The organism is Marinobacter sp. V34 (assembly GCF_055524115.1).
This window is the reverse complement of record NZ_JBUPZY010000008.1, coordinates 57,672-115,342: the sequence shown is the minus strand read 5'-3', so window position 1 is coordinate 115,342 and position 57,671 is coordinate 57,672. Positions and strand designations below refer to the sequence as shown.

48 protein-coding genes and 1 tRNA gene (2 of these 49 cut by a window edge) are annotated in these 57,671 nt (G+C 57.0%); 16 read left to right on the top strand and 33 right to left on the bottom strand.

Features of this window, described 5'->3' with window-relative positions:
* Together AC0B60_RS14145 and AC0B60_RS14140 are read right to left on the bottom strand one after the other, a co-directional pair.
* A protein-coding gene (locus AC0B60_RS14145; RefSeq protein WP_465086476.1) for a Tex family protein crosses the window boundary here: on the bottom strand, nt 1–478 show its beginning. Its footprint begins 1,865 nt before the window's first position; 478 of the gene's 2,343 nt are visible here — the first part of the coding sequence; its start codon is at nt 476–478; its stop codon lies off the left edge, out of view.
* A gap of 47 nt (nt 479–525) precedes the next feature.
* Nucleotides 526–2,262, bottom strand: a complete 1,737-nt coding sequence (locus AC0B60_RS14140) for a GGDEF/EAL domain-containing response regulator (protein ID WP_465086475.1) — start codon at nt 2,260–2,262, stop codon at nt 526–528.
* 143 nt (nt 2,263–2,405) lie between these two features.
* On the opposite strand from AC0B60_RS14140, the gene rep reads away from it, so the two are divergent.
* The 3 genes from rep to AC0B60_RS14125 all read left to right on the top strand — a co-directional run bounded on the left by rep (nt 2,406) and on the right by AC0B60_RS14125 (nt 7,342).
* Nucleotides 2,406–4,424, top strand: coding sequence for a DNA helicase Rep (rep, locus tag AC0B60_RS14135; RefSeq protein ID WP_465086474.1), 2,019 nt, complete (start codon nt 2,406–2,408; stop codon nt 4,422–4,424).
* Between the two features lie 105 nt (nt 4,425–4,529).
* Nucleotides 4,530–6,794 (top strand): galactose oxidase-like domain-containing protein, encoded by a 2,265-nt coding sequence (locus AC0B60_RS14130; protein ID WP_465086472.1) that lies wholly within the window; start codon nt 4,530–4,532, stop codon nt 6,792–6,794.
* 17 nt (nt 6,795–6,811) lie between these two features.
* Nucleotides 6,812–7,342 (top strand): hypothetical protein, encoded by a 531-nt coding sequence (locus tag AC0B60_RS14125; protein WP_465086471.1) that lies wholly within the window; start codon nt 6,812–6,814, stop codon nt 7,340–7,342.
* 81 nt (nt 7,343–7,423) lie between these two features.
* Here AC0B60_RS14125 and AC0B60_RS14120 read toward each other — a convergent pair whose 3' ends face one another.
* Complete coding sequence (locus AC0B60_RS14120) at nt 7,424–7,837, bottom strand: c-type cytochrome (RefSeq protein ID WP_465086603.1); 414 nt, start codon at nt 7,835–7,837, stop codon at nt 7,424–7,426.
* Between the two features lie 195 nt (nt 7,838–8,032).
* Here AC0B60_RS14120 and AC0B60_RS14115 point away from each other — a divergent pair, with 195 nt between their 5' ends.
* Nucleotides 8,033–8,365: a hypothetical protein gene (locus AC0B60_RS14115; protein ID WP_465086470.1), complete on the top strand. Its 333-nt coding sequence runs from the start codon at nt 8,033–8,035 to the stop codon at nt 8,363–8,365.
* A gap of 10 nt (nt 8,366–8,375) precedes the next feature.
* Nucleotides 8,376–9,527, top strand: a complete 1,152-nt coding sequence (locus tag AC0B60_RS14110) for a phospholipase A (protein ID WP_465086469.1) — start codon at nt 8,376–8,378, stop codon at nt 9,525–9,527.
* A 162-nt stretch (nt 9,528–9,689) separates the two neighbouring features.
* Here the strand turns inward: AC0B60_RS14110 and AC0B60_RS14105 are convergent, their stop codons facing one another.
* From AC0B60_RS14105 to AC0B60_RS14050, 12 genes are all read right to left on the bottom strand, one after another.
* Nucleotides 9,690–11,048, bottom strand: coding sequence for a phosphohexomutase domain-containing protein (locus tag AC0B60_RS14105; protein WP_465086602.1), 1,359 nt, complete (start codon nt 11,046–11,048; stop codon nt 9,690–9,692).
* Nucleotides 11,049–11,060: 12 nt separating this feature from the next.
* The gene (gene bfr / locus AC0B60_RS14100; RefSeq protein ID WP_465086468.1) at nt 11,061–11,537 is read right to left on the bottom strand and encodes a bacterioferritin; all 477 of its coding nucleotides are present in this window, start codon (nt 11,535–11,537) and stop codon (nt 11,061–11,063) included.
* A 123-nt stretch (nt 11,538–11,660) separates the two neighbouring features.
* Nucleotides 11,661–11,867: a bacterioferritin-associated ferredoxin gene (locus tag AC0B60_RS14095; RefSeq protein WP_007153573.1), complete on the bottom strand. Its 207-nt coding sequence runs from the start codon at nt 11,865–11,867 to the stop codon at nt 11,661–11,663.
* 98 nt (nt 11,868–11,965) lie between these two features.
* Nucleotides 11,966–13,258, bottom strand: a complete 1,293-nt coding sequence (gene pepQ / locus AC0B60_RS14090; RefSeq protein ID WP_465086467.1) for a Xaa-Pro dipeptidase — start codon at nt 13,256–13,258, stop codon at nt 11,966–11,968.
* Nucleotides 13,251–14,165: a LysR family transcriptional regulator gene (locus tag AC0B60_RS14085; protein ID WP_465086466.1), complete on the bottom strand. Its 915-nt coding sequence runs from the start codon at nt 14,163–14,165 to the stop codon at nt 13,251–13,253. Before AC0B60_RS14085 ends, pepQ begins: the two co-directional genes overlap by 8 nt.
* 57 nt (nt 14,166–14,222) lie before the next feature.
* Complete coding sequence (locus tag AC0B60_RS14080) at nt 14,223–15,242, bottom strand: ABC transporter ATP-binding protein (RefSeq protein WP_465086465.1); 1,020 nt, start codon at nt 15,240–15,242, stop codon at nt 14,223–14,225.
* Nucleotides 15,239–16,237, bottom strand: coding sequence for an ABC transporter ATP-binding protein (locus AC0B60_RS14075; RefSeq protein WP_465086464.1), 999 nt, complete (start codon nt 16,235–16,237; stop codon nt 15,239–15,241). Before AC0B60_RS14075 ends, AC0B60_RS14080 begins: the two co-directional genes overlap by 4 nt.
* Nucleotides 16,238–16,241: 4 nt before the next feature.
* Nucleotides 16,242–17,174, bottom strand: coding sequence for an ABC transporter permease (locus AC0B60_RS14070; protein ID WP_465086463.1), 933 nt, complete (start codon nt 17,172–17,174; stop codon nt 16,242–16,244).
* On the bottom strand, nt 17,171–18,220 hold the full coding sequence (locus AC0B60_RS14065) for an ABC transporter permease (protein WP_465086462.1): 1,050 nt from the start codon (nt 18,218–18,220) through the stop codon (nt 17,171–17,173). The genes AC0B60_RS14070 and AC0B60_RS14065 overlap by 4 nt, the downstream gene beginning before the upstream one ends.
* A 75-nt stretch (nt 18,221–18,295) precedes the next feature.
* Nucleotides 18,296–19,858, bottom strand: a complete 1,563-nt coding sequence (locus AC0B60_RS14060) for an ABC transporter substrate-binding protein (protein WP_465086461.1) — start codon at nt 19,856–19,858, stop codon at nt 18,296–18,298.
* A 154-nt stretch (nt 19,859–20,012) separates the two neighbouring features.
* Entirely contained in the window at nt 20,013–20,738 is a 726-nt protein-coding gene (locus tag AC0B60_RS14055; RefSeq protein ID WP_465086459.1) for an LrgB family protein, read from the bottom strand.
* Complete coding sequence (locus AC0B60_RS14050) at nt 20,731–21,096, bottom strand: CidA/LrgA family protein (protein WP_465086458.1); 366 nt, start codon at nt 21,094–21,096, stop codon at nt 20,731–20,733. The genes AC0B60_RS14055 and AC0B60_RS14050 overlap by 8 nt, the downstream gene beginning before the upstream one ends.
* Before the next feature lie 75 nt (nt 21,097–21,171).
* On the opposite strand from AC0B60_RS14050, the gene AC0B60_RS14045 reads away from it, so the two are divergent.
* The 7 genes from AC0B60_RS14045 (at nt 21,172) to mobA (ending at nt 28,574) form a co-directional block, all read left to right on the top strand.
* The gene (locus tag AC0B60_RS14045; protein WP_465086457.1) at nt 21,172–21,714 is read left to right on the top strand and encodes a YaeQ family protein; all 543 of its coding nucleotides are present in this window, start codon (nt 21,172–21,174) and stop codon (nt 21,712–21,714) included.
* Between the two features lie 172 nt (nt 21,715–21,886).
* The gene (locus AC0B60_RS14040) at nt 21,887–23,071 is read left to right on the top strand and encodes a thiamine pyrophosphate-dependent dehydrogenase E1 component subunit alpha (RefSeq protein WP_465086455.1); all 1,185 of its coding nucleotides are present in this window, start codon (nt 21,887–21,889) and stop codon (nt 23,069–23,071) included.
* A gap of 1 nt (nt 23,072) precedes the next feature.
* Nucleotides 23,073–24,050, top strand: coding sequence for an alpha-ketoacid dehydrogenase subunit beta (locus AC0B60_RS14035; RefSeq protein WP_465086454.1), 978 nt, complete (start codon nt 23,073–23,075; stop codon nt 24,048–24,050).
* A gap of 26 nt (nt 24,051–24,076) precedes the next feature.
* Nucleotides 24,077–25,687, top strand: a complete 1,611-nt coding sequence (locus AC0B60_RS14030; protein ID WP_465086452.1) for a dihydrolipoyllysine-residue acetyltransferase — start codon at nt 24,077–24,079, stop codon at nt 25,685–25,687.
* A gap of 9 nt (nt 25,688–25,696) precedes the next feature.
* Nucleotides 25,697–27,541 carry a protein kinase domain-containing protein gene (locus AC0B60_RS14025; protein ID WP_465086451.1) on the top strand — a complete coding sequence of 615 codons (1,845 nt, stop codon included), beginning with the start codon at nt 25,697–25,699 and terminating at the stop codon, nt 27,539–27,541.
* A 101-nt stretch (nt 27,542–27,642) separates the two neighbouring features.
* Nucleotides 27,643–27,719, top strand: a tRNA-Arg gene (locus tag AC0B60_RS14020).
* 228 nt (nt 27,720–27,947) lie between these two features.
* The gene (gene mobA, locus AC0B60_RS14015) at nt 27,948–28,574 is read left to right on the top strand and encodes a molybdenum cofactor guanylyltransferase MobA (protein WP_465086450.1); all 627 of its coding nucleotides are present in this window, start codon (nt 27,948–27,950) and stop codon (nt 28,572–28,574) included.
* On the opposite strand, the gene AC0B60_RS14010 is transcribed toward mobA, so the two are convergent.
* Nucleotides 28,532–29,071, bottom strand: coding sequence for a cytochrome b (locus tag AC0B60_RS14010; protein WP_465086448.1), 540 nt, complete (start codon nt 29,069–29,071; stop codon nt 28,532–28,534). The two genes, mobA and AC0B60_RS14010, sit on opposite strands and share 43 nt — an antisense overlap.
* 171 nt (nt 29,072–29,242) lie before the next feature.
* Here AC0B60_RS14010 and AC0B60_RS14005 point away from each other — a divergent pair, with 171 nt between their 5' ends.
* The gene (locus AC0B60_RS14005; RefSeq protein WP_465086446.1) at nt 29,243–30,907 is read left to right on the top strand and encodes a SulP family inorganic anion transporter; all 1,665 of its coding nucleotides are present in this window, start codon (nt 29,243–29,245) and stop codon (nt 30,905–30,907) included.
* Nucleotides 30,908–30,934: 27 nt separating this feature from the next.
* Here AC0B60_RS14005 and AC0B60_RS14000 read toward each other — a convergent pair whose 3' ends face one another.
* From AC0B60_RS14000 to uraD, 4 genes are all read right to left on the bottom strand, one after another.
* Nucleotides 30,935–33,151, bottom strand: a complete 2,217-nt coding sequence (locus AC0B60_RS14000; protein WP_465086445.1) for a GGDEF/EAL domain-containing response regulator — start codon at nt 33,149–33,151, stop codon at nt 30,935–30,937.
* Complete coding sequence (locus AC0B60_RS13995) at nt 33,132–34,043, bottom strand: diguanylate cyclase (RefSeq protein ID WP_465086443.1); 912 nt, start codon at nt 34,041–34,043, stop codon at nt 33,132–33,134. The genes AC0B60_RS14000 and AC0B60_RS13995 overlap by 20 nt, the downstream gene beginning before the upstream one ends.
* Nucleotides 34,033–37,647 (bottom strand): CHASE domain-containing protein, encoded by a 3,615-nt coding sequence (locus AC0B60_RS13990; protein WP_465086442.1) that lies wholly within the window; start codon nt 37,645–37,647, stop codon nt 34,033–34,035. The genes AC0B60_RS13995 and AC0B60_RS13990 overlap by 11 nt, the downstream gene beginning before the upstream one ends.
* Before the next feature lie 139 nt (nt 37,648–37,786).
* Nucleotides 37,787–38,302 carry a 2-oxo-4-hydroxy-4-carboxy-5-ureidoimidazoline decarboxylase gene (gene uraD, locus AC0B60_RS13985; protein ID WP_465086441.1) on the bottom strand — a complete coding sequence of 172 codons (516 nt, stop codon included), beginning with the start codon at nt 38,300–38,302 and terminating at the stop codon, nt 37,787–37,789.
* Between the two features lie 537 nt (nt 38,303–38,839).
* On the opposite strand from uraD, the gene AC0B60_RS13980 reads away from it, so the two are divergent.
* A complete protein-coding gene (locus AC0B60_RS13980) occupies nt 38,840–39,595 on the top strand; it encodes a GntR family transcriptional regulator (RefSeq protein WP_465086439.1) in 756 nt (251 codons plus the stop codon).
* A gap of 70 nt (nt 39,596–39,665) precedes the next feature.
* On the opposite strand, the gene AC0B60_RS13975 is transcribed toward AC0B60_RS13980, so the two are convergent.
* The 13 genes from AC0B60_RS13975 to AC0B60_RS13915 form a co-directional block, all read right to left on the bottom strand.
* The gene (locus tag AC0B60_RS13975; protein ID WP_465086437.1) at nt 39,666–40,979 is read right to left on the bottom strand and encodes a glycerate kinase type-2 family protein; all 1,314 of its coding nucleotides are present in this window, start codon (nt 40,977–40,979) and stop codon (nt 39,666–39,668) included.
* Nucleotides 40,980–41,108: 129 nt separating this feature from the next.
* A complete protein-coding gene (locus AC0B60_RS13970; RefSeq protein WP_465086601.1) occupies nt 41,109–41,999 on the bottom strand; it encodes a 2-hydroxy-3-oxopropionate reductase in 891 nt (296 codons plus the stop codon).
* 32 nt (nt 42,000–42,031) lie between these two features.
* Nucleotides 42,032–42,808, bottom strand: a complete 777-nt coding sequence (gene hyi / locus AC0B60_RS13965) for a hydroxypyruvate isomerase (protein WP_465086436.1) — start codon at nt 42,806–42,808, stop codon at nt 42,032–42,034.
* A gap of 87 nt (nt 42,809–42,895) precedes the next feature.
* The gene (gcl, locus tag AC0B60_RS13960; protein ID WP_465086435.1) at nt 42,896–44,671 is read right to left on the bottom strand and encodes a glyoxylate carboligase; all 1,776 of its coding nucleotides are present in this window, start codon (nt 44,669–44,671) and stop codon (nt 42,896–42,898) included.
* A gap of 110 nt (nt 44,672–44,781) precedes the next feature.
* Complete coding sequence (locus AC0B60_RS13955) at nt 44,782–45,279, bottom strand: ureidoglycolate lyase (protein ID WP_041334478.1); 498 nt, start codon at nt 45,277–45,279, stop codon at nt 44,782–44,784.
* Between the two features lie 20 nt (nt 45,280–45,299).
* Entirely contained in the window at nt 45,300–46,136 is an 837-nt protein-coding gene (locus AC0B60_RS13950) for a bifunctional allantoicase/(S)-ureidoglycine aminohydrolase (RefSeq protein WP_465086600.1), read from the bottom strand.
* A gap of 11 nt (nt 46,137–46,147) precedes the next feature.
* Nucleotides 46,148–47,098, bottom strand: a complete 951-nt coding sequence (puuE, locus tag AC0B60_RS13945) for an allantoinase PuuE (RefSeq protein ID WP_465086433.1) — start codon at nt 47,096–47,098, stop codon at nt 46,148–46,150.
* A 110-nt stretch (nt 47,099–47,208) separates the two neighbouring features.
* Nucleotides 47,209–48,444, bottom strand: coding sequence for a urate hydroxylase PuuD (locus tag AC0B60_RS13940; RefSeq protein ID WP_465086432.1), 1,236 nt, complete (start codon nt 48,442–48,444; stop codon nt 47,209–47,211).
* Between the two features lie 50 nt (nt 48,445–48,494).
* On the bottom strand, nt 48,495–48,848 hold the full coding sequence (gene uraH, locus AC0B60_RS13935) for a hydroxyisourate hydrolase (protein WP_465086431.1): 354 nt from the start codon (nt 48,846–48,848) through the stop codon (nt 48,495–48,497).
* A gap of 76 nt (nt 48,849–48,924) precedes the next feature.
* Nucleotides 48,925–49,683 carry an outer membrane protein OmpK gene (locus AC0B60_RS13930; protein WP_465086430.1) on the bottom strand — a complete coding sequence of 253 codons (759 nt, stop codon included), beginning with the start codon at nt 49,681–49,683 and terminating at the stop codon, nt 48,925–48,927.
* Between the two features lie 67 nt (nt 49,684–49,750).
* A complete protein-coding gene (locus tag AC0B60_RS13925; protein WP_465086429.1) occupies nt 49,751–51,094 on the bottom strand; it encodes an NCS2 family permease in 1,344 nt (447 codons plus the stop codon).
* A 266-nt stretch (nt 51,095–51,360) separates the two neighbouring features.
* Nucleotides 51,361–52,662 carry a guanine deaminase gene (guaD, locus tag AC0B60_RS13920; protein WP_465086428.1) on the bottom strand — a complete coding sequence of 434 codons (1,302 nt, stop codon included), beginning with the start codon at nt 52,660–52,662 and terminating at the stop codon, nt 51,361–51,363.
* Nucleotides 52,663–52,851: 189 nt separating this feature from the next.
* Complete coding sequence (locus AC0B60_RS13915; RefSeq protein WP_465086427.1) at nt 52,852–53,538, bottom strand: TetR family transcriptional regulator C-terminal domain-containing protein; 687 nt, start codon at nt 53,536–53,538, stop codon at nt 52,852–52,854.
* A 279-nt stretch (nt 53,539–53,817) separates the two neighbouring features.
* On the opposite strand from AC0B60_RS13915, the gene xdhA reads away from it, so the two are divergent.
* Entirely contained in the window at nt 53,818–55,377 is a 1,560-nt protein-coding gene (gene xdhA, locus AC0B60_RS13910) for a xanthine dehydrogenase small subunit (RefSeq protein ID WP_465086426.1), read from the top strand.
* A protein-coding gene (gene xdhB / locus AC0B60_RS13905; RefSeq protein WP_465086425.1) for a xanthine dehydrogenase molybdopterin binding subunit crosses the window boundary here: on the top strand, nt 55,370–57,671 show its 5' portion. The gene runs 65 nt beyond the window's last position; only the first 2,302 of its 2,367 coding nucleotides appear in the window; it begins with the start codon at nt 55,370–55,372; the stop codon falls past the right edge of the window. The genes xdhA and xdhB overlap by 8 nt, the downstream gene beginning before the upstream one ends.

Genomic DNA, 57,671 nt, shown 5'->3' with positions numbered 1-57,671 from the left:
CGCCATCAAGCGCGGCCTTGGTATCGGCAACTCCGGCCTCCTCATTGACATAGCCTTCCGCTGTGCTCTCTGGCTCAAGCGTAGGGTCATCGTAGAGAGCATCGGCCAGGGGCTCCAGCCCAGCCTCTCGGGCAATCTGTGCCTTGGTGCGGCGCTTGGGCTTGTAAGGCAGGTAGAGGTCTTCCAGGCGATTCTTGGCGTCTGCCGCGTTGATGCTGGCACGTAACTCATCGGTCAGCTTGCCCTGCTCTTCAATGCTGTTGAGGATCGTGGAACGACGGTCTTCCAGCTCCCGCAGATAACGCAGGCGATCTTCCAGGGATCGTAACTGGCTGTCATCCAGCGAACCTGTGACTTCCTTGCGATAACGGGCAATAAAAGGAACGGTGGCGCCACCGTCCAGCATTTCAACGGTGGCATTCACCTGCTGTTCACGAACACCCAGTTCGTCAGCAATGCGCCTGATGATACTGTTCATGCAACCTCATCTGATGCTTACGAGTCAAAGCGCAAAGGTACAGCGGCTTATTGCTGCAGGCAAGCAGTGCGGCTACGGTTGTCCAGGAATTGCACAAGATCGGCCCATGGCATGGGGCGGGCGTAGTAGTAACCCTGAATTTCATCACAGTGTTGCTGGCGCAGGAATTCCAGTTGTCCTTCCGTCTCCACCCCTTCCGCCACCACGCTGATTTGCAGGCTGTGGGCCAGGCTGATAATGGCACGGATGATGTGCTCGGCGTCGGCAGATTGCCCCAGTTCCTGAACGAACGACTTGTCGATTTTTACGAGGGATATAGGCAGGTGCTGGAGATTGCTGAGTGAGGAGAACCCGGTTCCGAAATCATCCAGGGCGAAACTGATACCCAGTTGATTGAGCTCCCGCAGACATCGCTGGGCATATTCCGGGTCATGCATCATGGCACTTTCCGTGAGTTCCAACTCCAACAGGCTGGTGTCGATATTCGCATTGAAGATAATGCGAAAAATGGTTTCGGTCATCTTGCGATCATGGAACTGACGGAACGAAAGGTTTACCGCAAACACCAGCCCCGGATGCCCCAGGTCTGAACATTCCTGCAGACGTTTGCAGGCCTGCTCAATCACCCAGTATCCGATGGGCACGATCAGCCCGCTACGTTCGGCCACCGGGATGAATTCATCCGGGCCCACCAGCCCCCTTTCAGGATGATTCCACCGGAGCAGACATTCCACTCCTCGGACTTCCTCCGACGCAAGATCAATGCGCGGCTGGTAATACACTTCCAGCTCGTTGCCCCGCAGAGCATTACGGAGATCCGCTTCCAGGCGCAGTTGGTATCCGGCCGTTATGTGCAACTGACGATCGTAAAACCGGTAACTGGTACCGGGGTCGCGCTTGGCCTCAAACATGGCGCGGTTGGCTCGTCGCAGAAGGTTTTCCGGACTGTCACCCGCTTCCGGGTAGGTGGCCACGCCGAGGCTGGCGCTGACGACGACGTTCTGGCCGTCAATGCTTAATGGTTCACCCAACGCAGTCACGAGCTTGCGGATGATCTGGGTAATATCCAGGGAGTCTTCCACCTTTTCAACGATGATCGCAAACTCGTCACCGCCAATACGCATCAGCGAATCCACTCGTCGCAGATTCTGTCGCAGCCGTTCCGCCAGCTTCAACATAATCTGGTCACTCTTCTGGTAACCGAAGGATTCATTGAAGCTGCGGAAATCATCCAGATTGATGTGCAACAAAGCCAGCCGCTGGCCGGCGCGCTCAGCCCTCAGCAATGCCTGTTGCAGACGATCAAAGAACAGGTCACGGTTGATAAAACCACTGGCCACTTCCCGACCCAACTGGCCGTGAGCGGACTCAGAAAGCTGCTGTCGGTACCAAAGACAGCGTACCGCGCGGCGCAGCCCCCACTCTTCCAGCGACTGACGGCTCAAGTAGTCCGAAGCGCCATTAGCGAACAGATCAACTGCGCGCTCGGAGACCGGCTCAGCACTCAGCGCCAGCACCGGTTTCTCGCCGCTGGACACGGACAGATACTGCAGGAAAGCGTCTTCGGAACCACCATGGAACACACAGTCCCAAAGAATAACGTCGAAGTGAGTATTGCGAATCAGATCATCGCAGTCGATAAGATCCGGGCACCAGGTCAGGTCCGGTTCCATTTCACGATCACGTGACAGAAGCGCACCCAGCCAGAGAAAATCCGAATACTCCGGTGTCAGCACCAACAGCCGCACATGGCTGGGATTGGGTTGTTTTACTGCCAGGGTCATTAAGAAGCGTCCCGTTCCTCGTGATCAAACATCTCCGTTCCCTCAAGAATAGCTGATAGATCGTCAAGGTACAGCATGTCTGCCTGGTGTAGAATGTCTCCTTCCCAGGTTGTCTCGGAATTTCCCGGATTGGCGCTATTATTGTGAACAAGCTCAACCCCCGACAGAGTGAAGCCGTCCGCTACGCGGAAGGCCCTATGCTGGTGCTGGCTGGTGCCGGCAGCGGCAAGACCAGTGTAATCACCCGCAAAGTGGCTTACCTGATCGAACACCTCGGCATCCCAGGGCGTCATATTGCCGCCGTGACCTTCACCAACAAAGCCGCGCGTGAAATGAAAGAGCGTGTCGGACGCCTGGTTGATCGCAAACTGACCCGGGGGTTGATTGTTTCAACCTTCCACAACCTCGGGCTGAATATGATCCGCGAGGAGCATGAACATCTGGGCTACTACCCCGGCTTTTCAATTTTTGATGCGGAAGACGCCAAGGCCCTGCTGCAGGACTTGATGATGCGAGAGGCCAGCGCCGACGCTGGTGACGAACTGTCCGATGTACAGATGACCATTTCGTCCTGGAAGAATGCCATGCGCAGCCCACAGGATGCCTGGAGCCGCGCCGCAGATGAACGAGAGCAGCGCATTGCGATCATCTACCGCCACTACAACGAATACCTGAAGGCCTATAACGCGGTGGATTTCGATGATCTGATTCTGCTGCCGGTACAGCTATTCCGCGACAATCCCGAGGTGTTGCAGAAATGGCGGCGGAAAATTCGCTACATGCTGGTGGATGAATATCAGGATACCAACCTCTGCCAGTATGAGCTGGTCAAGCTGCTGGTGGCAGAGCGAGCGGCCTTTACCGTCGTTGGTGATGACGACCAGTCGATCTATGCCTGGCGCGGTGCCCGGCCTGAAAACCTTGCTCAGCTCAAGGAAGACTTCCCTAGCCTCAAAATCGTCAAACTGGAGCAGAACTACCGTTCCACGGTTCGCATCCTTCGTTGCGCCAACACGGTCATTGCCAATAATCCCCACGTGTTCGAGAAAGCCCTGTGGAGTGATCATACGGTCGGGGACGAGTTAAGAATCGTCCGCTGCCGGAGCGAAGACGCGGAAGCCGAACGGGTGGCCACGGAAATTCTCGACCAGAAACTCAAAAAAGGTCTGGCATTCCGGGACTTCGCCGTGCTCTATCGGGGCAATCACCAGGCGCGGCTGCTGGAAATGAAACTGCAGGCCTACCAGATCCCCTATCACATCTCCGGTGGCCAGTCGTTTTTCTCCAAGAACGAAATCAAGGATGCTATGTCCTATCTACGCCTGCTCGTGAACCCGGATGACGATGCGGCGTTCCTCCGCGTTGTGAACGTGCCTCGCCGGGAAATCGGCCCCCGCACGCTGGAGCAGCTCAGCCATTATGCCCGCTCCCGCAACGTCAGCCTGTTTCGTGCCCTGGGCGATATGGGTGCCGAAACCCACGTCACCGAGAAGGGGCTGGACCGTCTGCGGCGCTTCGCCCACTGGGTGGACAATACCTGCGAGCGCCTGCACAGCGAAGATCCGATTCCGGTGATCAAGCAGTTGTTCACCGATATTGAGTACGAGGAATGGCTGCACCTGCATTCCGGCTCGCCAAAACAGGCGGAACGGCGGATGGAAAACATCTGGTACCTGGTGGAATCCATCCAGCGCATGCTGGACGACGGCAAGGGTACGGCCGACGAAATGGGCATTGAAGACGCCATCAGCCGGCTAATCCTGCGCGACATGATGGAGCAGCGCGAAGAAGAGGATGACAGCGACAAGGTCCAGTTACTGACCCTCCACGCCTCAAAAGGCCTGGAATTCCCCCATGTATTCATCATGGGTCTGGAAGAAGAGATACTGCCCCACCGCTCCAGCATTGAGGAAGGCAATGTCGAGGAGGAACGGCGACTGATGTACGTGGGAATCACCCGGGCCCGGGAAACCCTGACGCTTACGTTTGCCGCCCAGCGCAAACAGTACGGCGAAAAGCTGGAAACCATTCCAAGCCGGTTTCTTGATGAACTGCCTGAGGACGACCTGAGATGGGAAGGCACCGGTGACCTGGACGTGGAAGCCAATCACCAAAAGGGCAAGGCGACCCTCAGCGCGTTGCTCGGCGACCTGGGAAACTGAATTTCACTTTTTTTCACAATACCTGCAACTTTATGACCTCCTGATCCGTAACAGTTCAGGGAGCTTTGCTTCCGGCAAACACAAAAACAAGATCAGGAGAACACCATGTCCCGTCGATTCAATCGATTATCCAGTGTCACAGGTTCACTGATTCTGCTGGCTGCAGGATCAGGCACCGTCAGCGCAGACCTTCTCGGCGGCCTGCTGGGCGGCTCTACCGATGACACAACGGTCCAGACTGAGGAACCCGCAGTTCCGGAAAATTACAACAGCAAAGGCAGTTTCAGCGAACCTTTCGCAGAGCCCACCATTATTGTCGATGGTGAAGCCGTCGAGACCGACGAAAAATGCATTACCCGTGCTGATGGCATGGACGAGTGCAAACCGGCTGCCGGCACCATGGCGCTTCTCAAGGATGGTCGCCTGCTTTACCTGAACGCCCTGGAGGGCACTGAAAACGTTGAGTTATCGATCGTTGCCGAGTTTGGCGAAGTGTCCGTCAACGATCAGACCCGCGTTCTGTCGCTGGATGAAAACGACAATCCATCCTGGATCAAACCCTCTCCGCTGGACGCCGGCGCCAACCCTGATGGCAACGACAGTGAAACACTGCTAAACGGCACTGAGTTGGATGGCCTGATTGATACCGCTGACAACACCAGCGCCAACGACGGCGCCCTGTTCTGCTCCGACGTCATCGGCCTTGCCAACGGTGATGTGATGGCCGTTGGCGGCACCGACTACTATTCCGAGCCAGGCATTGATGGCCTGCCTCTTGGGGTGGCGGAACTGGAAGGCATCAAGAATTCGAGAATATTCGACGAGGAGACCAACACCTGGCGCCAGAGCGGCGATATGACCTACGGGCGCTGGTATCCATCGCTCGTTACCATGGGCAATGGCAACGTCTTCGTTGCCAGTGGTGTCACCAAGCTTCTGAAGCCAGTGTACCCGGATGAGCCACTGAACAGCGGACGCAACGTGGTGCAAACGGAGACCTACGACCCATGCGCCGGTGCCTGGACGCAGAACCCGTCCACGGCTGACCGCTCCTTACCGCTCTATCCACGCATGCATCTTCTGCCAAATGGACACATCTTTTACAACGCTGGTGGCCAGGCCTTCAACCCATTCGGCCAGGGTTACGACCAGGCATTGTGGAACATTGTTGCCAGTTTCAACCCGGATACTCAACGCTGGAACGACATTGGCTATGCAGGTCTCCCACTAAGGCTGGATGAAGCCGGGCTGGGTCAGTTGAGCAGCACCCTGAACATCACCAACCTGTCGCTTGATCAGGTCGGTTCACTGCTTGGCGATGTTCTCGACTCGCCCACGGATTTGCTGACCAGCGCAGCCGATCTTGGGGTATCTGAAGAAGATCTGCGCATGGCGATCGCCGGCGGTATGCGGGGCTCCACATCGTCCACCATGTTGCCGCTGAAACCAAACACCAGCGGTAACTACAATGAAGTGGAACTGCTGACTGCGGGCGGCGTGCCCAGTTATGCAGTACTGACGAACCCCGGCGGCTACCTGCCCACCGACCAGACCCGCATCGATACTGTCACCACCAACGGCGACGAAATCGGCTACGAGTCGCGTTTGGCCGGCCCGCTCAATCAGCCTCGCTGGTACGGCACAAACGTTGTGATGCCCGACGGCACCGTGATGGTGTTTAGCGGCGGCAATCGCGACGGTGTGGTAGCGCCCGGCCTGGAAGGCCCGATCCGCACCGCCGAGAGGTTCAACCCGGAAACCGGAGAATGGACGGAAATGGCTACTGGCCACCGCGCCCGCACCTACCACAACACTGCGGTACTGATGGAGGACGGCCGCGTTATGGTTGCCGGCCACTCACCAATCAACACCGCTTACCTGACATTCGTGGATCTTCAGGATTTCGGACTCGCACCCTATGACGGCCGCGATCCGAGTTTCGAAATCTACACTCCGCCCTATGCCATGCGGGACGACCGCCCCAAAATTAAAAGTGCACCCAGCAATCTGACCATTGGCGACCGATTCAACATCAAGGTCGACCAGGCGGATCAGATCGACAAGGCACTGCTGATTCGCCGCACGGTCATGACCCACGTCATTGACGGTGACCAGCGCGCCATTGAGCTGGTCATGGAGCGCGGCCCTGGCAACAAGCTGACTCTGACCATGCCCGACAACCACAACGTGGTGCCCGCCGGCGAATACATGCTGTTCGTCAGCAAGGACACCCCAGATGGCCGCGTACCCTCGGTGTCCGCGCCGATCACTGTGGTGAACGAGAGTCTCGCCTGCATGGCGCCCACGCAGGTGGCCAGTGATACCACCACCAGCAGTGGCATCATTGAGTCAACCCTCGAGCTGCTGTGACCGTCAGGAGAATTGTTATGAAACACATCGAACAGATCGGAGCTCGCCTGGCGGCCCCGGTGTTGTTCGGCCTGGTGTCCCTGTCAGCCTCCGGGCTGGCAGGGGCCCACGGTGCACTGGAGACAAAGGACGTTCCGGACGGCATCGTAAAGGCTCGAATAGCCCATCAACCCGACATTCCCGGACTCAGTGCAATCATTCTGGATGCACCGCGCCCAGGCATATTGCTTCGATACCGAGGTGAAGAACCTCTGACCGTATTGGGCACGGACGGGGAGGCGTTTATACGATTTACCCGAACCGAAGTCACCGTAAATACGGAGAGCCCGAGCTGGAAAGCGCTACCAAACCAGTCGACGGAAACGAGCCAGACGCCCTGGGTAACAATGTCTCAATCCGGCGCTTTTGGCTGGCTGGACTCCCGGCTCAATGTTCTGCATGACAGCAACAGCGCAGATGGGCCCAAAACCTGGTCAATTGCAGTGACAACGCCCAAAAGCGGCACTGAGCGCATCGAAGGGCAACTGACCTATATGCCCATTCACTAACGGGCGAAAATTCCGCTAACCACTAAAAAGCCCCCGTATTACCGGGGGCTTTTTGATCTACCGTGGTCCGGAATACAGTTGCTACTGGCTGGCCTCAACCATATGCTTGACGGCGCTCTCAATTTCTTCATCAGAACACCCGGAACAACCGCCCTTGGCGGGCATGGCATTAAAGCCGTTGATCGCGTGGTTGACCAGTGTGTCCAGTCCTTTCTCGATACGGGGTGACCAAGCGGCTGTGTCGCCCTTCTTGGGGGCACCTGCAGCGCCGGTGCTGTGGCAGGCGGTACAGGCTGCATCGTATACGTCACCTCCAGAACGGGGGCCCGAGCTTGCGCTTGCAGCTGGAGCGGCTGCCTGCCCGCAGTCTTCACCCTGGACGCACACTTCGCCAACCGGGGCAATGCGAGCACGAATTTCATCTTCAACATTGGCCATTACGGCACCTGCGGTCAGGCCGAAACCAAGCAATACGGCAGCCAGGACTCTCTTCATCATCACAATGCACCTCACAATTGGGCGTTATAATCATTTGTGCACGCATTATAGCGACTGCGGCAGACCAAAAAAACCAAACTGCAAAATCAACACCCGATTTCAATCAACTTTCGTTGCCATTTCGTAAGTCAGAGGGCTCCGGAGGCCCTTTCCGGGTACCATGCACAAAACAGTTACCGAGGGTTAAAATATATGCCTGATATCAACCAGCCACACCCCTGGCGAAAGCCGTTGCTGATAACGGAGTTTACGGCCGTGGCCCTATTACTGGTGTCCATGGGCTGGTTTTCCAGTCGCGCGAATGACGGCGCCGCGCTGAGCCCAGTCTGGCTGCTGATTCCCGCCGTCGCGAGCCTGGCGGTATTTGTCAGTTTCATCGGGTTGATGTACCTACGCTGGGTGGTTGCCGCCGCTGCGGAACGGAGGCTCCGTCACAAGGTCGTGTTTTCTCTGCTGGTGGTTACGCTGCTCGGCGTCTGGACCTACGGCATTGCCAATACCTGGATCAGTCTTTCCCATGCATAAGGACAGAATCATGCCTAGCGTCCATCACCATGGCGCTTCGAGGCTAGCTGGCTTGTTGTTGTCTCTGAATCTGTTCCTGCCATCCATGGTCAGCGCACAGGAAGAGACATCCGATAACCGCAATTTCGAAGTCGTTAACCCAGAAGAATGCGCCCTGATCAAGGACGGTGTGCAACGCCTGGCTTGCTATGACGCGATCAATGATCCCGCCACGACTCGAAACGGTGCCTCAGACGATAGTCTGGAGGCCATCGATAAATCAACGGAGGCATTGGAGTACAAAGCAGCGGCCGGCACAGAGAGTGGTGTGGAGAACAACGCCGGGAAGAAGGAAGACGACAACACCGGTGTGATGTCGGCGATTCTGAACCGCTATATGGCCGCGGAGAAGGCCATTTTCTCGTTCTCCGGCAGTTTTGTCGGCCATCGGCCTATGTATATCCTGCCGTTCAGTTACATGAAGAATGCCAATCGTGAACCCACGAACCCGAGGCTGGGCGCAACCGACTACGACTATGGCATCGATAACCAGGAAGCCAAGTACCAGATCAGTTTCAAGGTGCCCCTGCTAACCGGCTGGCTCGATGAGCGCACGACGCTTTGGTTCGGCTACACACAGAAATCGTTCTGGCAAATCTACAACACGGATAACTCCGCGCCATTCCGGGAAACCAACTACGAGCCTGAGTTTTTTGTGCGTTATGCGACCAATTACGATCTGGGACCAGGAACGCTGAACGGCGTCACGCTTGGTTTTAACCATGAGTCTAATGGCCAGTCCGAGCCTCGTTCTCGTAGCTGGAACCGGATTGTGGCTTCGGCGGCATACAGTTACGATCGCTGGCTGTTTATCCTGCAGCCGTGGTATCGACTGCCGGAGGATGAAAGTGAGGACGACAATTCGGATATTGAGCGTTACGTGGGCTATGCCAATTACATGGCCATTTATAAGTGGACGGAGGATCGGACGCTGTCGTTGAAGCTGATGAACAATCTGCGGTCAGACAACAAGACGTCGGTGGAGCTGGGTTATAGCTTTCCGATGGGGGATACGATTAAGGGGTATGTCCATTACTACAATGGCTATGGTGAGAGTTTGATTGACTACAATGAGCGGATTCAACGAATTGGCATCGGGATTATGTTGAACGACTGGCTTTGAGTGGTTTCCGGCTTTTGCTATTGGTGCAAGACAGTCCGTCACGGTTCCCTCTCCCGAAACACGCTCCTTGCGGCACATCCATGTGACGCTTGGGCTTCGCCATCCATGGCTCCGCACAGTTTCGGGAGAGGGAACCATGCCGGCCTACCCCAGGATTCGGAGTTAGCCTTCCTCATTTAGCCTTTGCATTTCTGCCAGCAGCTCTGCCGTTTTCTCCTTCATCAACGCAATATCACCGCGGGATTCCACATTCAGGCGAACCACCGGCTCGGTGTTGGACATTCGCAGGTTGAACCGCCAGTCGTCGAATTCGATGCTGGCGCCATCGACATGGCTGACACTTTTGGCGCCCGGGCTGTATTTTGCCTCGATGGAGGCAATGACCTTGGGGGGATCATCGATCGTGCGGTTGATTTCGCCGCTGGCCGGGTATGCCTCGATGCGGGCGTCTATCAGGGAGGATAACGTCTGGCCGGACTGGCACAGGCGTTCGGCGACGAGTAACCAGGGAATCATGCCGCTGTCGCAATAGGCGAAGTCGCGGAAGTAGTGGTGAGCACTCATTTCGCCGCCGTACACGGCGTCTTCGTCGCGCATGCGTTGCTTGATGAAGGCGTGGCCGGTTTTGCTTTCGATGGCTTCGCCGCCAACCGCGTTGACGAGGTCGATGGTGTTCCAGGTCAGCCTTGGGTCGTGGATGACTTTGCCGCCGCCGGTTTTGCGGAGGAACTGGTCCGCCAGCAGGCCGACAATGTAGTAGCCCTCGATAAAGCGACCGTTTTCGTCGAAGAAGAAGCAGCGATCGTAGTCGCCGTCCCAGGCGATGCCCATAGCAGCGCCGTGCGCGATAACAGCATCAGCGGTGGCGGAGCGGTTTTCTTCCAGAATGGGGTTGGGAACGCCATTTGGGAAATTGCCATCCGCTTCGTGATGGACTTTGACGAAGTCGAACGGCAGATGCTGTTCCAGTTCGTCAATCACCAGCCCCGCCCCACCGTTTCCGGCGTTGACGACGATGGTCATCGGTTTTAACGACGTGGAGTCAATGTAACCGAGCAAATGATCTATGTAGGCGGTGGAAACCTCCAGCGACTCATACCGCCCTTGCGCGGGCGCATTGCCGAAGGGCTCTGGCACCCTGTCTCGTATGTCGTTCAGGCCGTTGTCTGAGCTTATGGGGCGGGAGTCCGGCCCCACCATCTTCATGCCGTTGTGATCCCGCGGGTTGTGGCTGGCGGTAACCATGATGCCACCGTCCATTTTGTAATGGCTGGTGGCGAAATAGACCAGTTCAGTACCACACAGGCCGATATCGAAGACGTCGGCACCGGCGGCCATAAGGCCGGAGCAGAGGGCATCGGCGATTTCACGACTGGACAGGCGGATGTCGTAACCGACGATGACTCTTTTCGCCCCCGTCACTTCCACATAAGCGCGACCGATGCGTTCAGCCAGCTCCGGGTTGAGCTGGTCCGGCACACGGCCTCGAAGGTCATAGGCTTTGAAGCAAGACAGGTCCATTGTCACTGATGTTTACTCCGCGGCGGACGACTGAAGCTGGATGTAATTCTGGATACCCATCTTGCCAATCATGTCGAGCTGGGTTTCGAGCCAATCGATGTGCTCTTCTTCGCTATCGAGAATGCCGCGGAACAGCTCACGGCTGGTGTAGTCCCCGATTTCTTCACAATAAAGCACGGCTTCCTTCAGATCCTTGTGGGCAATCATTTCCAGCTTGAGGTCGCAGGACAGCATTTCTTCGACGTTTTCGCCGATCAGCAGCTTGTTGAGATCCTGGAGATTAGGCAGCCCTTCCAGAAACAGAATGCGCTCGATCAGCAGATCCGCATGCTTCATTTCGTCGATGGACTCTTCGTATTCCTTGCCCGCCAGTTTGGTGATGCCCCAATCCTTGTACATGCGGGAATGAAGGAAATACTGGTTGATGGCAGTCAGCTCGTTGGCGAGCACTTTATTCAGGAACTGGATGACTTTCTTGTCGCCTTTCATGACGGATCTCCTTTCGTGAGTGTGCGATCCTTACAAGGATAGTCTTTCACACGGGGAGAAAAAATCACATTTAGGAATCAGATGCAGGCAAGAACGGATTCCGCTCTCCACCCATCCTATCCGTCAGGCGGGCTGGGCTAACATATCAGCCATGGCCAGGTAGTCTGGGGTACGGCTTTCACGGAGAATTTCCCGAGCGGTACAGGCACAGCGACCGCATTGCGTGCCAACACCGAGTTCCTTGCCAAGCTGACGCATGGAACTGACGCCGTTGTCGGCAGCTTCACGAATTTCTCGGTCTGTTACACCATGGCAGAGGCATACATACATAGGAGCATCTCACTAACGATAACAAAGCTAGTGATAATTATTGTCATTTGCATGCAGCTTTGCAAGCCCAAAGAGCGATTTTTGTGCAAAATCTTTTTTTAACCACCCATCTCACGGGTCAGGTTTCGGGCGCCATCGGGCGTAACCACCACGTTGTCTTCAATGCGAATACCACCGCAGCCTCTCAACTCATCAATGACGGAGCGATTCAAATAGCCGCCGAGAGGACCATTCAATACCGGCTCCAGTAATGAAGGAATGATATAGAGGCCTGGCTCGATGGTAACGACCATGCCCGCCTCCAGGGTCCGGGTCAGGCGCAGGAATGGGGCATCTGACGGCGACGGTTCTCTCTTGCCGGCGACATCATGCACCTGAATTCCCAGGAAATGACCAATACCGTGAGGAAAGAACGCACGGGTAACGCCCTGCGCCACCAGGGTTTCATCATCCACCCCCTGCACCACGCCGGCGGCATTCAACAGTGCAGCAATGCCTTGGTGGGTCTTGCGGTGAATCGCCACATAGTCCACGCCGGGTGCCACCATCCCGCATAACCGCTGCTGCAATTGCTCCAGCCCCTGAATCAACGCTGCAAAACGTCTTTCCCCTGCCCCGGGCGTGGTGCGGGTAATGTCGGAACAGTAACCGCGGAAACGGACACCGGCATCGATCAGAAGGCTGCGGGCGCTCGCAGGCGCTTCGGTATCATAATATTGGTAATGCAGGGTGCCGGCGTGTTCATTCACGCCGATGATGCTGTGGTAAGGCGCCTGCGCTTCACGCTGCCCTGTCGCTTTCTGATAGGCCAGGTTTATTTCAAACTCGCTACCTCCGCCCAGAAACGTCTTTTGGGCGGCCTGGTGGCCCTGAACGGCAATATGGTTGGCGCGTGCCAGGCAGGCTATTTCATAGGGGGTCTTATGCACCCGGGTTTCATCCATAGCGGACAACAGGCTCTCCGGGTTGTGCTCACCCCCTACCCCGGACAATTGCGATGGGTCGCCCACAACGGCAAGCCTGCCGTTGATGTCCATAACCGGCGCTTCCCGACGATCGCTGGAACGCACATCCATAGAATGTAGCCAGGGCTCGTCTGGCAACTCCGGGGTGGCGTGCCAAAAGTCTACTGGATGATAAAGGCTCAGTAACGGCTTCTGCCCAGGCCTGACAAGTAACCAGCTGTGCTCCTGCCCTGTCAGCCCGGTCCAGTGCAGGAACGGACCATAACCCTGAAAGTGCCACGCCTGATCGTCGCCATAACGCAAGGGTGCAGCGCCAGAGCTAATCAGCAGCGCATCAAAGCCCTGCTCCCTGATGACTTGCTCATAACGCTGCTGAAGCGTCTGGATGTGGTCCGTCTGCAGTGACAGTAACTCGGCGTCAGACATGCTTGCTTTCCAGTGTTTTCCAGAGTGTTAACAGATTGTCGGAGCGGGGCTCACGCAGTCGGATCAAGCGAATTTCCAGCGGCACGTCGCAACGTTTATCCCCGGCCCGGGTGAGACTGCCAAAACGCTCGCTCTTTTCCGTCATTCGTTGTGGCAGCCAGCCCATGCCAAAGCCCTGTTTCACCAGTGCCTTGATACTGGCCGATTGGGTGTTCTCATTCAGCGGCAACAGGTTGGCTGATAGCTTGCGCCTGTTCAGATGGCCCTCAATGGCAGACTGCAGGAATCCCCGGGAGTGATAGGCAATCAGCGGGACAGGCTGTTCGGGTGATCCCGGCAGCGCAAATCGTGGTTGTCCATTTTCATCGGCCACACTCACTGGCACCAGAAACTCCCTGGCCAGCGTGACCCATTCGTATCGATCCTCGCTCAGGTGTTCCTTCCAGGGCAGATCTTCGTGCCAATAGCACAGCACCAGGTCACACTCACCGTTGTCCAGGGCATCCAGAAACTGCTCCCCGACCCAGTTGGTGGCTTTCAGATTCAGTTGCAGCCGCTCAGCCAACCCCTCTTGCCGGGCCCATCCCTGATAGAAATGGGAAAACAACCCCTGAGTCGACCCCACACTGATCCGGGCCGAAGCCTCGGACTCCATGTCATTTATCCGGTCTTTGGTCTCACGAACGTCCCGTGTTACCCGCGCGCACAACTCAACGAACGCCTCCCCCGCCGGTGTCAGGGACAATGGCAGGGTCTGACGGTTGACCAGGGTTGCCCCCATGGCCTCCTCGAGAAGTTTGATGCGTCGGCTGAACGTCGGCTGGCTCACGTGCTGCAGTTCAGCTGCACGTGAGAAATGACGCGTACGGGCCAGCGCCATGAAGTCTTCAAGCCAGCGTATTTCCATGGTGTTACCAGCGTCGGAAGTAGTTATCAGGCATCATAGCCTATCGTAGGGAACCGGCTATAACCGTCCTTCCTCCACCGCGTGACACGCCACCTGGGCGCCGCCATCAGTCACGATCAACTGCGGTATTTCCTGGCGGCATCGATCGTTGGCATAAGGGCAACGACCGTGAAAGACACAGCCTGACGGCAACTGCACCGGTGTCGGCACCTCACCCTGAAGGCGAATGTGGTTGGGCCGGTCGTCTTCGAGCTTCGGAATGGCCGACAGCAATGCCTGGGTGTAAGGGTGTCTCGGCGTACTGAACAGCGTTCTGGTATCTGCCAGCTCGCACACCCGGCCAAGGTACATGACCGCAACCCGGGTACCAAAATGCTCTACCACGGCCAGATCATGGGTAATGAAGAGATAGGTCAGGTTGCGACTCTCCTGCGCTTCCATTAGCAGGTTGAGCACCTGTGCCTGAATGGAGACGTCCAGCGCCGAAATGGGCTCATCCGCGACGATGAACTCGGGATCTACCGCCAGCGCCCGGGCAATGGCAATGCGCTGGCGCTGACCGCCCGAAAATTCATGGCCAAAACGGCTGCCCCAATCCGGGTCGATACCGACCGACTCCATAACCTCCTGCACTTTGTCCCGGATCTGGGGTTCCGAAGCATCCGGCTGATGAAAGCGGATGGGCTCTTCCAGGGTTTGCTGGATGGTCATTCTCGGGTTCAGAGAGGCGTAGGGATTCTGGAAAATCATCTGCATCTTGCGGCGGTACGGCAGCACCTCTTTACCATCAAGATGGTCGATACGCTGGCCATCGTAGTGGATCTCGCCGGCGCTGGGTGACAACAACCCCATGACGGTGCGGGCCACGGTCGATTTGCCACACCCGGACTCACCCACAACGCACAGTGCCTCGCCTTTCTGAACCTGCAGATCAACCCCATTGATCGCATGTACGGCTTCCTGTTTGCGGTGAAACCGGCCGCCTTTGAATGAGATCTGTTCCAGCAGGCCGCCGGAAAGATCAAACTTCTTCTCCAGGCCGCGAATATCGACCAGCGTGGATGACGGGGAGGTCACGATTCCACCTCCTGCATGCGTTTCTCCTGCTCAATAAGGTTGCTGACTTCGTAACAGGCCACATCCACATTGCCAGAGCGGACATACTCCGGCATCCGGAGCTTGCACTGATCGGTGGCGAAGGCACAGCGTGGGTGGAAGGGGCAACCTGTGGGTACATTCTTCAGGGACGGCATGGAACCAGGGATCTGGAACAGCCGCTCGCCAGGCTCGCCCATCTGGGGCAGCGCGTTGATCAGCCCCTGGGTATAGGGATGCTGGGCATCGTTGATGATTTCGCGGGTGGGCCCCTGCTCAATGATCCGCCCCGAATACATCACCAGCATGCGCTGAGTGACCTGAGACACCACGCCCAGATCGTGGGTGATCAGCATCAGCGCCACATTGTCCTGTTCGCACAACTCCAACAGCAAAGCCATGATTTCCGCCTGAATGGTCACATCCAGGGCGGTCGTCGGCTCATCCGCGATGATGATTTCCGGGTCCAGCAGCAGTGCGATGGCGATGATCACCCGCTGGCGCATACCACCGGACAGCTCGTGGGGATACTGATCCAGGCGTTTATCCGGCGACGGAATCTGCACCTTGCGCAGCTTGTTCAACGCGATATCCCGGGCCGCCCTGGTGCTGATCCGGCGGTGCGCCTTGAGCGCTTCCACCATCTGGGTACCAATGGTCAGCACCGGATTCAGGGTCATCATCGGGTCCTGGAAAATCATGGCGATGCGGTTACCGCGAATCTTGCGCAGTTCCCGCTCGCTCATGGCCGCCAGGTCCTTACCCTCGAACAGGATCTGGCCAGCGGCGATGTAGCCGGGCCGGGCGATCAGATTGAGAATGGAGAACGCCGCTACGGATTTACCCGCGCCAGATTCCCCCACCAGCCCCAGACGCTCGCCCTTGTCGAGAGTGAAACTGATACCACGCAGCGCGGTAAGGTCACCGCCACGGACAGCGAAGCGGGCATCAAGATCTTTTACTTCCAGCAATGGCATGGCGTTACCCCTTATACAGCCGTGGGTTCATGACATCCCGCAACCAGTCACCCAGCAGGTTGATAACCAGTACGAGCACCACCAGCACCAGACCAGGGAGCAGGGTGATCCACCACGAGCCACTCTGGATGTAGTCAAAACCGGATTTTATCAGCGAGCCCAGCGACGGCTGGGTTTCCGGCATGCCGAGCCCCAGGAACGACAACGCTGCCTCGGAAATGATTGCGTTGGCGATCTGTACGGTGGCAATGACGAAAATTGGTGACAGGGTATTGGGCAGGATGTGACGGAACATGATCCGGCGGGTGCGAAATCCCATCACCTTGGCCGCATCCACGTATTCCTTTTTCTTCTCTGCCAGTACCGAGGCCCTCACCGTGCGGGCAATCTGAGGCCACTCCGCCACACCGATGATGAAGATCAGCATGTAGATAGCAACTTCACCGAACATCAGGTTGCCAAAGCTGGCCTTGAACACCGCACCAACAATGATTGCAACCATCAGGGTGGAGAACGACAGCTGAACATCGGCAATCCGCATCAGGATGGAGTCGACCCGACCGCCCATATAGCCCGCCAGCAGGCCAAACAGGATGCCCAACGCCGCTTGCAGGACAACCGCGCCAAACCCGATCAGCAACGACACCCGGGTGCCGTACAGAATGGTTGAAAGCAGATCCCTGCCCTGGGCGTCGGTGCCCAGCGGGAAGGCTGGATCGGAGCCATCCAGGCCAACCGGTGGCAGCTCCGAGTTCATGATGTTGATCTGGGCCAGATCGTAGGGGTCGGCCGGCGCCAGCAGCGGAGCAAAGATGGCCGCCAGCACCATGGACAACAGCACGATAAAGCTGGCAATGGCCACCTTGTCGCGCTTGAAGCTGTACCAGAGGAAGGACTCGCGAAAGCGATCCCAGCGTGAAAAAGTCGCCGTCGTCATGCTTTCTTACCTGTCAGTTTTACGGTGGGGTTGACCAGACCGTAGATCAGGTCCACCACGGTGTTGGTAATCACGAAGATCAGGCCTACCACCATCAGGTACGCCACGATCAGGGGAATATCGCTGCGGGTGATGGCCTCCAGGAACATCAGCCCGACACCGGGCCACTGAAACACGGTTTCCGTAAGAATGGTGTAGGCCACCATGATGCCGATCTGTACACCGCCCACGGTAATCACCGGCAGCATGGTGTTCTTGAGCGCGTGCAGGAAATAGACCCGGGAGGAGCTCAGCCCCTTGGCTCGGGCGTAGCGAATGTAGTCGCTTTGTAGCACTTCCATCATTTCCGCACGGATCAAGCGAATGAACAGCGGTAGCATGATGGACGCCAGCGACACCGACGGCAGAATCAGGTGCAGGATACCGCCTTGCGAGAAAAAGCCAGACTCCCAGGTGCCGAACAGAGGCGTAAGGTCATCACCCCGACCGTAGGACGGCAAACCACCTTCGGTTGATAGTGCGGCGTTCAGCCACTGGCCCCAGCCGGCATCCTGCGGGAACCAGTCGACGGTGACACCGATAGAGAAAATCTGGATCAGTACGATGGCGGTCAGGAACACCGGAATGGAAATCCCGACGGTACTGACCCCCATGAAGAATTTGGACAGCCAGGCTTGAGGCCGAATCGCGGCGAACACCCCGATGGGCACCGAAAACACGATGATAATCAGGCTGGCGCCGATCACCAACTCGAGGGTGGCAGGCAGGTGTTCGAGGATGACGTCCATGGTGGGCTTCCCGTAAAAATAGGAAATACCCAGGTCACCCTGCAGGGCGTTACCGGCAAACCGGACGTATTGCACAACCAATGGGTCATTCAGTCCCATGTCCTCGCGGATCGCTTCCCGCTCGTCCTGCGAGACGGACATGCCCACCATCTGTTGAAGCGGGTCACCCAGTCCATCCTGAATGGCGAAAGCAATCACACTGATCACGAACATGACCAGTACGGCCTGGGAAATCCGCTGAACCAAAAACGCTAACATGAAAAATTCCGGGTCAAGCTGCAAACAAAAGGCCGGCTCCAGGCTGATCCGAAGCCGGCCCGCCCATAAAGGCTGTTACTCCACGACCAGGTCGCCCAGGTACGGGAAGTTCATCACGTTGAGGATCGGCTCGATCTTCACGCTCTTCTTGCTGGCCCAGGCCAGATCCTGCCAGTGCAGGGGAACGAACGCAGCGTCGTCGTACAGACGCTGTTCCACCTCTTTCAGCATGGCAGTGCGCTTGTCCAGATCCGTCTCTACGTTGGCCTTGTTGACCAGCTCGTCGATCTCCGGGTTGCAGTAGTTACCGGCGTTGTATTGGCCGGAACCGCTGTCCGCATCCGGGCAGAAGGTAAGGAACTCGTAGAAGTTGGCGGAGTCCTCGGTGTCTGCGTGCCAGCCGATCATCATCATGTCAGCGGCGCGAGCGTCGTACTCTGGCCAGTACTGGGCTTTCGGCAGCGTCTTCAGATCCACCTTGATGTTGATACGCGCCAGCATGGCGGCAACCGCCTGGGCGATCTTGTCGTCATTCACGTAACGGTTGTTGGGCGCCATCATGGAGATGGTAAAACCGTCTTCGTAACCGGCTTCTTTCATCAACTGCTGGGCTTTTTCGACGTCAAACCGTGTTGCCAGAGATTCATTGTGGCCCTGGTAACCTTCCGGAGACATCTGAGCGGCCGGGGTGGCAAAGCCCTTCATGATCTTGGCGGCAATGCCTTCCTGGTTGATCGCATAGGCAATGGCCTCGCGCACTTTCGGGTTCTTGAACGCTTCCACCCGGTCCTGGTTCATGTGGAACAGGATGATGCGGGTACCGCTCATGGTCACCAGATCGGCGTTCTTGTCACGGCGGATGCGCTCCAGATCGGTCGGCGGCACCGGCGCAATGAAATCCACACCGCCAGACAGCAGTGCGGAGACACGGGTGTTGTTTTCCTTGATGGGCGTCAGTACAACCTTGCCGATATTACCCGGGGATTCAGTATCCCAGTAATCGTCGAAGCGCTCGAACTGCACGCGCACGCCCTGTTGGCGACCAGTGATGACATAAGGGCCGGTGCCGGACAGGTTTTCTGAGGCAAACGAATTACCATGCTTTGTAATAGCACTCTTGTCCCTGCCATCCTCGGTCTCACCGGTATAGAACTCGCTGTCCATCGGGAAAATGTAGGTCGCGGTGTTCAGCAGCAGTGGGTAAGGCTCTTTGGTAACCAGCTCAAAGGTGTAATCGTCGATCACCTTGATCTCACTGAACGGCTTGAAAATCGCCTTGAAATCCTGGCTCTGCTTCAGCCGGTCAAAGGTGAACTCAACGTCTTCAGTGGTCAGCTCGTTACCAGAATGGAAGGTCACACCTTCGCGCAGTTTGAAGCGCATGGTTTTCTCGTCCACACGCTCCCAGCTTTCTGCCAGGCGCGGCTCGAAGCCGAGGTCCTTGGTCCACCGGATCAGGGGGTCAAAGGTCATGTGGCTCAACTGCAACATGCCGCCAGAGAGCTGTTCGTGAATATCGAGAGTTACGGGGTCGGCGTCGTACGCCATTTTCAGTTCCTTGTTCGCCTCAGCAGACATCGCCATCGGGGCGGTCGCCAGGGCCAGGGAACCAACAAAAGCAGTCAGTAGTGTTTTCATCGCGTTTTCCGTCGCTGTTTTAAGAATTTTTGCGGCACATCGGCGCAACTTCACACCAGATGTCTGCGCTAAAAACTAGTCGTGGAAAACCCGAACAGCAATCGAAATTGCGACTTGTCGTTATTCGCGAAGTGAATGACCCGGTTTTGGGCACCTACCAAAGACGGAACGCCAGCGGCAGAATCAGGGCGGTACACACCCCCGTCAGCCCCATTCCCAAGGAAGCAAAGGCACCGGCTGTGCGACTGATTTCAAACGCTCTCGCCGTTCCCACCGCATGGCCGTTCAGCCCGAGCGCAAAACCCAGAATGCGGTCATCGGTGATCGACAACACCCTTGAAAGCAGGTCTACAAAGAGCGTTGCGACGACACCGGTCACCAGAAGCCCGCCCATCATCAGGGGCACCGACCCACCCAGTTGTTCGGTAATACCAATGGCAATGGGCGCGGTTACCGACTTGGGCGCCAGGGACGCCAGCACCAGAGGTGTCGCCCCGAGAGCCCAGGCGATCACGACCGCATACACCGCCGCCAGAGTGGCCGCGACTGGCAGGGTGCACAAAATCGGACGCCACAACGCCCGCACATGGTGCATCTGCTGGTACAGGGGTATACCCAGCGCAACAGTGGCCGGCCCGAGTAACAACATCAGCCACTGAGCACCCTGCTGGTACCGGGTGTAATCCAGCGACAATAGCGCGATGGTGGCCGACAGCAGGAAGGCCGACAGCACCACCGGTGGTAACCAGAGTGGGCGCCCGATACGCCGGAAAAGCCAATTGCCCGCAAAGAACGCGCCCAGGGTTAACCCAATTGCCAGTATCGGGCTCGCAGACAGGGAGCTGGGAAGTGCGAGAAAACGATCCAGGAGTTCAGTCATTAGACGCTCTCCGCTCACCCGCCCTGACCAGCGACGCCATCAGCAGCAGTGTGGTCAGTACACTCAAAAAGGTGCCAACCAACAACGCCCCCGCCACCGCCAGCCACTGACCGCTGAACTGATCAGCAGAGAAGAACACACCCACCACGCCCGGCATGATCAACAGCACCAGCACCGAAATCAGCCCCTGGCTCGCCGTGGCCAGGTCATCACTGACACTGCCCTTCAACATCAGCGTAATCGTCATCAGAATCATGCCCAACACACCGCCACTGACCGGAATCAGGAGCACCAGCCGCAAGGCTTCGCCAAGCATGAAAAACAAAACCAGAGTCAGAAAACCTCGCAACATCGACATATTGTCATGCTCATCAAGTAACGAATTGCTCTACACTAGCCCATACCCAAAGTTTGATACCAGTTCGGATATCCCATGGCGCTCAAGGCAACCATCTTTAAAGCAACACTGAACATCGCGGATATGGACCGGCACTATTACGGTGACCACCAACTCACCATCGCCCGCCACCCGTCGGAAACCGACGAGCGCATGATGATACGCCTGCTGGCCTTCATACTGAACGCCAGCGAGAACCTGGAATTCACCAAGGGGATCAGCACGGACGACGAGCCGGACCTGTGGCAAAAAAGCCTGAGCGACGAGATCGAACTGTGGATCGAGCTCGGCCTGCCCGACGAGAGCCGCCTGCGCAAGGCCTGCAACCGGTCCGACAAAGTGATTCTCTACACCTACGGTGGCCGCGCCGTGCCGCTGTGGTGGGAGAAACACCAGGGCAAGCTGACCCGCTTCGACAACCTCACCATCATCGACCTGCCGACAGACGACACCGAGTCTCTGGCTGCCCTGGCTGAGCGCGGCATGAACCTGCAATGCACCGTCCAGGACGGCACCGTCAATATTGGCAATGACGAAACGCTCGTCAGCGTGACACCCGATCCGCTTCACCCTGGGTAAAAAATCCCCTGCCCGGGTCTACCAGAACGATCCAGTTTACGTTAAGGTAAACTTTAGCCAAATCTGATACGGGCCACACTAGGTTCCGCCAGTTTGGCTATACTCAAAGCAAGCACCGACACCCTCACAAGGGGTGTTTTGTTCCTCAGGCCACTACCCCAGGAAGAGGATTATGACAACAACAAAATCCAAAGTTGTTTATAACCCGGTTTTTACCGACGGTGCGGAGTTCCGAATTCCGACCTTCAAATTACTCAAGCAGGACGGCTCGCTCTACAAAGGCGCCAAGGCTCCTGAGCTCAGCAAAGACAAAGCCCTGCGCATTTACCGGGCGATGGTCACCACCCGGATTCTCGACGAACGTATGCTCGCGGCCCAGCGACAGGGGCGCTTGAGCTTCTACATGCAGTGCACCGGCGAGGAAGCCGCCGTTATCGGCAGTACCGCCGCACTGGATGATGCCGACATGATCATGGCTCAGTACCGTGAACAGGGTTGCCTGACCTATCGCGGTTTCTCTATTGATGAGTTCATGAACCAGTTGTTCGGCAATGAGCTGGACTACGGCAAGGGCCGCCAGATGCCGGTTCATTACGGTTCCCGCAAGCTGAACTACATGACCATCTCCTCGCCACTGGCCACGCAAATCCCCCAGGCCACGGGCTACGCCTACGGACAGAAACTGGCGGGCGAAGGCCACTGCACCATCACCTACTTCGGTGAAGGTGCCGCCTCGGAAGGGGATTTCCACGCCGCCCTGAACATGGCCGCCGTTCACCGCGTTCCGGTTATTTTCCTGTGCCGGAACAACGGCTACGCCATTTCCACCCCCGCCGCCGAGCAATTCGCCGCCGACGGTGTGGCACCCAGGGCCTACGGCTACAAGATGGACGTGATCCGTGTCGACGGCAACGACATCCTGGCCGTGCATGAGGCCACAAAGGCCGCTCGCAAGCTGGCGGTGGAACACAACCGCCCGGTGTTGATTGAAACCATGACCTACCGCCTGGCGGCACACTCTTCCTCTGACGATCCCTCCGGCTATCGCAGCAAAGACGAGGAAGCGGTATGGCGCGAGAAAGATCCGATCCTGCGCATGCGCCTTTGGCTCGAACGCAAGAAATGGTGGGGCGAGGACGATGAAAAACAGCTGCAGGAAAACATGCGCCGGGAAGTGCTCGAAACCATGAAACGGGCACAGAAGCGGCCACCACCCGCACTCGATACGTTAGTGAGCGACGTCTACGACGAAGTACCACCGGCCCTGGCCGAACAGTTCGACAGACTCAAGGCACACATCCGACGTCACCCGGACGAGTACCCGAAGACGGCCGAACAAGCAAAGGGAGGTGCTTAAGATGACCCAGATGAATATGCTCCAGGCCATCAACAACGCCCTCGATACTGCCATGGCCGCCAACGAGCGGGTACTGTGTTTCGGTGAAGATGTGGGCATTTTTGGTGGTGTGTTCCGCGCCACCAGCAACCTGCAACAGAAATACGGCAAGGCCCGCTGCTTCAACACGCCTCTGGTCGAGCAGGGTATCGTCGGCTTCGCCAATGGCCTGGCGGCACAGGGTTCTGTGCCCGTAGCCGAGATTCAGTTTGCCGATTACATTTTCCCGGCCTTCGATCAGATCGTGAACGAGTCGGCCAAGTTCCGTTACCGCTCGGGCAGCCTGTTCGATGTAGGCGGGCTGACCATTCGCGCGCCCTACGGCGGCGGCATCGCCGGTGGCCTTTATCACTCGCAGTCGCCGGAAGCTTACTTTGCCCACACACCGGGCCTGAAGATCGTGGTGCCTCGCAACCCGCACCAGGCCAAAGGCCTGCTATTGGGTGCCATCCACGACCCCAACCCGACTCTGTTCTTCGAACCCAAGCGTCTCTACCGCGCCTCGGTCGGGGAAGTCCCAGACGAAGATTACCGACTGCCCCTGGGCGAAGCCGAAGTGATCAAGGAAGGCACGGATATCACCATACTGGGCTGGGGCGCTCAGATGGAGGTCATTGAACACGCCGTCGAACGGGCGGAGAAAGAAGGTATTTCCTGTGAAGTCATCGACCTGAGAACCATTCTGCCCTGGGATGTGGAAACCGTGGCCAACTCAGTGCTCAAGACCGGGCGCCTGGTCGTCACCCACGAAGCGCCGCTGACCGGTGGTTTTGCCGGTGAAATCGCGGCGACTATACAGGAGCGCTGCTTCCTGTACCTGGAATCCCCGATCGCTCGCGTGACCGGGATGGACACACCCTTCCCGCTGGTGCTGGAAAAGGAGCACCTGCCTAATCACCTGAAGGTCTACGAGGCCATCAGGTCGAGCGTGGATTTCTAGGTTGATATCAGGACAGGAGAGCAATCATGAGTGATTTTATACTGCCCGATATCGGCGAAGGTATCGTGGAGTGCGAACTGGTCAAGTGGCTGGTCGCCGAAGGTGACATCATCGAAGAAGACCAGCCGGTGGCGGAAGTAATGACCGACAAGGCGCTGGTGGAAATCCCGGCGCCCTATAAAGGCAAGGTGACACGCCTCTATCACAAGGAAGGGGACATCGCGAAAGTGCACGCCCCGCTGTTTGAACTGGTGGAGGAAGGCGGCAACAGCCAGGAAGATTCAACGCCTGAGTCCAAAGCCCCGGAAACGGCCAGCGAAACGCCGGCACCCCAGGCACAAGCCAATTCCAGTGACGCTAATGGCGATGACGCCACGGAGGACTTCATCCTTCCAGACATCGGCGAGGGTATCGTCGAATGCGAGGTGGTGGAATGGCGCGTGGCCGAGGGCGACGAAATTGAAGAAGACCAGCCGGTGGTGGACGTCATGACCGACAAGGCCATGGTGGAGATTACCGCACCAAAGGCCGGCCGCGTCACCAAGCTTTACCATAAGCAGCAGGAAATGGCCCGGGTGCATTCACCGCTGTTTGCCTTCGTTCCCCGTGAGCGTGACGAGCCGGCTCAGGCAAAGAAAACGTCACAAGCAGCCCCGGAAGCAGAATCGAAACCAACGCCGACCACCGCGCAACCCGCCTCGCCCCGTAACCAATCGCGGACACCGGCCAGCCCGGCTGTACGCCGGATTGTTCGCGAGCACGACCTTGATTTGGCGGACATCACAGGTTCCGGCAAGGATGGCCGGGTGCTGAAGGCCGATGTGCTGGCCCATCTCGACAAACCCGCCACAACCTCACCGGCACAGGACAGCACCGGCGAATCGCAACCGGCAAGCTCGGGCGGCGAGCGCCGTCGGCCATCCCGGGAACAGGAAGTGCGTGTTGAGCCCATCAGGGGCATGAAGGCTGCCATGGCTCGCAGCATGGTCACTTCGGCGACCACCATTCCCCACTTCATCTACAGTGAAGACATTGATGTCACCGACCTGCTTCGCCTGAGGGAGCAGCTAAAACCCGAGGCCGAAGCCAGCGGATCAAGGCTGACTCTGATGCCCTTCTTCATGAAGGCCATGGCCCTAGCGGTGCAGGAGTACCCGGTACTCAACAGCCGCCTCAACGACGACGTCACCGAGATCCACTACCAGCCGCAGTGCAATATCGGCATGGCCGTGGACGGCAAGGCCGGGCTGATGGTTCCCAACATCAAGGGTGTGGAAGACCTGACCCTGCTGGGCATCGCCGACGAAGTAGCGCGCCTCACCGAGGCCGCCCGCTCGGGCCGTGTCAGCCAGGAGGATCTAAAGGGTGGCACCATCACCATTTCCAACATTGGCGCTTTGGGTGGCACCTACGCCGCACCCATCATCAATCCACCGGAAGTGGCAATTGTGGCTCTTGGCCGCACCCAGAAATTGCCGCGCTTTGACAGCAATGGCCAGGTGGTGGAAAGGGCCATCATGACCGTGAGCTGGGCAGGCGACCATCGCATCATCGATGGCGGCACCATTGCGCGCTTCTGCAATCGCTGGAAAGGCTACCTGGAAGCGCCGCAGTCGATGCTGCTGCATCTGGGCTGACGGAGCATCATGGCGCAGAAGACGCAACTGCAGCAGTTTTACATACCCGAAGAGCAGTCGATCTATCTGCTCAGCCATGACGATGCCAAGAAGCTCAAGGACTGGGTGGCGCTCTGCGCCGCCCAGCTCCGCCAACTGGGCTACCAGGACATCGAACTGATCGGCAAAGGCGCCTACGGCTTTGTATTCGCCGGCCACCTGCCACACCAGAACAGCAATGGCCCGGAACACGTCTTCAAGTTCACCCGCATCAATCTTCCCCAACACCTGCAGGACCGCCTGGAAGACGAAGCCTACATTCTTGAGCAGGTTCGGCATCCAAGGGTGCCTCGACTGATTGCCTATCAACGGGCCCACAATCAACCCATCCTGGTGATGGAACGCGCGGCGGGCCTGAACCTGGAAGAAGTGTCCCTACGCGAGGGCCGCCTGAAGCCCCGCCTGGTCATACGGATTGCTGACCAGATCGCCGACATTCTGCGCAACCTGCGCCGTGAGAACGGCCCGTCTGGCCGACCGATCGTTCATGGTGATATCAAGCCCTCAAACCTGGTGTTCGACGCCAGCACCGAGAACATCGCCCTGATCGACTGGGGCTCGTCGGTGTTCGCCCAGCTGGACGCCAACCAGCAGTTCCTCACCACCAATGTGATGGAACTGATGTCCGATAACCTGCAGCAGACCAACGCCCGCCTGGGGGATGTCTACTTCATCGGTGAGGAACAGCTGAACGGTGGGCTGTCTTCCCCTCGCTTTGATGAACAGGGCGCTGCGGGCACATTGTATGCGCTGGCGTCTGGCCAATCGTGCCGATTTGGTCACCAGGCCATTCCCGCTGCCTCCCTTGGGCTGCCCATGGAATTCGCCCGCATGCTCGACGGCATGCTATCTCCGGACCCGCAGACGCGGCGAAAAGCCGGTGACTACTACCTGAATGAAATGCCGCGAATGGCGCGCACGGTGATGGTCGATCTCAAAGAGCCACCGCTGGGCCCCATGGTGCCGGTGTGGACCCGTGCCTCCGATCACGAAATCGACACGGTCGTTTACAGCTCCCGTAAGTCTTTCCTGCGACAGGAGGGCGCCCCGGAAACCCTCAACGACGTCAACGATGTGCAGCTGGACCGCTACTACAAAAACTTCATGCAAGGCATGGGAGAAACCGAGAAAGCCTTCCTGGCCGCCGTCAGCCGGCTGGGGCGTTATCCGGTGGAAGGTGGCCTAGCGGTGCGCTGGGAGAGCGACGGTGTCTATATCGACACCTCCCTGAACCTCCACGACCCCAGCCTGAAAACCGCGTTCATCCGCGCCGTCAACAACATGGTCTACCTCGCCCAGGCCATCTACCGCCAGGGCATTTTCAAAAGCTGCCTGTTCAACGCCCGCAATACCCTGCACATCGACCGCGCCGAACCGGATCAACCTTTTCAGATTGAGCCAGGCATGCAACTGCGCTACGAAGTCAGTGCGGCTCCGGAAGTGGAAGACGAATCCCGGGTGCACTCCTACTTTGAAGACGGCCCAGACCCGGAAGAATTCCTGGTGCTGCCGCAGACCATCATCACCGCGCTGGAAGCCCTCAACGATATCCACCACACTGGCATGATCATCTTCGAAGCCCTACCCCGCCACCTCAAGATCCACAGCCATTACCGTCTGCTGGACCCGGAGCGGGAGAACGAGTTTTCTCGCCTGCTCGACGAGATTCTCACCTCAGTGGACAAGATCACCGGGCTCGGTGTCTCCGGCTTCATGAAAATGCCCTACAAGGACACTCGATTCTTTCCTCATATCGAACGACTGCCGGAGCGCTACTACCCGAAAAACCCCAGGGCAAAAGACGTCTCAGGCTGACGCCCAACGGATGGCAGATCGGCGCCAACAGGACTGGACAGAGGACACCATCACACGTAAGATTGCGCACTCGAAATTGACGCCAAAGCGTTGGATTTCATCCGCCCGTAGCTCAGCTGGATAGAGCGCTGCCCTCCGGAGGCAGAGGTCTCAGGTTCGAATCCTGACGGGCGGGCCATTTCAACAGTTAATCAGCAAGTTACACTTGCCAACCTATCTTGACTTACCCTGATTAAAGACGCCTCGGGCCACTGACCAGATTAACCTGGCACAACAGCGGTTTTTCCCAAATGCCAAATAGGCTAATCTCTGCTGACGTGCATCGGGATTCAAGTCCGTGGCGTTCGATCAGCACTTGTCGCAAGTTCCCGATCAGGACAAAAACTCCGGCGAAAAGGGGCCGAACATGTCTGAATGCGCGGTCATTCTGGCGGGCGGCCAGGCCAACCGGATGGGCGGTGGTGACAAGGGGAGATTGATGCTGGGTGATCAGTCGTTGATCCAGTGGGTCATTGATCGAATCACGCCGCAGGTGGACGCCGTGGTGCTGAACGCAAATGGAAGTCTGAGCCGGTTTGATGATCTGGGCTTGCCGGTGGTGGCCGACTCTATCCCTGATTTCGCGGGCCCGTTGGCAGGTGTACTGGCGGGTATGGATTGGGCAGCCGAACAGGGGCACGAGTGGTTGGTCAGCGTCGCTGCGGATACCCCGTCGTTCCCTTGTGACCTGGCTGCGCGGTTGGCCGGGCATGATACACCGGTGGTTCTCGCGGCCACGCCGGATCCGGAACGTGGCCGCCAGCCCCAGCCAACCTTTGGCCGCTGGCGGGTCTCGTTACGGGATGATCTTCGAGCCGCCCTGAACGACGGCGTACGCAAGGTCCGTCAATGGACACAAGCCCAGGGCGAGACGCTGGTGGTGTTTTCTGAGGACGACTTTTTCAACATCAATACACCGGAAGATCTGGCCTGGGCCGAGAGGCACCTTGTTCAAACCATCCGGCGGAAAATACCATCCCCACGGAACATATGACGGAAGGCCGCTGCGATATGGCCAGCGACCAGAACACCTAACGTTATGGCAAGCCACCCATGTATCGCAAACAGGTCGCCAGCCAATTCCTCGTTCTGTGGCACGAAAGGCATGGCGGGCAGTTGGAAGTCGCCCACGATGCCCAGAGCCGGATACGCCGTCACACCGGCCCAGCCAAACAAAGGCGTGAATACCAGCAGTACATAGATCAGGTGATGCACACTTTTCGCGGCAATCTGCAATGTGTGGGGCATGTCCTCCGGATAGGGAGGGCTTTTTGCCCGAATTTTCACCACGATTCGCAGGATCATCAGCAACAGCACACTGAAGCCAATGGCTTTATGCATGCTGTACAAAGTATTCGTCAGCGCCCCCCATATATCCGCTTCCGCGCGTGAGGCCATCCAGAGCCCGACGGGTATCAGCGTCAGAACCATCAACGCCATTACCCAATGCAGTACCCGCCAGCCCTTGGGGTATTTCTGGATCTGTTGCATACGCCTTCTCCATCAGCGAATTTATCCGTGCACTCTCAAGAGGCGGTGCCATGCAGCCTTGTGAAAGCATAGATCATAGAGTGGAATTCTACTTTCTCTACCCTGATGCTGGTAATGTGCTATACGGTTATCAAAGCCCTTAATGGAGAGCTCCAGCGGCTACGCGTCTAAATGATCTTCAGGCTCTTTCCCTTTCTGAAATGGGCCAGGCCCACGAGACGGCAGACCCGGGCGGATGCCATTGCCGGTATCACGGTTGGCTTGGTACTGATCCCCCAGGCTCTGGCTTATGCCCAACTTGCAGGGATGCCCCCCGTTACCGGTCTCTATGCAGCACTGCTGCCGGGCATTGTTGGGGCATTGTTCGGTTCATCGTCACTACTTGCGGTAGGGCCTGTGGCATTGACCAGCCTGCTGACCTTTGCAGCGCTGCAACCGATGGCCGAAGCGGGATCCCCGGAATGGGTGGTGATGGCGATATGGCTCGCCCTCTATTCCGGGCTCATGCAGTTTCTTATGGGCGCGTTCCGCATGGGCATTCTTGCCAACCTGATCTCGAATGCTGTCATTCAGGGATTCGTGAATGCGGCTGCGGTCATCATCATCGTTTCACAGATACCTGCCCTACTGGGCTTCGATACAGGTGCGGGCGCAAACTGGCTATCCACTATCTGGAGTGAATGGCAAGACGCCCCATGGCGGCTGATCACAACCGTCGGGTTCGGCCTTGGTGGCGTGGCCGCTTTGCTTTTACTCGGAAAATTGACCGCGCGGCTGCCTGCGGTGATGGTCGTTACATTGATCGGCATCGCCGGCAGTTACCTGCTGGGATTCGGAGAGCTTGGTGGCTCGATCATCGGGCTGGTCGGGAGTGGACTTCCCCAGCCTTCATTGCCGCTGACGCTCTCCGTTGACCAGCACCTGGCCCTTCTTCTGCCCGCTGCGATCATTGCGCTGATCAGCTTTACCGAAGCGATGTCCAGTTGCCGCACCATGTCACGAATCACGGGAGAGCCGTGGGACCGGAATCAGGAGTTAATCGGCCAGGGGCTGGCCAAAATGGCCAGTGGCTTCAGCGGTGCCTTCCCCGTGAGCGGTTCTTTCTCCCGCACGGCGCTGAATGCCTACAGTGGTGCGAAAACCGCGAGGGCTTCCCTGATCGCCTCGCTGGTGGTACTGATCTCTCTTTTTGGCTTTACCCAGCTCCTGTATCACCTGCCAACCGCGATCCTCGCCGCCATCATCATCGTGCCCGTCACCCGGTTGATTGACGTCCGCTCGCTTACCCGATTAAGTCGTGAAAACCCCAAGGATGGCATTGTAGCCCTCGTCACTCTGATCGTGACGCTACTTACCGTACCGAACCTATACTGGGGAATACTCGCGGGTATGGCGGCCTCGATGCTCGCGTTTCTTCACCACCATGCCGTGCCGCGAATCATTGAGCTGGGGGTTCATGAGTCGGGAGGGTTTCGTGACAGAAATCTCTACAAGTTGCCGCCCATTGCCGAGGGAGTACTCGGCGTACGCATGGACGCCTCACTGACTTACCTGACAGCACCTGTTCTGGAGCGCTCTATCCGCAAGCGAGTGGATGCCACCCCGAACCTGAGAACTGTGTTGATTTCCGCTTCCTCCCTGAATCAGGTCGACTCTACAGGCCTGGACACCCTGCAGGACATCTGGTCTTTTCTGGATGCAAGAGGCATTACCCTCTACCTGTCAGGTCCCAAACTTCCGTTAAGGGAGGCACTTTCAAGGACGGGACTGGCCCAACTGATCAAAGAGGAGAACATCTTCGCGACCGACGCGAAGGCTATTGAGGCATTGACGTAAAACTCGGGGCACACTCAGGCACGCTGCTCAGCTCGACCTCTCCGCGAAAAATGTCCACAGCGGTTCGGGGCGCCCAAAGAAGTACCCCTGTAAATAAACCCCAGGGTGGTAGGCTCTCAGGAAGTCAGCATGTTCTTGCGTTTCAACTCCCTCCGCCACAACTCGAACATTCATGGATTCGCCGATACGTTTCACCATATCGACAATATCGGCAGACGTGGAGTCGCTTAACGCCGACAGCACAAAGGATCGGTCAATCTTGATTTCCGATATGGGGAGCCGACGCAACTGGGATAGCGAGGAATAACCCGTCCCGAAATCATCCAGCGAGAACGTACATCCCAGGTTCCGTATCGCCTCCATTTTTTCGACAACGGCATCCACGTCTTTCACCATGACGCTTTCCGTCAACTCGAACGTAATCAGCGCCGGAGGGTAACCCGAGTCCGCGACCAACCCGAGGATCGTCTCCGCAAAATCTTCTTCCGCCATGTGCTTGGCGGAAATATTGATCGAACAGCGAAGTTGTCGCGAATCCGCTCTCATCTGAGCCAGCATTCCGAGGCACTCGCGAACGATATGGCGCTCCAAAGCGACAATCTGCCGGGTCCGCTCTGCAAAAGGAATGAACTCGCCGGGCCCCAACAACCCTCTTTCCGGATGATTCCAGCGAACCAGCAGTTCGATTCCGGCCAGTTCACGGTCCGGGCTAAGCTGGGGCTGTGCATACATTACAATTTCACTCTCCTTGATCGCTCGGGCCAGTTCCGATTCCACCGCCATTTGCTGCCGGATATTCTTACTCATGGAATCTTCAAATATCGCGACAGGCCGGTGCGAGTCCTTGGCATTCCGATGCGCTGTTTCGGCATGGCGTAACGCCAGCGATGGCATGTCGGAGCTTTCTGTTGGGTACAGTGCAATGCCACCGGTTGCTTCTATCGTCAACGCCCCTTCCGAGCGATAAGGTACGGGTTCCCCCAGAGCTGCCTGAATACGCTCGAACAACCGCATTGCTATCCGGTAGGCTTCGTCCAACGTCCACTGCTTTGGTGCGAGCACTATTCCAAATTCATCGCCCGACAGACGAGCGATGGAATCGTCTTCATGGCAGGCATTCCTGAGCCTCTCGGCAAACGTCTGAATAACAATATCACCGCAGTCGAAACCATAGGTCTCATTTACATATCGGAAGTTGTTGATATCAATAACGATCACCGCAGTGGCCATACCACCGTGATGACACAGCTTCAGCACCGTACTCAGTTGGTCCAGGAAAAGAGCCCGATTGGGGAAACCGGTAACAGGATCACGCCAGGTCAGCTCTTCCAGCCGCTGCTCGGTCTCTTTCAGGTTGGTGATATCGTTAAAGACCGTCACGTAGTGGGTCACCTGGCCATCATCGGCCCTTATCGTGCTGATCGTTCTTAGCTCCGGGTATACCTCGCCGTTCCGTCTGCGGTTGTAGATTTCCCCCGACCAGTGATTATGTACCCCCAGAAAATCCAGAATACTGGTGTTGCCATGGCGTTTATCCACGCGCATATCCAGAATGTCATGATACTGACCTAGCGCTTCCCCTTCAGAGTAACCGGTAATACGGCTGTAGGAGGGGTTCACTGCGGTGATCTTTCCTTCGTAATCGAGCACCGCAATGCCTTCCGAGGTCGACATGAAAGCCTGCTCATAGAGGTTCCTTGAGGCAGCAGTCTGGTCCCGCTTCTGGTCCTGCATCAAGCGCCAGTTCAACTGGTCCATCTGATGCAATCTTTCGTTTAAGGTTTGATTGAGCTCGACCATATGATCAAGCATGCCCTTGAGGGAAATGTGGGTGCGCACTCTTGCCCGAACGGAGGAAATGCTGATTGGTTTGCGAATAAAATCCACAGCCCCCGCCTCAAACCCCTTTTCCTCGCTTTCAGCGTCACTGAGTGCAGTGATGAAGATAACCGGAATATGCTGAAGCTCCTGGCGTTTCTTCAGCCGTCGACACATTTCCAGACCATCCATGTCTGGCATCATGATATCCAGTAGCAATAAATGAGGGCGTTCTCCCTTATCGAGAAGCCCCAACGCCTGTTCCGCGCTGGTGGCCACGATAATGTCATGATCGTTTTTCAGTGCATCCGACAACACGCGTATATTGGTGGGCTCGTCATCCACGACCATAACCCTGGGTTTCACCTGAAAAAGGTGCATTCCAGCGGAATCGTCCCGGTTCAGCTTAGATGGCAGGTCTGACACAGCTACGCCCCCCTTCCCTCTTTGCTTCATAAAGATATTGATCCGCTGTTTCCTTCAACTCTGAAGAATTTGTCCCTTTATGAGGAACAATGGCGAAGCAGCCGACTGACACCGAAAAGTCGGGGCAAGCCTGCCCACTGCAGCGGCACTTTTCGTGTTCTGCTTCCAGAACCTGCTCCAGACGCTTGGCCGCCCGAACCGTATTGCTGAGTGTGGCGCCGGGCAGCATTGCAACAAATTCATCGCCGCCGAGCCTTGCCACCACGTCGCCCGCGCGGCCAAACGTCTTTTCCATGGACGTCGCCAGACGTTGCAGGCAAACATCACCCTGGGCGTGCCCATATTGATCATTAATGTTTTTGAAATGATCCACATCCACCAGAGCCAGACCGAGGGAAAGTTCCTGTCGAAGAGCCCTTCGCCACTCCAGGTCCAACTGCTGCTCAAACATTCGCCGGTTGCCGATCCCGGTCAGTGTATCCCGCAACGCCTGTACCGCCAGTAGATCCGTCTTTCGCTTAAATTCAACAAAGGTTGAAACCTTGGCGCTCAGGATGATTTTGTTGAAAGGTTTGAGGACATAATCAATAGCGCCTTCGCTGAACGCCTCCTCAATGTCGCTACTCTGATCAGAAGCCGACATACAGATCACCGGCAATTCCTGGTAGGACAGGTCCGATTTCAAACGTTTCAGAAACTCAATACCGCTACCATCGGGCAGGTAGAGGTCAAGCAACACAAGATCCATATCCGGCGACAGGCATCGCTCTGCCTCTGCCAACGTCTTGGCAACAACAAGTTCACAGGCCGCCCCCAGTATCCCCACAAGACTGGCGATACCTGTAGGGTTATCTTCCACAACAAGTACAACTGGCTGTTCTTCATTGCTCATTATCTGGCCTATGCTCCGTTGAGACCTCATCCAATAATTCGAGTGCCTGCTGAAAGTCATAGACCTCCAACGTCTGCCTTAGTCTGTTCGCCAGTTTCATGTGACTGCTGGCAATGAGATGATTCAATATCACCCGTAGATCTTCATCCTCAGCGATACGATTACCACTCAATTTTGTCTTAACACGAGAAAGCACGGCTCGTAACTCTGTGTCAGTTTTAGCGGTACTACTACTGCCAGAGGCTATTACCCCAAAGTGCTGCTCCAAACGACGACTGTGATCTGAAAGCAGGTTGAGCAGTTGAGGCAACAAGGACAGTGACGCACGATCCTCCTGGGCGTTCTCAACCTGGCCAGCCACTTGAGCAAGTTCTGTGTCGGCAATGCTGGCGGCAGCCCCCTTGATTTTGTGCGCTATGTGGCGGGCATCTTCCGCCAGCGCGGCCTGCCGGACAGCGGCAACCATCTCAATGGAACTGGCAATAAAACTTCTGACACACCGCGTGAACAAAGCACGGTCGTCACTGAAAAGACGATCATAAGCCTGGCGTGAAATAAATTCCGGCATGCCCGTTACCGCTATCTCCGCGTCGTCGGATACCTCGGGTGTGTAAACCATTGACCGACGGTCATCAAAATAGGTTTCCAGCAGTAATTGGATATCCTTCGGAACCACGGGTTTGGTGAGATAGTCCTGCATCCCCGCGGCCTTGGCCGTCATGCGATCATGATCGGAAATGGAGGCCGAGAGAGCAACAATGATCGCGCCATCCGCGTTGGCACAGCCATGGATGCGCTCGGTGACCTCCTGCCCGGTCTCACCGTCCAGGTGAAGATCCATCAGTATGAGATCGAAACCCCGATGCCCCAGGTGCTTGACGGCCTGGTCACCCGTCTGGACAGACTGCACATCGACACCAAATGAATTCAGATAGCTTTCAACGATCTCACAATTCAACGGCACATCATCAACGACCAGTGCAGACAACCCGTCAAACTGTGGTTTCCCGCCCCCCAGCGAATCCAGTGTGTTTCCATGCTTTTGGGAGAAGTGCTCGAAGAGTTTTGACGGCGTTAGGGGTTCGAAGGCCATATGCCCACCGGACCGTTCGAAGTCCGCGGTCCATTCCCGCCAGTAGCCGGCAGGGGCAATGATCAGGATAGCCCAGAGCGGATACCTGTCGGGATGGGCCAGGATCTCGCTCACGAAACTGTCCAGCAGGCTTGGCTCCATGCCGTCCAGATCAATCAGAAAGAACCTGTCTTCGGAGTCTTCAACCTTCGCTATATTCTCAAGAATACCAGGCCACCGGGCCATATCGTCGACGGCTTCAAGTTTCAGGCGCCAGTGCTCCCGATAATCTTCGAGCAAAGCCAGATTGGCGCGGAAACCGTAATGGAAGACGTGAATCGGCCTTCCCGTTCTCGCGGAACTCACCGTGCCATCGACCTGAGAGACGCCCACAGGTACCAATAGCTGGAACGTAGAGCCCTTGCCAACTTCGCTCTCCAGAGTCAGTTCCGCCTTCATCAATAATGCCAGTCTTCGGCTGATGGCAAGGCCTAACCCGGTCCCACCGAAATTCCGGCTCGTGGATTCGTCCGCCTGCCGGAAGTTGTCGAAAATCCGCCCCTGGTCCTCAGTGTGGACCCCTACGCCGGTATCCGCGACTTCAACACGGAGAGAACCGCTTGTCTGACTCTCAGCCCGGTAACCAATCCTGACATCGATACCGCCTTTACGGGTGAATTTGACAGCATTACCGACAAGGTTGGTGCATATCTGAGAGATACGCAGCAGGTCGCCCGCTACCCGATTCGGTGTTGCGGGATCAAAGGACACCCTGAGTTTCAGGCCTTTCTCTTCCGCAACAATGGCAAACAGATCGACACTGCGGTGAACCAGCGCATCGATATCAAATGAATGGATATCCAGCTCAATGTGATCCGCTTCAATCTTGGAAAGATCCAGAATGTCATTCAGAAGTTGCAGGAGTGCCTCAGACGCAGAGAAGGCTTTCTTTACAAGCCGTCGGGGGTGATCCTCCAGCCCGGCTTCCTGCAACAACACCAACACACCGATAATGGCGTTCATGGGTGTACGGATTTCGTGACTCATATTCGCCAGGAAGGCTGTTTTGACGGTCACCGCCGATTCCGCCGCCTGCTTCTGCTCCTTGAGTTCCGCATTCAGAACCTCCAATTCCTTTTCACGCTGCACGATATCGGTCACATCAATCGTGGTCGCCATGAAACACCGCTCACCCTGCAAAGTCACCGGGTGATAACTGATCACTACATCACGGATCTCACCCTTGCGGTTCTCAAGCGAAGCACTGGCCTGAACGCTCTTCCCTCCCAGCGCCTGTTGATAATGTGTATTGCGTTCTTTAACAAGGTCGGGGCCAAGCATCTGCTCCAGATTCTGGCCAATTGCGGCTTCTTTGCTGAAGGGAAACCAGTGTTCTCCGTAGGCGTTCATAAAACGGCAGGTGAGCCGGGAGTCCCAGACGGACACTGTCAACGGCAGGTTGTCGGCCAGCGTGTTGATGAAAGCCAGGCTTTCGCGCAACTCCGACGTTTTCTCAACAACCTCACTCTCGGCACGGCGGCGAGCGTTAGCCATGAGCGCGAAGACCAGAAAAATCAGGGTATTGATAACGAGCCCGCTGACGAGAATGATGGCGGGCTGTTTGCCAGCATTAAACGTTTCGAAGCGCAACGTGGTCTGGACATCGAAATGCCACTGACGACCATACATATCCATCACGTAAGAGGTCTCGAACATGGGTGTAGGGTCGTAATTGTCACCGCGGGTTTCATCGAGTTCGCTGTACAGGCGGGATTCACCATCCGTAACCCGAAAGTGAACAAGCCGGTTGACGTTGGCGAGCGTGCCTTCCATCAGTTTCGACATGATGAATGGCGCGTAAACCAGCCCACTGAATAATGACTCACGTTGATCGGCCGGTGGTACTTCTGCGGATTGGTAGAATGGCCGGAAGAAAAGGAATCCCGGTGTTTTTTCTTCATCCTGTACCAGTACGATAGGGCCCGTGATCTGGGTTTGACCGGTTCGCATTGCTTTGAGCGCCGCCTGATACCGATTCGATTCATGGGCCATGTCGAGCCCGACGGCCGCCCTATTGGACGCCTCCGGCTCAATATAGACTATAGGCCAGAAATCATCGCCGCCGTGGGAAGGATGAACCCGAAAGTCTGAACGCTCCCGTTGTTTTCCCGCGATATAGTCGCCCAGATTCTCATCAGCAACACGCTCAATAACACCGATACCGTTAATGCCTGGCAAACGCTCCTGAAGCGCCAGCACCTCACTGAAGCGCTTCCACATGGCCAGATTCACGCCGCCCTCTGAAGCCCGGATAGCACCTGCACCGGACATCAATGCAAATTCGTATTTCTGCATCCGGTCCCGCAGAAGTTCATTGAGCTGCCCGACCTGATAGTCAAACTGCTCCCCGGCCTTCTCCTCGACAATTCGGGACGAAACCTGCCAAGCGGTGAGGGTAAGAAGCAACGAGAGGGAAATCACCGCCCAATGGAGTAGAGACAGTGACTGAAAGGACTTCCATGCGCTGAACATATCTCGGCCCACATCCTGTTAGGAACAACACGATAAAGTGTAGTTCAGTTTCGGAGTGAGCACGAGAAGATATACGCCTCAAAAGTCTAGCAATTCTATACTTTGAACCTGATGCAAAAACGGTTCGGCATTCCACCCGCTACATGGCTTGCAGGCGGAACAAGGCAATCTTATTAATCTCGCTCAGTGCACGCTGGAATTCCTGCTCGGGAGAATTGTCTATGCGCTCTTCAAACGACGCCAGGATCTGGTGTCGATTACTGCCTCGCACCGCCATCACAAAAATAAACCCGAACTTGGCTTTGTATGCCTCATTCAGCGCTACAAATCGCTCAAACTCTTCCGGGCTGCAATCCTGAATTCCGGCACCGGCCTGCTCGGACGTACTCGAGGCCGTCAGCTCTCCACGCATAGCGGCTTTGCCTGCAAGGTCAGGGTGGGCGTTGATCAATGCCAACTGAGTGTCGTGATCTGCACTGAGAAGGATGTTGGCCATCCGCTCATGCAGGCTTTCGACCTCATCACATGTTTCATCGATGCCCATCTCATAGGCTTTATCCGCTACCCACGGTGAGTGCTCATAGATGTCCGCAAATGCGGCCACGAAGTCCTCGCGCCCAAGGCTGGACGGAGTCAGGGTTTGAAAACGGCTCATTGTTTGCTCCTGATACCTCAATGAATGATACCTCAATGAATACGGCCGGCACGCCTCATAGCGCGCCAGACCAAATATATCGTATACAATTAACACAGACATAAATGTGAGGCAATTCTTTTTGCGGACCAGCAATATCGCTGATCTCAACATGAGACTCACTCACTATCCTTAATCCATCATCGATCTATAAAGACGAAAATCACAAACTAATGGGATACAATATATCTAATTTATGTATTCATTTATATTTGAATTGTGTTACTCTTTGATCAGGTCATCGTGGCCACGGCGGGGAGGTTTTGTGACATTCGATCTGCGAGCCTTACCCGCCCTCCTGCAACACACTCGACTTGCCTCAGTGTGTTTTTACCCGCCTCCTGGCGGGTTTTTTTTGCCCCTACCCCAGCCCCAGTGATGGCCGGGAGCTCCGAAAGGTGGCACGTGATTGGATCAGGCTCGGCTAAACGGGGTCATTTCTCGTATACTATCCCACTACCGGATTTCGTACTTCCACCACCTCATTCGCGAGACATTATGAGCAAACAAGCGCAGCCCACCAAAAGCCCGAACCGAGCCGACAAAAAACGGACGGGGGCGACAAGCGACACCATATACGCCCACATGTTCGACGCTATTCTTGAGCATCGCCTGGCCCCGGGAACCAAATTGAGCGAAGAGGCGCTGGGAGAGATTTTCGGAGTCAGTCGTACGATTATCCGGCGGGAGCTGTCGCAGTTGGCACATGAGGGCGTCGTTTCCATTCGCCCCAACCGGGGCGCGATGGTGGCCAGCCCAAGCGTTGAGGAAGCTCGCCAGATTCTCTACGCAAGGCGTTTGGTCGAACGCGCCATCACAGAGCTTGCCGTTCAGCACGCCACTGAAGAACAGATCGATGAGCTGCGGGGGATGGTGACAGAGGAGCATGATTGCTTTGCCCGCGGGGATCGGGGCGCCGGTATTCGCCTGTCTGGCGAGTTCCACCTGAAACTGGCCGAGGCGGCGAACAACACCCCCTTCGTTGGCTTCCAACGCAGCCTGGTTTCGCAGACCTCGCTAATCATCGCCCAATACGAAAAGGGAACCCGTTCGCACTGTTCCTATGATGAGCACAACCAGTTACTGGATGCGATCTCCGCCCGTGACACCGACAAAGCCGTTTCGTTGATGATGCATCACATGGATCATATCGATGCGAAACTGAACTTTGACAACGAAAGCACAACCGACGACCTGCATGCAGTGTTCTCACACATAGGCTTTGCCCGAAAAAAAGCCGGCGCCAAACAATAAGCACTGGCCAGGGCATTCGCGTGCGGGACCAATATTGGTGTCGACGCTTTGCTCACTTGGATTTCGGGGCTCACATGGACTTTGGGAGCACCAGAATGGCGCGGAAATCATTAACATTGGTGCGAGTCGGGCCCGTGATGATCAAGCCATCGAGTGCCTCAAAAAAACTGTAGGCGTCGTTGTGGGCGAGATACGTTGCAGGGTCCAGCTTCAGGGCCTGAACCCGCGACCAGTCATTGGGCCCGAAAATGGCGCCAGCGTTATCCTCGGAGCCATCAATGCCGTCGGTGTCGATGGCCAAAGCGTGAATATTGGGTGCCCCCTGAAGGACCGAGATCGCGCCCAGGAGGTATTCAACGTTGCGGCCTCCTCGCCCTTCACCGGACACCGTAACACTGGTCTCGCCACCTGAAAGGATCAACAGGGGTTCTTTGAGGTCTTTTTGCAGCTTCAACGCCATTGTCGCATGCTCACCTCCGAGCTCCCTCGCCTCTCCTTCAAGATCGTCACCCAACACACGAACGTCTACACCGGCCAGGTTTGCGGACGCCTCAGCGGCTCGAAGTGCATCACAAGCCCTGGCCTGAACGATCGTGCGATCAAGCCCAAATTCGGGAGAATGCGGCTTGGGTGCGGTATCGTCGCTGACCAGGTGGCTGCGCACTGCCTCTGGAATATCAATGGAGTACCGCTCCAGTATTTCCAGAGCATCCAGTGGCGTTGTCGCATCTGGGATGGTTGGCCCTGAGGCGATGAGCGCAGGATCGTCGCCGGGCACATCGGAAATCAGATAGGTGATCACCCTCGCCGGATGGGAAGCGACAGCCAGGCGCCCGCCCTTAACGCGCGAAAGATGGCGCCGCACCGTGTTGATCTCCCGGATCGGGGCACCACAACGCAACAGCGTCTTGTTGATGGCCTGCTTTTGCTGCAGCGTCAGCCCTGGCGCCGGCAGCGTCATGAGTGCGGAACCGCCACCGGAAATCAAAGCGACAACAAGATCATTCTCGGTCAGCCCGGCCACCGACTCGAGCATACGCTGGGCAGCCTTTTCGCCCAGTTCGTCCGGCATGGGATGAGAAGCTTCCAATACCTCGATGTGACGACATTCCGCGCCGTGTCCATAACGGGTAACAACGAGGCCGGAAAGATCGGCGTCATCGTAGGTATCAGCCCACGTGCGCTCGAACGCCGCAGCCATTGCCGCAGCCGCTTTGCCAGCCCCAATCACAACGGTACGTCCGGCCGGACGCGGCGGTAGCTGGCCAGCCGAAAGCAGCGTATCGGGATGGACGGCGGAGACCGCCGTTGCGGCAAGCTGCCTGAGCCAGACATTCACTTCTGTCGGATGATCAAAGGACAGCGAATTGGACAAGGCGTGCATCTGCGGCTCCTCGCAACGGATAGAAATTAAAGAAACGACGTGGTACGCCAGCGCGCCCCAATCGCGCCCTAATGGCCGGTGCCGAATCGACACCGGCCACTGGGTTTGAGTGCAGCGCCGGCTGCTTAACTAGGCACCAATCTCGTGGTCTGCCAGTTTTTCCAGGGCCTTCACAATGCCTGCGTGGTCCCAATCCGCGCCACTGTTCGCGGCGCAGGCCTGGAACAGTTGCTGGGCGTTGGCGGTGCCAGGCAGCGACAGGTTCAGGCTGCGTGCACTTTCCAGGGCCAGGTTGAGGTCCTTCTGGTGCAGGCGAATACGGAAGCCGGGGTCAAAGGTGCGCTTGATCATGCGCTCTCCGTGCACGTCGAGGATCTTCGACTGGGCCAGGCCACCCAGCAGGGCCTCACGCACTTTCGTTACATCCGCTCCGGCTTTCGACGCGAAAAGCAGGCCTTCAGCCGCAGCCTGGATAGTCAGCGCTACCACGATCTGGTTGGCAACTTTGCAGATCTGACCGGCGCCGTGATCACCAATATGGGTGATGGTCTTACCCATTACCTCAAGGACGGGCAGGGCCCGGTTAAAGCCTTCATTGGTACCACCCACCATAATGGTCAGGGTTGCGTTAACAGCGCCACCCTCGCCACCAGATACCGGGGCATCGACGTACTCACCACCAGCCTCAGTGATGCGCTTGGCAAATGCCTGGGTGGGGATCGGCGCGATGGAGCTCATATCGATGACCAGCGTACCGGGCTGGAGGCCTTCAACAATGCCGGCCTCGCCAATCAGCACTTCCTCAACATCGGGGGTGTCCGGCACCATGGTGATGATAATCTCGGCCTGTTCCGCAACTGCCTTGGGGCTATCGACTTCTTTCATGCCCTTGGCCGCCAGGCCTTCGTCCAGGGAGCCGTACTTAACGTAGGTTACCAGCTCGTGGCCTGCTTCCAGCAGGTGTCCGGCCATGGGCCGACCCATAATCCCGAGACCAATAAATCCGATCTTGCTCATAATCCTCTCCTTACTAACTTTTTTGTTGAATGACCTTATCGTGCGTTATCCAGCCAGCCGAGACCTTCGAGCGTCGTCGTCGCAGGCTTGTACTCGCAACCGATCCACCCCTGGTAGCCCAGGCGCTCAAGATGGCCGAACAGGAACGGGTAATTGATCTCTCCCGTGCCGGGCTCGTGGCGCCCTGGATTGTCCGCCAGCTGCACATGGCCGATTTTTGAAAGGTGCTTTTCGATGGTCGGGGCCAGGTCGCCCTCCATGATCTGCATGTGATAGATGTCGTATTGCAGTTGCAGATTGTCGCTGCCCACTTCCTCGAACAGCGCCAGGGCCTGCTCGGTCCGGTTGAGGAAAAAGCCGGGTATGTCGCGGGTATTGATGGGCTCGGCGAGCAGCAGGATGCCTGCTGCTTTCAGTTTTTCGGCGGCGAAGCGCAGGTTGTCGATCAGAGTTCGACGGGCCTGTTCTTCGCTTACCGTGTTTGGTCGGATACCCGCCAGACAATTCAGTTGCTTGCAACCGAGCACGGTGGCGTAGTCAATGGCCAGATCCACGCCCTCACGAAACTCGTCAACCCGATCCGGGTGGCAGGCAATACCGCGTTCACCCGCCGCCCAGTCCCCGGCGGGAAGGTTGTGCAGCACCTGGGTAAGGCCATGGGCATCCAGCTGCTTTTTGATGTCTGCCGCGGGGTAATCGTAGGGGAAGAGATACTCTACGCCCTGAAAGCCTGCCGACGCGGCGGCCTGGAAGCGATCGAGAAAATCCTCCTCGGTGAACAGCATGCTTAGATTCGCTGCAAACTTAGGCATTTTGGGGTCTCCTACTCGTCCATTTTTGGGTCTTCGCCCCCTCTACCTGTTGTTTTCCCACAGGTTGGGGGCGATTGATTGCGATATTCAGGTCAGACTGGCTATTGAGGTCGGAGCATCGGTGACGTTCTCTACCAGTGCTTCGAACTCGTTAACACCATCAAGGTCGGTCCCCATGGCAATGTTGGTCACACGCTCAAGGATGATCTCGACCACAACCGGTACCCGGTGTTCGTGCATCAGTTGCCGCGCCTGTACAAACGCCGGGCCAATGTCATCAGGCTTGGTGACCCGCAACGCCTTGCAACCAAGGCCTTCGACCACCGAGACGTGGTCCACGCCATAATCGTTTATCTCGGGGCAGTTAACGTTCTCGAACGACAGCTGTACGCAGTAGTCCATGTCGAAACCACGTTGCGCCTGACGGATCAGCCCCAGATACGAGTTGTTCACGAGGACATGGATGTAGGGCAGCTTGAACTGTGCCCCGGCAGCCAACTCCTCGACCATGAACTGGAAGTCGTAGTCCCCGGAGAGGGCGACGACCTCAGCCTCGGGATCGGCACGGCATACGCCGAGGGCTGCGGGAATGGTCCAGCCCAGCGGGCCGGCCTGGCCGCAGTTGATCCAGTGCCGCGGCTTGTATACGTGCAGGAACTGGGCTCCAGCGATCTGCGACAGACCAATGGCGGTCACGTACCGGACATTCTTGCCGAACACCTTGTTCATCTCTTCGTAGACGCGCTGCGGCTTCACCGGCACGTCGTCGAAGTGAGTCTTGCGCAACAGAGTCTGCTTGCGCTCCTGGCATTCCTGGGCCCAGGCTCCGCGAGCCTTGAGTTTGCCTTCGGCGCGCCACTCCTTGGCCACGGTAATGAAGAGTTCCAGCGCCGCCTTGGCATCAGAGACAATCCCATAATCCGGCCCAAAGATACGGCCAATCTGGGTAGGCTCGATGTCAACATGAACAAACTTCCGGTCCTTGGTATAGGCCTCGATGCTACCGGTGTGCCGGTTCGCCCAGCGGTTACCAATGCCCATCACGAAGTCGGACGCGAGCATGGTGGCGTTGCCATAGCGATGGGACGTCTGGAGCCCCACCATGCCGGCCATCAATGGGTGGTCATCGGGAATCGTTCCCCAGCCCATCAAGGTCGGAACAACGGGAACACCCGTAAGCTCTGCAAACTCAACCAGAAGATCGCTCGCATCACTGTTGATAACGCCGCCACCGGCAACCAGCAGGGGCTTGTCAGCCTCGTTCAGCAAGGTCAGCGCTTTTTCGATCTGCGCCCGTGAAGCCGACGGCTTGTAGGCGGGCAACGATTCGTAGGTGTCCGGATCAAATTCGATCTCGGTCATCTGCACATCGATAGGCAGGTCAATCAGAACGGGACCCGGACGGGAGCTGCGCATCAACTGGAACGCCTGCTGGAACGCCCGCGGCACCTGTGCCGGTTCAAGGACGGTAACCGCCCATTTGGTAACCGGGCCGGCGATGGCCTGGATGTTCACCGCCTGGAAGTCTTCCTTGTGCAGCTTGCTGCGCGGCGCCTGCCCAGTGATGCAAAGAATGGGTATGGAGTCGCCCGTGGCTGAGTACAGCCCGGTAATCATATCGGTGCCAGCAGGTCCGGACGTTCCGATGCAGACACCGATGTTGCCTGCTTTTGTGCGGGTGTAACCCTCTGCCATATGAGAGGCCCCTTCCACGTGGCGTGCAAGGACATGATCTACCCCTCCAACCTTGCGCATGGCGGAATAGAACGGGTTAATTGCCGCTCCGGGCACTCCAAAGGCAATATCGATACCTTCTTTCTTCAAAACGTGAACAGCGGCTTCTGCTGCGGTCATGCGAGTCATGGTGTTTCCTCCGAAGTAAGGTTGTTCTTGTATTCGAGGCGAAGCTCGTCCCGGCGCTTGAAACGTATGTGCACCGTCGGTAAAGGTTGAATGGAAATTCAGCCGGTAGATCAGTCAGATAGGTCGAGGAGCACACGCACCTCCATTCCGTACTCGTCGCAGTTGTTCCCCGAGCCGCCGCGATCGATAACCAGGAATTCGCCTTCCCGATCCAACACCGACTGCACGGCGTGCCAGGTACCCGCGCGGTAATTCACTCCCTGGAAACCATCAGTGACAAAGGCGCGAACTTCATCAGGGCTGATCGTGTCGCCTGGGGGTGCGACAACAACCAGGAATCGCTCCTCGTGCAGGGGCATAAAGGCCTGGCTGCCTTGCGGGTGGCGCTCCAGGAACGACAGCTCCAGCGGTAACGTCACCGGCTGGCTGACAAAAATACTCACCAGAACCCGTGCCTCATCACCGAGCAGCTCCACTTTCGCCAGATCATGGTGGCGCTGGGTGCGCCCCGCATTGATGGGAAAGGAGTCAGCCGTGCGTCGGTCAATAACATCCCCGAATTCGGCGAATGCCTCCGGGCTCAGCGGTTGTGCTTTGAGTTCCAGCATAAAAATGTCCTCGTCTCAGCTCAGCGCGAACCGAATCCGCTGAGTTTCATGTGCCGGTTCACGTCCTTGTAAAGCAGGTAGCGGAAAGGTCCCGGCCCACCGGCATAGCACGCTTGCGGGCAGAAGGCGCGAAGCCACATGTAGTCACCCGCCTCCACTTCAACCCAATCCTGGTTGAGGTGATAAACCGCCTTTCCTTCCAGCACGTAGAGGCCATGCTCCATCACATGGGTCTCGGCAAATGGAATGACTCCGCCGGGCTGGAAATTGACAATATTGACGTGCATGTCATGGCGAATGTCCTGCGGATCAACAAAGCGTGTTGTCGTCCAGCGCCCCTCGGTGCCCGGCATCTCGGTGGGCGTTATGTCCGTCTCATTGGTGACAAAGGCCTCAGGCACATCAATACCGTCGACATGCTCGTAGGCTTTTCGCACCCAGTGAAAACGCAGCGGCGCATCGCTCTCGTTGAACAACTGCCAGGCCGCACCCGGCGGGATAAAGGCATAGCCGCCCTCTTGCATCCGGTGTTGTTGGCCGGCAATGGTCAGGGTCATCTCACCTTCAACCACAAACAGAACCCCTTCCGCGCAAGCGTCCAGTTCTGGTCGCGAGCTGCCACCCCCAGGGGACACCTCCATGATGTACTGGGAAAACGTCTCGGCGAACCCAGACAGCGGGCGTGAAAGCACCCAAAGCCGGGTTTTTTCCCAATGCGGCAAGGCACTGGCGACGATATCCCGCATCACGCCCCTGGGAATGATGGCGTAGGCTTCGGTAAATACCGCACGGTCAGACAACAACTGAGTCTGAGGTGGATGCCCGCCAGCGGGAGCGTAATACGTAGGTTTGTTCACAGATCGATTGCTCATTGCTGCTCCTTGGATGAGAGCGGGTGGTGGTGCTCGGCCCAATGGCGTGCAATATCCACACGTCTCGTAACCCAGACACGATCATGGGCTTCTATGTGATCGAGGAATCGTTGCAGGGCCCGAAAGCGCCCCGGCCGGCCAACCAGCCGACAGTGGAGCCCCACGGACAGCATCTTTGGCGCGTCCTCACCCTCTGCATAAAGCACGTCGAAGGCGTCCCGTAAGTACTGGTAAAAGTCCTCTCCGGTGCCGAAGCCTTGCGCTGAAGCGAAGCGCATGTCGTTGGTGTCCAGGGCATAAGGCACCACCAGGTGGTTGTGCATCTCGCCCTGGCTATCGTACTGACGGGTCCAGAGCGGCAGATCGTCCCCGTAGTAATCGCTGTCGTAGAGAAAGCTGCCTTCGTCCAGCACCAGGCGGCGTGTGTTCTCGCTGTCGCGACCGGTATACCACCCTGCCGGCTTCTCACCGTACAAAGCCTCGAAGATCTCGATGGCCCGGCGCATATGCGCGCGCTCTATACCTTCCGGAATATTCTGGTAGTGAATCCAGCGCCAACCGTGACAGGCGACCTCATGACCCAGCTCTTTAAACGCATGGGCAAGCTCGGGGTGCCGCTCAAGGGCCATCGCCACGCCAAATACCGTCAGCGGCATGCCGCGGCGCTGAAACTCCTTCAGTACCCGCCATACCCCTGCCCGTGAGCCGTACTCATAGATTGACTCCATGCTCATATGTCGGCTTGGGTAGGCCTCGGCCCCGGCGATTTCGGACAGGAACTGCTCCGAATGTGTATCGCCATGCAGGACGCAGTTCTCCGCACCTTCCTCATAATTGAGAACGAACTGCACGGCAATGCGTGCCCGGCCAGGCCAATTTGCATGGGGAGGCTCAGAACCGTAACCAATCAGGTCTCGGGGGTAATGGTCTGGATTAGCCGGATTCATCAAGCAACTTCCTTCTTCCAATCCGTTTGGCAGGCCGTTGGTACCAGCTCGCCCTCAATATGTATTGTATACTTAAATATACTATATTGTATCCAACATGAACGCAACACTCATTCACCCCAGTTCTTGATGATTTCGCGCTCTTCTTTGGTCATGTTCGTGGTGTTGCCTAACGGCATGTAACCGTTAGCCACAACCTCCTGGATCTTGGCCTGATGGCTGAGGATCTGATCAACCGCATCAAACGCAAATCCCGCAGGCGGAGCCGAAAACGCCGGGTTCTCAGGTTGTTTCGAATGGCAACCCGCACAGTGCTCTTCGATCGTCGCGCCCACGTTGGCAGCCAGGGGGGATTCACTTGCCTCATGCGTCGCATTGGGCTCGGCGTTTGCCTGAGCCGCTGCCACCTGGGACTCTCCCGTGGGCGCGGCCACCCAGAACGTCAGCAGAATCAACACACCACCGGCGAGAAGGTAGGAAGGCTGGGGTTTGCCCGCGTGCATCAGTACGAAAAACTGGCGGATAACGGCGCCGGCAAATATGAGCAGCGACATAACCAACCATGCCTGAGCCTCTGTGTACGCAAAGGCGTAGTGATTACTGATCATCAGCAGGACGACAGGAAGCGTGAAGTAAGTATTGTGGACAGAGCGTTGTTTACCGCGCTTGCCATCAATCGGATTGGGCTTCTCGCCCGCCTTAATGGCATCGACCATGCGGCGCTGGCCCGGAATGATCCAGAAAAAAACGTTCGCGGACATGGCTGTCGCCATGACAGCACCGGTCAGAAGGAAGGCGGCACGGCCGGCAAACAGTTGAGCGCTTACATAGGCAACAACAACGAGCAACACCCCAACCGCAATACTCAGAATGCCGTCCCGTTCCATGTTAGGGCTGATGCGCTTGCACAACTCATTGTATACAACCCAGCCAAATGCCAGGAAAAGCACCGCCGCAACGTTGGCCTGCCATCCACTTAGCTCAGCAGCCCACTGCCAACTGCTATTGGTGTTCACCAGGTAGAAGCCTGGGTTGACCATGTAGAGAATAACGAACAGCGCGAAACCCGACAGCCAGGTGGTGTACGATTTCCAGAACGACCAATGCAGGTCGGCAGGCAAGGTACCCGGGCTGGTGGCGTACTTTTGGTTGTGATAGAAACCGCCCCCATGCACGGCCCACATCTCACCAAAAACCCCCTTCTTTTTGCAGTTTTCGGCCTGTGGCGGCTTGAGGCTGTTATCCAGCATCACGAAGTAGATTGACTCACCAATCCACGCAATCGCCGCAATCACATGCAGCCACCGCAACATGAAATTCACAAAATCCAGAATGTAAGCTTCCATTAACCTGTTCTCTTGTTCGCACTGTTGTATTGATGACTGGCCATCTCGACTCAGCTACCGCGGTAGGTGGAGTAGCTATAGGGAGAAAGCAGGAGGGGCACATGAAAGTGCTGGGAGGCGTCAGCCACGCCGAAACGCAATGGGATGACATCGAGAAAGCGCGGCTCGTCGGCTTCTACGCCTTGGCGCCGAAGATAGTCACCAGCGTGAAAGACCAGCTCGAACTGGCCTTCGGTAAAGGCTTCTCCCTCAAGAATCGGGGCATCGCAGCGGCCATCATCATTGGTGGTGACTTCTTTCAGCAAGGTGCGCGACTCACCCTCCAGTCGGTAAACCTCGATACGAATACCCTGTCCGGGGCAACCCAGCGAAGTATCCAGTACGTGTGTGGTAAGGCGTCCCATAAAGTTCTCCTGTCATGTGATGGCAGCTGGACCGCTGAAACCAGCGGCCCAATGGATCCTATGATGCTAGCGAGGGTCAGAAGTGGAACTTGACCAGCGCGCTAACAGCGTTCTCCGTATCTATGTTTGGGCTACCGAATTTATTACGCCAGTACGAGTACTCTATACCGGCGAACAACACGCCAGCCTCTCCCGTGAAATGACCAAGGTCGAGTTTGAACTGAGGGTTGATGTGCAAGTCCGCACTCTGACCACCGCTTACCCCCGATGAATAGTCGATAAAACCGTCAAAGAGAAACGCCGCGCTGCCCAGTTCGAACGGCACACCCCATGTTACCGTCAACTGCCAGTCGTCCGGCGTGTCGAACGCGGTGTTGTTTTCAACATAGTAGGCATTGGTGTTGAAGTACTGGAATCCAGGGATGTCCCAGCCCAATCCAAGGCCGTACATGTAGTTGTTCGCCTCTACCCCACCATCGAACTCATACTGGGTTGCCAGATATACGTCTTTAACCGGCCCGAAGCTCAGGTCCTGGCCGCTCAGCCAACTCAAGCTCAGGCGGGGCGCGAACTCCCCGTATGTGGAGTCAGCGCTACCCGAATCCCCCTGGACCTGATAGCGGTCAATGAAGAAGAACGTATCTCCCCAGTTATGGGCGGTCACGTTTTCAAAGGTAAACACGGTTGCGGACTCTTTTTGAGAGCCGAAGATTTCATAGTCATCGCTATAAAGCAGCGACACACTGGAACTGCCAAAGAATTTTTCGGCCTGAGCAACCGGAGCAAACGCGGTGAAAGCGCACGCTGTCAGCAGGAGTTTTTGCAAAAGTTTCATTTTTACTACCTCTCGTGTTGTTGTTTTGGGGTAAAACCTCGGGTTCGGGTCAACCACGCGCCTTCGGTCACAGGAAGGCGAACTTGGCGATGAAGATGACACAGAGAACATACAGGCTGACGGATACCTTCTTCCTCTGCCCGGTAAGCAGTTTCAACGTGGCATAGGTAACGAAGCCCAGCGCAATGCCATTGGCGATGGAGAAGGTCAGCGGCATCATCACCACCGTAATGATGGCCGGAATGGTGTCGGTGATGTCCTTCCAGTCGATGTGGGCCATTCCACTCATCATCAACATAGCGACGTATATCAGCGCGCCCGAGGTCGCGTAAGCCGGAATCATTCCCGCAAGGGGCGCAAAGAAGGTTGCCAGCAGGAATAGCACGCCGACAGTCACGGCTGTCAGACCAGTGCGACCACCCGCGGCTACGCCTGAAGCGCTTTCAACGTAGCTGGTTACCGGCGGGCAACCCACAAAGGAGCCCAAGACACTGGATGTACTGTCCGCTTTAAGGGATTTGGAAAGGTTTTCTATCTTGCCGTTCTCGTCAACCAGGTTTGCACGATGGGCCACCCCCATCAGTGTTCCCGCGGTGTCGAACATGTTCACGAAGAGAAACGCGAGCACAACGCTGATCATTCCCACGTTCAACGCGCCCGCAATGTCCATCGCCAGCCAGGTTGGCGCCAGGCTGGGAGGGAGCGACACAACCCCGGCATACTCCACAAGCCCCATGCTCCAGCCGATCCCCGTTACAACGAGCATGCTCAACAGGATGGCGCCAAAAACGTTGCGGTGGCTAAGCACCGCGATCAGCAAAAAGCAGATGGCGGCCAGCAGTGCTGAAGGCTCACCAAAAGACCCCATCGTCACCAGCGTCGCCGGGCTGTCGACGACAATGCCCGCCGTCTTCAGGCCAATGAGCCCGAGAAACAGACCAACCCCTGCCCCCATGGCAAACCGCAGGCTCATCGGAATGCTGTTAAGCAGCCATTCGCGGATTCGCGAGAGGCTCATAATCATAAACAGGATGCCGGAGAGGAAGACCGCGCCGAGGGCAACCTGCCAGGTATAACCCATTTCGCCAACGACGGTGTAGGTAAAAAACGCGTTGAGCCCCATGCCCGGCGCCAGTCCCACCGGCCAGTTGGCGTAAAACCCCATGAGCATACAGCCAAGTGCCGCCCCCAGACAGGTGGCGACGAACGCAGCACCATGATCAAGGCCGGCCGCAGCCATAACATTGGGATTAACGAAGATAATGTAGGCCATGGTTACGAAGGTGGTCAGGCCCGCTAACAGCTCAACTTTGACTGAGCTTCCATGCTGGCGAAGCTTGAAAATGCGCTCGAGCCAGTCCGTTCTCGCGATCGCTCCGAGCGAGCGCTTCTGCTGATCGATGTTTTCCACAAGGTATTCCTCATCATTGTTGTTTTCTATCACCCAGAGCAGAGCTCTTGAGGCAGGTGATGGCTGATTTGCCTATATCGGTATTTCCTGACTTTTCGGTCAGGAACCACAACTCCGATTATGCTTTTGTATACAACAATTGCAACAAAATTCTTATAACGATTGTGCACAAGAAGAAATGAGGACCAAAAGAGGTGTGGTAGAACGGCTCTGGACCGAGGGTAGGCGTGCCCATCAGCGGCAACGGGCAGCCCACCAGTGGCACGCTATCGGCGATGAACGGACGCGCCCGCGCTGAAGGTTTCCTTCACCACACGGTCATCTCCAAGAATCATCAGGGCAAACAGCGTTTCCTCCAGGCTTTTGGAGTGCTTCAGGCGGTAACTGATCAGCGGCGTGGCCTCATAATCCAGCACAACAAAATCCGCCTCTTTCCCGGCCTGCAGGCTGCCAATCCTGTCATCAAGGTAGAGGGACCGGGCTCCGCCCAGCGTCGCGAGGTAAAAGGCTTTAAAAGGATCCAGCTTCTGCCCCTGCAGTTGCAGCACCTTGTACGCCTCGTTAAGGCTTTGAAGCTGGGAAAAACTGGTACCCGCCCCTACATCCGTGCCCAGGCCAACGCGTACCCCATGCGACTCCAGTTGCGCCAGGTCGAGCAAACCACTACCAAGGAAAAGGTTCGACGTCGGGCAAAAGGCAACCGCCGAGCCAGTGTCGCCCAGCCGCCTGCATTCGTCGTCATGCAGGTGAACACCGTGTGCAAACACTGATCGTTCGCCGATCAGGCCATGGTGGTCGTATACATCTAGATAACCATCCCGCTCTGGAAACAGCTCGTTGACCCACTCAATCTCCTGCCGGTTCTCGGAAATGTGAGTGTGCATGTACAAGCCCGGGAATTCCTTGAAGAGCTTGCCTGCGAGCTCAAGTTGCTCGTTGGAGCTCGTCGGTGCAAATCGGGGCGTCACCGCATAGGACAAACGGCCCTTTCCATGCCAACGCTCGATAAGCTCCTTGCTGTCCGCATAACCGGATTCCGCTGTATCCACCAGATAGTCCGGAGCGCAACGGTCCATCAGCACCTTGCCCGCAATCATCCGCAGGTTCAGCCTGGACGCCTGCTCGAAAAAAGCATCCACCGACTGCTTGTGGACGGTTCCGAAGACCAGGGCCGTCGTTGTTCCGTTTCTCAGCAGTTCACGGAGGAAAATATCGGCCTGGGCATGAGCGTGCTGGGAATCATCAAACTGCCCCTCGCAAGGAAAGGTGTAGGTTTCCAGCCAGTCCAGCAACTGGGCGCCATAGGAGCCGATGATTCCCACCTGTGGATAGTGGATATGGGTATCGACGAAGCCCGGAGTTATCAGGGCATTCTCGTAGTGAACGACCTCGACCTCAGAAGACAGTGATGGCAACAGGCTCTCCGCCACGCCAATCTCGACGACCATGCCGTCCTCGACCACTAACAGGCCATCTTCAAAATACTCGTAGGAACGTTCCGCACCCACCACGCCCGGGTCGGCGATGCAGTGGAAAACAGAGGCACGGTAGGCTTTGCGCTGGGACATGGTCACTCTCGTCAGTTCTATTGTCGCATTGGTGTTGTTGGCGACGATTGGATTGCGTGTCTCAGGGAAATTTAAACAGGATTGGTAGCTCGGTCAACAAAAAACTGACCAACAAGTCAGGAAATATTCACGGCCGAAAGCTATCGAAGGCATACGACGGCGGTATGCCAGGCACTACAGAGTCAGGAGTTAGGGCGCGAGGCCACAACCGCGCAGAATGACAGACGTCAGGAAATCCGCAGCGTGCTGAAAGTCACTTTCGGTATATTCACTCTTGTCTTCAATCGCGAGGATCTGGACTTGGAAGTCAGCGTAGTGTTGGGTGGATGACCAGATCAGGAGAATGAGTTGCACCGGATCGACGGGCGCCATTCGACCCGCGTCTATCCACTGCTGAATCACGCCCGCTCGCGCCTGTACCCATTCCCGCATAGTCGTGGACAGGTGATCCTTGAGGACCGGCGCCCCCTGAATGATTTCCAACGCGAACAGACGAGATGCCAGGGGGTGAGTCCTGGACAGCTCTACCTTGGCGTGAATAAAGCTGGCCAGGGTCGTGGCGGGATCGTCTTCTGGCTGTATCTTCGAGAACATCTCGTTCCACCGCCCCATGATGTCATCCATCAACGCGTAGTACATGCGCTTTTTATTGCTGAAATAGTAAAGCACGTTGGATTTCGGCAGGCCCGCCCTATCCGCAATTTTCTGAACGGTGGTTGCTCCGAAGCCGTTCTGGGAAAACTCCTTTTCCGCAGCCATCAGAATACGCTCACGATTGCGCTCACGGATTCGGCCCGGGCGCACTTTCTTGCGCTTGCTGGCTGATGACGTTGTTAGCTTGGTTTCGGGGGAGTCTGGTTCGATTTGACGGGTCATGGTGTCGAGTAGCTTCAGGTTGGAACGTCGAGGCTCCGACGATAGCCGATCTCTGTGCGGCAATCAAAGGAATAGTCTTTACATAACAAACTGGACTATTTGGTCAGGAAATTGTAAAAAGAATAACGGGCCCATGTGACTCTTAGCATCCGTGATGCGGCATCGCCTGTGCAACTACTGAAATCAATCAAGGGCTTACGCCAATGACTCTGATGCTCAGTCTTAACAAAGAGAAAAGCAGAAAGAGACCGGCGCAAGTGCAGAAGAGCGGGAAAATTTGTGATCAGATTCTACTTGAACGGCCAACTACAAAAACTCAACCAAGTCGACCCGAATCTAAGCATCCTCGACTGGCTGCGCACCAAGAAGCGACTGACAGGCACCAAGGAAGGCTGCGCGTCGGGCGACTGCGGGGCTTGCACCGTGGTGATCGGCTCGCCCGACCCTGAGCAGTCCGGGCAACTCCGCTACGACAGCGTGAACAGCTGCATCGCGATCGTCGGAAGCCTGCACGGCAAACATCTGGTGACCGTCGACGCGCTAACCCAGGAGCCAGCTCACCCGGTACAGAAGGAGATGGTGGAGTGTCACGGAGCCCAGTGCGGCTTCTGCACACCCGGCATCATCATGTCGCTATTTGCCCTACATACAGAAAGCGCGGCGAATGGTTCCGTGCCCGACGACGACGCATTATTGGAAGCGCTGTCTGGCAACCTTTGCCGCTGTACAGGTTACCGGCCAATCATCGAGGCCGGGCGTCGGGCTTGCGTGCAAACGTGGGAACCCGGTACCGGCAACGCAGTACTGAGCCGAAGCAGTGCGCTCAGTGGTCCGGATGGCGCGACCCCGAACAACCCCGCGCCGGGCCTTAGCGGCATAGCCTGGCTGCAGGACCCCGAAATGATCGCCGACCTGCTAAGCGTGCAGAATACGGCTGGCGAACTCACCGACGATCATGGCTACCGATACGACGCGCCAGCCTCCCTGGACGCACTGCGCGGGCTGTGCCGTCAGTTTCCCAAGGCAAGGTTGATTGCCGGCGGCACCGACCTGGCTCTTGAAATCACCCAACAGCTCAAAGACCTTGATCACCTGATCGGTCTGGGTGGCATCGAGGCGTTGCAGGAGATCCACGAGGACGAAGACGGGATCTATCTCGGAGCCGGAGTTACCTACCGCGCCATGTTCCATAAGCTGGAGGAGCGTTGGCCCCACTTCGGGCCGATGCTGGAGCGCCTGGGTTCACGCCAGATCCGCAACCGCGGGACTGTTGGGGGCAATATCGGGAACGCATCGCCAATCGGTGACATGCCGCCAGCACTGATTGCGCTGGGGGCAGAGCTCGACCTGGACAGCGTTGATGGTACCCGGCGCCTGCGCCTTGAAGACTTCTTTCACGGCTATAAGCAGACCGACCTCCAGCCTCACGAATTCATTCGGGGCACCTGGATCCCCAACCCGGCACCTGACGAGAACCTGTTCATCTACAAAGTCTCCAAGCGAATTGATGACGACATTTCCGCGGTGCTGGGTGCCTTTTGGCTCAAGCGCGACGGCGAAACAATCAAGGACTGCCGACTGGCCTTTGGTGGGATGGCAGCAACACCAAAACGGGCCAGTGGCGCTGAAGCGGCGCTTCGAGGACAGCCCTGGAATGCAGACACGGTTGCGGCCGCCATTGCCGCACTGGAACTCGAATTTGAACCCATGACAGACGTGCGAGGGTCCGCAGCGTACCGCCTGCAGGTAGCCGGCAACCTGCTGCGCCGCGCGTTTTTGGAGAGCACTCAAGACACCACAACAACAAACCAAGCCCTCATGGTGACTGACTATGCGTAAACTACCTCCCAATATTCCGCGGCCCACCACAACGGCAAAAGGGCTGACAGGCACCCAGGCGTTTCATGACAGTGCCTGGAAGCACGTTCGTGGACAGGCACGCTATATAGACGACCTTCCCGAACCCGCAGAACTCCTGCACGCGGCCGTTGGCCAAAGTACGCAGGCCCATGCCCGTATCACCGCCATGGATCTCAGCGAGGTTTGGGCCTACCCCGGCGTCGTCTCGGTCATGACCGTCGAGGACGTGCCCGGCCATACGGATATCGGGCCTGTCTTCCCTGGCGATCCGGTTCTGGCCGGGGATGTGGTCGAACATGTGGGCCAACCGTTGTTTGCCGTTGCGGCAACAAGTCATCGCGCGGCCCGCCAGGCGGCCCGACTTGCGAAAGTCAGTTATGAGTCCCTTCCTGCCGCGCTGACCGCAGAGGCCGCGCTTGATCAGCAGTTGTTCGTGCGCCCAAGTCATACCCAACTGAGGGGTGACCCGGATAAAGCACTTGCCGAAGCGCCTAATCGCCTGCAGGCCCAGATGCACGTTGGCGGACAGGAGCATTTCTATCTGGAAGGACAGGCGTGCCTGGTAGAGCCTACCGAAGACGCGGGCGTGTTTGTTCATACCTCCAGCCAGCACCCGTCCGAGGTGCAAAAACTGGTGGCCGAAGTCCTTGACCTCCCCATTCATGAAGTCCAGGTGGAAGTACGGCGCATGGGTGGCGGCTTCGGCGGCAAGGAAACCCAGGCCGCACCGCTGGCCTGTATCTCGGCCCTGCTTGCCCGACGCACAGGACGGCCCGTCAAGTACCGGATGGCGCGCTACGACGACATGGTACAAACGGGCAAACGACACGACTTTTTCAACACCTATGATATCGGCTTCGATAACGAAGGTGTGCTACAGGGCTCTGACATCATGGTGGCCGGCCGCTGTGGTTTTTCGCCCGACCTGTCTGATGCCATCGTCGACCGCGCCATGTTTCATTCCGACAACGCCTATAGCCTTGGGCAGGCGCGAGTCGTTGGTCACCGCTGCAAAACCCATACGGTGTCCAATACGGCGTTCCGGGGTTTCGGTGGCCCCCAGGGCATGATGATCATTGAACGGGCGATGGATGATATCGCCCGTCATCTCGATATGGACCCGCTGGATGTCCGCAAGCGCAACCTGTACGGGCCAGGCCGTGACGTGACCCACTACGGCCAAACCATCGAGCAGCACGTTTTACCGGAACTGATTGACACACTCGAGGCCAGCTCCGACTACCGTCAGCGTCGTACCGAGATTTCCAGGTTCAACAAAGAGAACACGGTACTGAAACGGGGTTTGGCCCTGACGCCGGTGAAATTTGGCATCTCATTCACGGCAAAGCACCTCAATCAGGCCGGCGCACTGGTGCACGTTTACACCGACGGCAGCATTCACCTCAATCACGGCGGCACGGAAATGGGCCAGGGGCTTTACATCAAGGTAGCCCAGGTCGTGGCCGCGGCATTCCAGGTAGACCTGGACCGGGTAAAAGTGTCCGCGACCCGGACCGACAAAGTGCCCAACACCTCACCGACGGCCGCCTCCTCGGGTACGGACCTGAATGGCATGGCCGCCCTGGATGCCTGCGAGAAGATCAAGCAGCGCCTGGTCGAGTTTGCCGCCGAAACCTACGGTGTGAGCGCGGACTCGGTACGGTTCGAAAACAACCAGGTCCATGTCGACGAACAGCAGTTCGGCTGGGCGGAGTTCGTGCAGCAGGCTTACATGGCGCGGGTTTCGTTGTCGTCCAACGGGTTCTACAGCACACCCAAGATTCACTATGACCGTGGAACCGGTCAAGGCCGGCCCTTCCTGTATTACGCCAATGGGGCTGCCTGCGCAGAGGTGGTGGTTGATACCCTTACCGGAGAGTACAAGGTCATGCGGGTGGACATCCTTCACGACGTGGGACAGTCGCTGAACCCGGCCGTGGACATTGGCCAGATTGAAGGTGGATTTGTTCAGGGTATGGGCTGGTTGACCACTGAAGAGTTGGTCTTTAACGACGAAGGCCGACTGTTGTCCAACGGCCCGGCGACCTACAAAATCCCGGCTGTCTCCGACGCGCCACCGGATTTCCGGGTGGCCCTGCTGCCGCACAGCCCCAATCGGGAAGCCACCGTATTCCGCTCAAAGGCCGTGGGCGAACCGCCACTCATGCTGGGCATGGCCGTATGGTCTGCCCTGCGTGACGCTGTTTCGAGCGTGGCGGATTATCGCTATAGCCCGCCACTGGACACGCCTGCGACACCAGAGCGGGTGCTCC

What these genes read in the sequence shown, in the direction of transcription:
- AC0B60_RS14140 (WP_465086475.1), bottom strand. Translation starts at nt 2,262, where the DNA reads ATGACCCTGGCAGTAAAACAACCCAATCCCAGCCATGTGCGGCTGTTG.
- AC0B60_RS14130 (WP_465086472.1), top strand. Translation starts at nt 4,530, where the DNA reads ATGTCCCGTCGATTCAATCGATTATCCAGTGTCACAGGTTCACTGATT.
- AC0B60_RS14125 (WP_465086471.1), top strand. Translation starts at nt 6,812, where the DNA reads ATGAAACACATCGAACAGATCGGAGCTCGCCTGGCGGCCCCGGTGTTG.
- AC0B60_RS14120 (WP_465086603.1), bottom strand. Translation starts at nt 7,837, where the DNA reads ATGAAGAGAGTCCTGGCTGCCGTATTGCTTGGTTTCGGCCTGACCGCA.
- AC0B60_RS14115 (WP_465086470.1), top strand. Translation starts at nt 8,033, where the DNA reads ATGCCTGATATCAACCAGCCACACCCCTGGCGAAAGCCGTTGCTGATA.
- AC0B60_RS14110 (WP_465086469.1), top strand. Translation starts at nt 8,376, where the DNA reads ATGCCTAGCGTCCATCACCATGGCGCTTCGAGGCTAGCTGGCTTGTTG.
- AC0B60_RS14105 (WP_465086602.1), bottom strand. Translation starts at nt 11,048, where the DNA reads ATGGACCTGTCTTGCTTCAAAGCCTATGACCTTCGAGGCCGTGTGCCG.
- bfr (WP_465086468.1), bottom strand. Translation starts at nt 11,537, where the DNA reads ATGAAAGGCGACAAGAAAGTCATCCAGTTCCTGAATAAAGTGCTCGCC.
- AC0B60_RS14095 (WP_007153573.1), bottom strand. Translation starts at nt 11,867, where the DNA reads ATGTATGTATGCCTCTGCCATGGTGTAACAGACCGAGAAATTCGTGAA.
- pepQ (WP_465086467.1), bottom strand. Translation starts at nt 13,258, where the DNA reads ATGTCTGACGCCGAGTTACTGTCACTGCAGACGGACCACATCCAGACG.
- AC0B60_RS14085 (WP_465086466.1), bottom strand. Translation starts at nt 14,165, where the DNA reads ATGGAAATACGCTGGCTTGAAGACTTCATGGCGCTGGCCCGTACGCGT.
- AC0B60_RS14075 (WP_465086464.1), bottom strand. Translation starts at nt 16,237, where the DNA reads ATGCCATTGCTGGAAGTAAAAGATCTTGATGCCCGCTTCGCTGTCCGT.
- AC0B60_RS14070 (WP_465086463.1), bottom strand. Translation starts at nt 17,174, where the DNA reads ATGACGACGGCGACTTTTTCACGCTGGGATCGCTTTCGCGAGTCCTTC.
- AC0B60_RS14065 (WP_465086462.1), bottom strand. Translation starts at nt 18,220, where the DNA reads ATGTTAGCGTTTTTGGTTCAGCGGATTTCCCAGGCCGTACTGGTCATG.
- AC0B60_RS14060 (WP_465086461.1), bottom strand. Translation starts at nt 19,858, where the DNA reads ATGAAAACACTACTGACTGCTTTTGTTGGTTCCCTGGCCCTGGCGACC.
- AC0B60_RS14055 (WP_465086459.1), bottom strand. Translation starts at nt 20,738, where the DNA reads ATGACTGAACTCCTGGATCGTTTTCTCGCACTTCCCAGCTCCCTGTCT.
- AC0B60_RS14050 (WP_465086458.1), bottom strand. Translation starts at nt 21,096, where the DNA reads ATGTCGATGTTGCGAGGTTTTCTGACTCTGGTTTTGTTTTTCATGCTT.
- AC0B60_RS14045 (WP_465086457.1), top strand. Translation starts at nt 21,172, where the DNA reads ATGGCGCTCAAGGCAACCATCTTTAAAGCAACACTGAACATCGCGGAT.
- AC0B60_RS14040 (WP_465086455.1), top strand. Translation starts at nt 21,887, where the DNA reads ATGACAACAACAAAATCCAAAGTTGTTTATAACCCGGTTTTTACCGAC.
- AC0B60_RS14035 (WP_465086454.1), top strand. Translation starts at nt 23,073, where the DNA reads ATGACCCAGATGAATATGCTCCAGGCCATCAACAACGCCCTCGATACT.
- AC0B60_RS14030 (WP_465086452.1), top strand. Translation starts at nt 24,077, where the DNA reads ATGAGTGATTTTATACTGCCCGATATCGGCGAAGGTATCGTGGAGTGC.
- AC0B60_RS14025 (WP_465086451.1), top strand. Translation starts at nt 25,697, where the DNA reads ATGGCGCAGAAGACGCAACTGCAGCAGTTTTACATACCCGAAGAGCAG.
- mobA (WP_465086450.1), top strand. Translation starts at nt 27,948, where the DNA reads ATGTCTGAATGCGCGGTCATTCTGGCGGGCGGCCAGGCCAACCGGATG.
- AC0B60_RS14010 (WP_465086448.1), bottom strand. Translation starts at nt 29,071, where the DNA reads ATGCAACAGATCCAGAAATACCCCAAGGGCTGGCGGGTACTGCATTGG.
- AC0B60_RS14005 (WP_465086446.1), top strand. Translation starts at nt 29,243, where the DNA reads ATGATCTTCAGGCTCTTTCCCTTTCTGAAATGGGCCAGGCCCACGAGA.
- AC0B60_RS13995 (WP_465086443.1), bottom strand. Translation starts at nt 34,043, where the DNA reads ATGAGCAATGAAGAACAGCCAGTTGTACTTGTTGTGGAAGATAACCCT.
- AC0B60_RS13990 (WP_465086442.1), bottom strand. Translation starts at nt 37,647, where the DNA reads ATGTTCAGCGCATGGAAGTCCTTTCAGTCACTGTCTCTACTCCATTGG.
- uraD (WP_465086441.1), bottom strand. Translation starts at nt 38,302, where the DNA reads ATGAGCCGTTTTCAAACCCTGACTCCGTCCAGCCTTGGGCGCGAGGAC.
- AC0B60_RS13980 (WP_465086439.1), top strand. Translation starts at nt 38,840, where the DNA reads ATGAGCAAACAAGCGCAGCCCACCAAAAGCCCGAACCGAGCCGACAAA.
- AC0B60_RS13975 (WP_465086437.1), bottom strand. Translation starts at nt 40,979, where the DNA reads ATGCACGCCTTGTCCAATTCGCTGTCCTTTGATCATCCGACAGAAGTG.
- hyi (WP_465086436.1), bottom strand. Translation starts at nt 42,808, where the DNA reads ATGCCTAAGTTTGCAGCGAATCTAAGCATGCTGTTCACCGAGGAGGAT.
- gcl (WP_465086435.1), bottom strand. Translation starts at nt 44,671, where the DNA reads ATGACTCGCATGACCGCAGCAGAAGCCGCTGTTCACGTTTTGAAGAAA.
- AC0B60_RS13955 (WP_041334478.1), bottom strand. Translation starts at nt 45,279, where the DNA reads ATGCTGGAACTCAAAGCACAACCGCTGAGCCCGGAGGCATTCGCCGAA.
- puuE (WP_465086433.1), bottom strand. Translation starts at nt 47,098, where the DNA reads ATGAATCCGGCTAATCCAGACCATTACCCCCGAGACCTGATTGGTTAC.
- AC0B60_RS13940 (WP_465086432.1), bottom strand. Translation starts at nt 48,444, where the DNA reads ATGGAAGCTTACATTCTGGATTTTGTGAATTTCATGTTGCGGTGGCTG.
- uraH (WP_465086431.1), bottom strand. Translation starts at nt 48,848, where the DNA reads ATGGGACGCCTTACCACACACGTACTGGATACTTCGCTGGGTTGCCCC.
- AC0B60_RS13930 (WP_465086430.1), bottom strand. Translation starts at nt 49,683, where the DNA reads ATGAAACTTTTGCAAAAACTCCTGCTGACAGCGTGCGCTTTCACCGCG.
- guaD (WP_465086428.1), bottom strand. Translation starts at nt 52,662, where the DNA reads ATGTCCCAGCGCAAAGCCTACCGTGCCTCTGTTTTCCACTGCATCGCC.
- AC0B60_RS13915 (WP_465086427.1), bottom strand. Translation starts at nt 53,538, where the DNA reads ATGACCCGTCAAATCGAACCAGACTCCCCCGAAACCAAGCTAACAACG.